This window comes from Cnuella takakiae (genome assembly GCF_001953305.1).
Lineage (GTDB): Bacteria > Bacteroidota > Bacteroidia > Chitinophagales > Chitinophagaceae > Flavisolibacter > Flavisolibacter takakiae.
On record NZ_MTFE01000010.1, the window covers coordinates 3,970,762 to 4,015,245 of the forward strand.

A 44,484-nucleotide genomic window follows, 5' to 3' on the forward strand; every position below is an offset into this window, starting at 1 on the left:
TGTAATTGGGAGTGCAAAGATAAGCAGCCGACAATTTCTGCCAAATATTTTAAAAGATTTTTTTGAGCCTGCTGCAAAATTTTCCCTTCAGTAACCTGTAAGACAGGTTGATATAAATACACCGGCGGTGAACAGCGCTTTGATTTAAGTTTGCGCAACCAACTAGAACACATGTCTTCATTTTTCAAGAACAAAGTAGTAGCCGTTACCGGCGGATCGGACGGCATCGGCCGCGCATTGGTGAGCATGCTCCTTGGCCAGGGTGCCAAAGTAGCTACCTGCGGACGCAACCACGACAAACTGTACCAACTCCAATCGGAGTTTCCCTCCTACCCCCTGCATACCGTGTTGGCCGATGTGAGCAATGAAAATGATTGCCGCCATTTTATCGATTCAACGATCAAGATGTTTGGGCCCATCGATATCCTCATTAATAACGCAGGCATTTCCATGCGGGCACTGTTGCAGGACTCTACTATGGATGTACTGCACAAGGTGATGGGCGTCAACTTTTTTGGCACCGCATATTGCACCAAGTATGCCCTGAACAGCCTCATACAACAAAAAGGTACCGTGGTTGGCATTTCTTCCATCGCCGGTTACCGGGGCTTGCCTGGCCGTAGTGCTTACTCTGCATCCAAGTTTGCCTTGCAGGGTTGGCTGGAAGCCGTGAAAACAGAACTGATGGATAGCGGGGTACACGTCATGTGGGTATCGCCAGGCTTTGTTACTTCCAATATCCGCAACGTAGCCCTTAACAATGAAGGCAAACCGGAAGCAGAAAGCCTGATGAATGAAGGCAAGATGATGACACCTGAAGCCTGTGCACGCCAGATTTTAAACGCTATTGAAAAAAAGAAGCGCAGCGTGGTGATGTCTTTTACCGGGAAAGAAACCGTTTTCCTCAACCGGTTCTTTCCCTGGCTTGCCGATAAACTGGTACATCGGTTTTATTTCAGGAACGGGCAACTTATCAAGTAAGTAGTTATTCAAAACGCTGAAAACGCCATACAGCAAAGGTTGTATGGCGTTTTCAACAGTGGATGTTTATTTGCCGGGAAACCAGCAACTTTGCAGCCTGCCCTATCCCGCCGGAACCACCCTGTACCCAAATTATTTTTATTCATCATGCCCTTAGTGACGCTTACATCTGATATAGGCAGCCAGGATTACCTGGTGGGCGCCATCAAGGGCAGGCTATTACGCATAGATCCGGCATTCCAGATCATTGATATTTCCCACAGTTTATCGCCGTTCAACTATCCGCAGGCGGCATATGTTTGCCGCAGTGCCATCCGCAACTTTCCCGAATTTACCTTTCACGTGGTGCTCATCAATCTTTTTGAGTCCAAACCGGAGCAGCTCCTCCTGGCGTTTCACAACAACCAATACGTAATTTGTGCGGATAACGGCCTCCTCAGCATGATCCTGGAAGACAAACCGGAAATGGTAATTGGTATTCCGCTGGAAAAGGCAGCCATCAAGAACACTTTATACTGTATAGATATAGCGGCCCGGGCCATTACCCAATTGGCCAATGGGGAACCTGTTGAACGCATAGGTATTCCTGATGCGGAATACAACGAGAAAAACCCCTTGCGCCCCCTGCTGGGTGAAAGCTGGATCGAAGGCCAGATCATCTTTATCGACAATTTTGAAAACGTGGTGGTTAATATCACCCAGGAGCAGTTTGAACAACAGCGCAAAGGACGCAGGTTTAAAATTGTATTTAAACGCGACGAGGTGATTGAACGCATCTCCGGCTCCTATGCCGATGTGCCGCAGGGTGAGAAACTGGTTTTGTTTAACAGTGCAGGTTATATGGAGATCGCCATCAATAAAGGCAACGCTGCCGGCCTGTTTGGCCTGCGCGGCTTCAATGAAAACACCGAATCCCACGCCATGATGCACAACCGCTTGTTTTACCAGACGGTGAAAGTATTCTTCGAATAAAACATCCCACCCCCTTGTCCCCCTGAAAGGGGAACCCAAGCCGGATAGCATTATAAACAACAGAGCCACTCCATGCAGGGTGGCTTTCTTGTTTATAGCCACGCAGTGGTACTAGTTCGCAATGCATCAATAAGCAATGGTAGCAGATGAAGTAGTTGCTTTAGCTATTGTTTTTCCTACAAATGAATGTTAAAAGCAGTAGGTCCCCCCGGCCTAAGTTCCCCCTGCAAGGGGACAGGGGGTATCTAAGTTCCCCCTTTAAGGGGACAGGGGGTTTTTTCCCCTATTTTTACCGGGCATTTTTAAAATGGTACCATCTGTATGAATTTCAGAAAAGTAAACAACATAACCGGTTGGGTTGTGTTCTTCATTGCCTCGCTGGTATACATCCTAACTGCAGAAGCCAGGGGTAGTTTTTGGGATACCGGCGAGTTCATTGCGTCGGCTTATAAATTGCAGCTCCCCCACCCGCCGGGCGCACCGCTGTTTGTATTGATTGGCCGACTGTTTATAGTGTTATTCGGGAACGACCCCATGACTGCTGCCAAGGCCGTGAACGTGATGAGCGCACTGGCATCTTCCTTTACCATCCTGTTTCTTTTCTGGACCATCACCCATTTTGCACGCAAACTGGTGGTAGGCAATAGCAATGAGCCCGATACGGCACAAACCTGGACCATCGTGGCCGCAGGCACCGTTGGTGCGCTGGCTTATACCTTTTCCGATTCCTTCTGGTTTTCGGCCGTGGAAGGCGAAGTGTACGCACTTTCTTCCTTCTTTACCGCCCTTGTATTTTGGGCCATGCTGAAGTGGGAACGCGCCGACGACCTGGCGACAAGCGCACTGGAACGTGCCCGCGCCGACCGCTGGATCATTTTTATCTTCTTTATGATGGGTCTTTCCATTGGTGTGCACCTGCTCAACCTGCTCACCATCCCGGCCATCGTAATGATTTATTATTATAAGCGCTACAATTACACCCGCAAGGGCGCCATCTGGGCATTTATCATCGGGTGCCTGATCACCGGTGTGGTGCAGGTAGCAGCCATTCAATACTCCATTAAATGGGCCGGCAAATTTGATATCTGGTTTGTAAACGGTTTCAACCTGCCCTTCTTCTCCGGCTTTATCTTCTTCTTTGTCCTGCTGGGTGTACTCATCTGGCTGGGCATGCGCTATGCCGCAAAGAACGGCTATGGTTTCCTCCGCCTCGGTTTGTGGTGCTTTGCCTTCCTGATGCTGGGGTACTCTACTTATGTAACCACCATGGAGCGCTCTGCCGCCAACCCCGGCATCGACATGAACAACGTGGACAACCCCATGAGCCTGGTATATTACCTTGGCCGCGAACAGTATGGATCGCAGCCCCTGCTCTATGGTCCGCACTTCCAGGCCGAATACGTTGATGAAAACGGCGATGGCTATATCGACTTCAAGGAAGGCGAAATGAAATATACCAAGGGCAAGGACAAATACCTTGAAATTGGTAAAGACAGCGAGCCCAAATACCGCGGCGAAGACCAGCAACTTTTTGTTCGTGTTTGGGACCGCAGCAACGACCAGGGCCATGCCGACTTCTACGCCGACTGGCTGAACCTGGGCCGCACCCAGGATCCGCAAACCGGCCAGACCAAATATGCCGCACCTACCTATGGCGATAACATCAACTGGTTTGTAACCTACCAGATGGGCTTTATGTACTGGCGCTACTTTATGTGGAACTTCGCCGGTAAGCAAAACGACGTACAGGGTTTTGGCAACAAACGCGATGGCAACTGGATCAGCGGCCTTTCGTTTATCGACAATCCCCGCCTGGGCGACCAGGACCGTTTGCCTGAAAGCCTCAAGGATAATAAGGCCAAGAATAAACTGTACATGATCCCCTTCCTGCTGGGCGTGCTGGGTGCCATTTACCACTTCCTCCGCGACCGAAAGGACTGGATCGTATCCTTCCTGCTGTTCTTCTTTACCGGTCTGGCCATCGTGCTTTACCTCAACCAACCCGGCAACCAGCCTCGCGAACGCGACTACGCTTTTGTGGGTTCCTTCTACGCCTATGCTATCTGGATCGGTTTGGCTGTAGTAGCCCTTGTTGATTTGGCACGCCGCACGCTGAAAGATGAACTCTACCGCAATGTGCTGATGGGCGGTGCTGCCGTTACCTTCCTGGTTACCATCCTCAGTGGTGTATATGGCAATGGCATCCTGATACCCGCTGTATTGAGCGCCGTATTGTTTGTGGTACTGACCGGTGCTTTGGGCACCTTGGTACGTGCCGTTTCTAAAAACGCCACTAACCTCCGCCTGGCTACCATCACCGCTTTTGCCGTATGTATGCTGGCTCCGGCCCTGATGGCACAACAGGAGTGGAACGACCACGACCGCAGCCCCAAAACACTGGCGCCCGATATGGCCCGCAACTACCTGCAAAGCCTGGCACCCAACGCAGTGATCTTTACCTTTGGCGACAACGACACCTACCCGCTCTGGTATGCCCAGGAAGTGGAAGGCGTGCGCCCCGACCTCCGCATCATCAACACTTCCCTGCTGGGTATCGACTGGTATATCAACCAGCTGCGGTATAAGGTCAACGAAAGTGCGCCCATCGACGTGATCTGGACACCCGAGCAGATCGAAGGCCACAAACGCGAATACCTGCGCTACCAGGCGGCCGGCAATAAGGAAAACTTTTACGACCTGCTGGACGTGATGAAAAACGTGCTGGGTCAGGGCGACAATGTGCAGTCCTTCCCGGTTAAGCGCTTTATTGTTCCGGTAAATGAGGCGGCCGTTCGCAAAAATGGCGTGATCAATGCCGGCGACAGCACTTTTGCCCAGATGGCTTTTGAACTGCCGGAAACTAAAAACGACCTGATGCGCAACGACCTGATTGTGCTCAACGTAATTGCTTCCAATGCAGCTAAAGGTTGGGAACGCCCCATTTATTTTACCAACCCTTATGGCGAGCTGGGCTTTGGACAGTACCTCCGCAAAGAAGGCCTCTCCTACCGCCTGGTGCCTGTTGCCAACAAGTTTCCCCAGCAGAACTGGGTGGTTGACAAAGCGCTCCGCGAAAACCGCATGGGTGGTACCGCCATCCGCGACAACAATATGCCGGTGATGTACAAGGCCGTATTGAACGAGTTCCGTACCGGTGGTGCGGAAAAGACCGGTGTATATTTTGACGAGGAAAACCGCCGTCACCTGCTGTCCATCCGTGCTACCTATGGTGAAGCAGCCGGTAACCTGGCCGATGCAGGCCAGAAAGCCGAAGCCCAGCAAGTACTGCAAAAGGCCGAGCAGATGATCAACACGGCCAACCTGCCTTATGCCATGACCTCGCGGTATAACCAGCACAACCAAACGGCCATGATCTATATGGAGGCTGCCTATAAAGCGGGCAATACCCAACTGGCGCAATCGTTGAAAACGGCCATCAACAAAGACCTGCAGGACCAGAAGGCTTATTACAACTACCTGAAGAGCGAACGTGAAGAGCTGTTCCGCTCCATGGAGCAGGAAGCCCTGATCAACGACCTGATGATACAAGTGTTTGAAACGGTGGTAAAAAGCTACGAGCAGAAAACACCGGTTGTGGAGCAACCCGCCGGTGGGCCTGCGGCTAAATAGTCGAGATATTTAATACACCTAACAGGTTTTTAAAACCTGCTAGGTGTTGTCAAAAAAACCGGAAGCTTGAAAGGCTTCCGGTTTTTTTATTCCGTTAAGGTTTTTGCAATCGAACAAAGACGGCTTACTTATTGTAAATTGGGGTACGGAATTGATCCCCTTAACATTAAGTTCCGCTCCCCGATTAAATATTCTGTGATGCGTGGTTTTCATTTCTCCCGCTTTGACCCGGAAGACGGCAAAAGCAAATTTGAGCAACTGCTCGACTTATTCATGCAACTCCTTACCTATACAAATGGCGATGTTTCGGAAGCGCTCCAATGGCTTAACCAGCTGGACCGCCAGTACGAACTCACTAACCAGGAATATGGTATGGGCGATTTTATTGACGACTTAAAAGAAAAAGGATACCTCACCGAAGACAACCAGAAAGGCGAGATAAAGATTACGCCTAAAACCGAACAGGGCATCCGCAAACGCAGCCTGGAAGAGATCTTCGGCAAACTGAAAAAAACCAAAAGCGGCGACCACCAGACTTACAAACCAGGCCAGGGTGACGAGCAAAGCCCCGACACCCGCCCCTTCCAGTTTGGCGACCTGCTGGAGCAGATCGACTTTACCGAGTCCATCCGCAATGCCCAGATCAACCACGGCCTGGAGCAGTTTACCATGCAGGAAGACGATTTGCAGATCAGGGAAACCGATTTCAAGGCACAAACTTCCACCGTGCTGATGATCGATATTTCCCACTCCATGATCCTGTATGGCGAAGACCGGATCACGCCTGCAAAAAAGGTGGCCATGGCACTGAGCGAGCTGATCACTACCAAGTATCCCAAAGACACCTTGGACATCGTGGTTTTTGGCAACGACGCATGGCCGGTAGAAATCAAGGACCTCCCCTACCTGCAGGTGGGACCTTATCATACCAACACCGTTGCAGGGCTGGAACTGGCCATGGATATATTGCGCCGGCGCAAAAACCCCAACAAGCAGATCTTCATGATCACGGATGGTAAACCCACTTGTTTGAAAATTGGCAAGCGGTATTATAAAAACAGCTTCGGACTTGATCGAAAGATCACCTCGCGCTGCCTGAACCTGGCAGCCCAGTGCAAAAAGCTCAAAGTGCCCATCACTACTTTTATGATCGCAACCGACCCTTATCTCCAGCGTTTTGTGCAGGAGTTTACGGAAACAAATAACGGCAAGGCATTCTTTGCATCCCTGGATAAGCTGGGCGCCTTTATCTTCCGCGATTTCGAAAGTGGCAAAAGAAAAACGGTCTATTGATTGTTGCAACACAAAGACAAAAAGGCACGAAGGTTTCACAAAGATCATTTACATACAAGCAGACATTGAACGGCATGAATCATAAACACATTAATACACTCGGCGAACTCAAAGAATCTGGCTACACGGCCAAAAGCATCAAAGAAGAAATCAGACAAAATTTACTGCAAAGGCTTAAGGGCAAGGAAGACACGTTTACCGGCATCATGGGTTACGAAGACACGGTAATTCCAGACGTGGAGCGTGCCCTGCTCAGCAAACACAATATTCTATTCCTGGGTTTGCGCGGGCAGGCTAAAACCCGCATGGCCCGCCAGATGACCAACCTGCTGGATGAATACATCCCGGTAATCAGCGGCTCCGATATCAACGACGACCCGCTGAATCCCATCTCCAAATTTGCCCGCGACCTGATCCGCGAAAAAGGCGATGACACCCCTATAGAATGGATCCACCGCAGCCAGCGCTATGGTGAAAAACTGGCCACACCTGATGTTAGCGTTGCCGACCTGATTGGTGACATCGATCCCATCAAGGCTGCCAACCTGCGCCTTTCGTTTGCCGACGAACGGGTAATCCACTACGGCATCATCCCCAAGAGCAACCGCAGCATTTTTGTGATCAACGAATTACCCGATTTGCAGGCAAGGATACAGGTGGCGCTCTTCAACATATTGGAAGAAGGAGATGTGCAGATCCGCGGCTTTAAGCTGCGCCTGCCACTCGATATCCTTTTTGTATTTACGGCCAACCCCGAAGATTATACCAACCGCGGCTCCATTGTAACACCGCTGAAAGACCGGATTGAAAGCCAGATCCTGACCCACTACCCCAAGAGCCTGGAAACAGCATTGGCCATCACCGAACAGGAGGCCGACCTTGCACCCGAGCAAAAAGATAAAGTGGCCATCAGCGACCTGGTGAAAAGGCTGATTGAGCAGGTGGCTTTTGAAGCCCGCGGCTCCGAGTTTGTAGATAAGAAAAGTGGCGTGAGTGCACGTCTCACCATTGCCGCATTTGAAAATGCGGTGAGTGCCGCCGAGCGCCGGGCTTTGATCAATAACGAACAAGGCACCCAGGTTTGGATCGGCGACCTGATTGGTATTATACCCGCTATCACCGGTAAAATTGAACTGGTGTACGAAGGCGAACAGGAAGGTCCCTACCAGGTAGCCATGAACCTGCTCGACAAATCCATCCGCAGCCAGTTTGTGCAGTACTTCCCCAACCCCGACACGCTGAAAAAACGTGCACCCAAGAAAGGCGAATCACCACAGGTGGTTGACAATCCTTATAAAGCCATTACCTCCTGGTTTGATAAGGGCAACCATGTCAATATTGGTTTTGCCTCGAGAGATCGCGATAAGATCAACCAATTGTACAGCGTTGATGGTCTGCATGGCCTGGTGAAGAAAACTTTTCCGCATGCCAATGAAATGGAGTCGGCACTGCTGATGGAATTTGTGTTGCATGGCCTCGCTTCATATTCCCTTTTGTCAAAAAAGATTTTTGAAACCTCGGTAGAATTTAAAGACTTGATGGGATCGATGCTCAACATCCAAACATCGGCTTTTGATGATGAGGAAGATGAAGATGACTACCGGTAAGCGGAACCAGTGATTTATGTGATTTGAAAAGATTAGTATGGGTCAGTGCTCGACAGGCTTTTCAGTTGAAAGTAAAATGTATGAAGGACCGTACACTCAGAACTTTTAAAATCAGATTTTCTACTTCTTTCGGATAATTGATTAGCTTAATATAAGAGCGGGTGGTATTACAAAACACCCGCTCTTCTTTTTACCATGCGCACCCAACTTAACTACCTATTGCTTGCAGTAATTTGCAGTGTATCGGCTGCTGGCTGTCGCAAGTGCAATTGTATAGATGGCGACATCTCCTTTCACTTCAGCGGGTACTCCGAAGCGGAACTTAGCACCATTACAATGCAGCAATATGCGGCTGGTGCCAACTTCAACCAGCGCACCGACAGTGCTTATTTGCAGAACGGCATCCATTACAGGCTGGAGCGGAAAGGAGACACCCTGTTCCTGAATCCAGGTGAAAGCAGGTTGAAACTGCACAAGGGTTCCGATTACCTTATCAGCCTGCCGGCCGCAAATAACAATTACCGCATCACAGGTATTGAAATGCTGCAGGTAACCGACCAGTGCAATGGCAAAACCATTTGCATCAACCCGGTAAAAAGCCTCCGCATCAACGACAGCCTGCTGGATAAAACATTTCCTGGATTACCTGGTTTTACCTTAACTAAATAGCAAAGGGCGCTTGTGGAAAGCGCCCTTTGCTATTTAGTTAACATTATATTCTTTCAACACAGGTGGCAAGTAGCTGCTGAAAGGCAGGGAAATTGGAACCTGCAACTTGGAACCAATACTACTCCTGCTCTTTCTTCTTATCCTTCAACAGCAAACCTAGTTTAATACCCCATGTTACAGAGATGCCGGGGCTTCTGCCACCACGGGCATTCAGGTAATTGAAGGCACTGCCATCATCGTAGTAATAGCTGTCGCGCTCCTTATTATCAAAGCCATAACCAAGGCCGAAATAAGTATCCAGCAAAATCTTCTCGCCAAATACCCACTGCTTGCCCAGTTCGGCCTGGATAGCGCCGAAGGTGATGTTCTGCCTTTCGAGGGTGTATTGCTGGTTGGCTTTATAGGCAAGGCGGTTTTCGCTATAGTTGCCCAGGTAAACAACGGGCTTCAGGTAGGAGCCCTGCATCAGGTGCGTAAAGCGGGTGTTGCGGCTGAACAAAAAGGTAGGGAGCTTGCTGAACTTATAACCAAAAGAAGCAGCCAAGCCAAACTGGTTGCGCTTCTCCAAACGGTAATTATTGCCATCATAGAAATCTACGCGCTGGTTTTTACCGGCGCCAATTATAGCCAGGGTAGCTTCGTATCCCCGGCCCACACCCGTGCTTTTTTCATAACCAATCTGGGTGTAGCCGATCAATGGGCCCAGGAAGTCGAACTTAATGGCTTGCTTTGCCTGACCTGCGTACCGCTCCGGATCGGTAAGGCTTAAACCCTCTTCAAACTTCTCCGTGCGGCCATTGGCATAAACGATCTTGGAAATGCGGTCGCGCTCCAACACGTAAATAGGGCCATCGTTCTGGCCAAAAACTTTGTACTTGATTTCATCGGTGCCAATTTCCAGCACCTGGGCCTCTACCAGTTTACCATTTTTACGATAGATCTTGTCCTGGGCCTGAGCCGATGAAAACCCGGCCAGTAATAATAGAAGTAGGCATATGATACGCATAAGCAAAAGGTTTTGGTTTAATGATCTGACAACAGCTACAAAGAAAGCGTTGCTTGAACTTATAAAAACGGGAAAATGATGAGCGGCTGATTGTTTAAATAATGTTTACTTCCCGTTCAAGGGTAACCCCAAATTTATCTTCTACACTCCGGATGATGGCTGCACTTAATGCATATACTTCGGCGCCGGTAGCTTGTCCATAATTTACCAAAACCAGGGCTTGTTTGGGATAACAGCCCGCATCGCCGCGGCGTACTCCTTTCCAGCCACATTGTTCAATCAGCCAGCCTGCAGCCAACTTGGTATGGTTGGGGCCAGATGGAAAAGCAACAATCGCCGGGAACTGCGCTTTTAGCGGTTGAAACTGTTCGTTGGTGATCACCGGATTTTTAAAGAAAGAACCGGCATTACCAACCTGCTTCCAGTCAGGCAGTTTGGATGAACGGATATTAATCACCGCCTGGCTAACCATGCCAATAGACAACTCTTTTACACCCATGGCATCCAGTTCCTGCTGAATGGCACCATAGCTGATATTGAACTGTGGCGTTTTTCTTAAACGGTAGGTTACAGAGGTGATAACAAACTGCCCCTTATATTGGTGTTTGAATACACTCTCGCGGTAGCCAAACCGGCACTCGGCTAAGGTAAATGTTTGCAATTGCCTGTCCTGGATATGCCAGGCTTCCAGCTCATGAAAAACATCCTTGATCTCTACGCCATAAGCACCGATGTTTTGCATGGGCGACGCACCAACAGAACCGGGTATCAGGGATAAGTTTTCAACGCCTGCATAACCCTGGGTGATACAGTGCAGTACAAACTGGTGCCAGTTTTCACCGGCGCCGGCCTTGACGTAAACGTAAGTATCGTCCTCGCCTACTTTCTCGATACCACAAATTTTGTTTTGCAACACCAGGCCATCAAAATTCCGGGTAAGGAGGATATTGCTGCCCCCGCCCAAAATCAGCCTGTTGTCCTGCCCGGGTGCATTTGCGTGTAACAAGGTACCTAGCTCATCCAGGTTGTGAAAGGAGGCAAAGTAGCGGGCACTGGCTTCAATGCCAAAGGTGTTGAAAGGTTTAAGAGATATATTTTCCTGGAGGAGCATGGGGTTTGGAGTTCTGTTTATCAAATGGCATCCACATCGGGGATCACCAGCACATTGCGGAACCTTTTTTCGGCATGCAGTACAGCCGTATGTTTTTGAATATCCTCTTTGCAACGGTTGATGGTATGCCCATCGCGGGGTAGTTTCAGCAACAGTTCCATCAGGTACATATTGCGTACCCTGTTGATCACCGGTTCGGCGGGACCTACCATATAACTGCCGTAAGAAAAATGCAAGGCTTCGGCAAAGCGGTGGGCGGCTTCGGTTACCACATCGCGCTCTTTGTGCCGAAAGGTGACTTTGATGATCCGCGTGTATGGCGGGTAGCCAAACATCCGGCGTTTTTCAATTTCCTCCGCATACATCCCGGTATAATCGTGGTGGGCAACAAACTGCAGAACAGGGTGCGTGGGATTGGAGGTTTGTATCATCACCCTGCCGTTGCTGTCTCGGCGGCCGGCACGGCCACTCACCTGCTCCATCAACTGGAAAGCCCGTTCATTTACCCTGAATTCTGCAAAATGCAATAAACCATCAGCATCGAGTATGCCTACCAAATCCACGTTCTCAAAGTCCAGGCCTTTTACCACCATTTGGGTGCCTACCAGCACATCCAGTTTCTTTTGTTCAAACTGCTGGATCAATACATCATGTGCGTTTTTGTTGCGCACGGTATCCAGGTCCATACGGCCAATGCGGGCATCGGCCAGTTCCTTATCCAGCACTTCTTCGATCTTCTCGGTACCAAAGTTTTTCTGCAGCAGTTTATCGCTGCCGCAGGCGCCGCAGGTATGTGCAGGCGGATAGATATTGCCACAATAATGGCACTTCAGCTTATTGGAATATTTATGGAAAGTGAGCGATACATCGCAATGCTTACACTGTGCAATCCACCCGCAGGTTGCACAAACCTGGTAAGGCGTATAGCCCCTTCGGTTTTGAAACAAAATGGCCTGCTTGCCACGTGCAACCGTTTCCTTGATGCCTTCCAGCAATTGCGGTGAGATCATCACCTTGCCGCCATCCTGCCTGGCCACCATGCGGGTATCTACCATTTCAATGGCGGGCATGTGCACTTCGCCATAGCGCTCCATCAGTTCTACCAAACCGTACTTGTCGGCCTTGGCATTATGGTAGGATTCCAGTGAAGGTGTAGCACTACCCAGCAGCACTTTTGCCTGGAGCAGGGAGGCCATATAAATAGCGGCATCGCGGCCATTGTAGCGGGGGGCGGGGTCCTGCTGCTTGTAGGAAGAATCATGCTCTTCATCGCAAAGAATAAAACCCAAATTTTGAAATGGCAGGAAGAGCGAAGAGCGGGCACCAAGCACGATTTTCATCTCGCCGCTTTTTACCTTATTCCAAATTTCCACTCGTTCGTTCTGGCTGAACTTGGAGTGATAAATACCAATATAACCACCAAAATGTTTTTGCAGTCGGCGGATGATTTGCGATGTGAGGGCAATCTCGGGCAGCATGTACAATACCTGCTTACCCAGGCGGATGTACTCCTCCATGAGTTTGATATAAATATGCGTTTTGCCGCTGCTTGTAACACCGTGCAGCAGGCAAACATTCTTTTGCTCCAGCCCTTTTTTCACCCCTTCGTAGGCTTCCTGCTGGGCAGCCGAAAACTGGAAATCGATGGTAACATCCTTGGGCAGGTAGTGCAGCCGGTCAATATGTCTTTTCTCAACCCGGAGAATATCTTTTTCCACGAGGCCTTTAAGCTGCACATCGGTGGCGCCGCTCTTTTTCAGCAAGCTGGCCTTGATCACTTCACCTTCGGTGCGCATCAGGTGCAGGTAACTGAGGAGCAATTCCATCTGTTTGGGTGCCCGGCTCCAGTTGTTCAGCAGGTCCGAAAGCTTTGCTTCATTGCTGTACTCGGGGTTCAGCACCACGAAGCTTTCCTTCTTGGGTGTGTAGGTTTGCTTGAGTGCTTCCCAAACAAAGCATACCTTTTTGCCAATCAGCTTGTTTACCACCGGGTACACATGCGATGCATCCAGTATTTGCTGCACCTCCGTGATATTCAGTTCATGCTTGATGTGAAGGGCTTCGGCAACAAGGTATTCCTCGTTATCCAGGTTGGAAAAATCATCGCCATATTCTTCGTTGAAGATGATCACCGTTTCGCTGCTCAACTTGAAATGAGCGGGCAGTGCCGCGGCCATCACCTCGCCTTCGGAGCACATGTAATAGTCGGCCAGCCAGCTCCAGAACTGCAGTTGCCAGGGCTGTACCACCGGAGCTTCGTCCAGTATGCTCAGTATTTCTTTGGGATCGAAAGCGGAAGGTGCCTCATTGTGCAGGCGCTTGACCACACCTGCATACTTCTTGTTTTTACCCAGGTTCACTTCAACGCGGCAGCCCACCTGAAGCTTTTCGGCAAAAGCGGCGGGTACTTCCCAGGTGTAGTTTTTGGGCAGGGCCAGTGGAATAATGATTTCAGCAAACATGTAAACGGGGCTGTAAATGTAGCACAACCCGGCCAATGGGCTGCAGTTGCCCTGTAAAGCGATTTGCACCTGCAAATCCAAGCTTTAACCGGATCCCCTTTAAGAAGTTACCTTATTGAAAGCCCGCCGTTTGGTTGCTTCTACCCGGATGCCCAAATGGGTGTCGCCCAGGTACTGCATCAGGGCATAGTTGAACAAAATGATAGCGTTCATTTCCAGCATTTCTTCAACGGTCTGCATTTTCAGTATCAGCAGCGAAGATTTACCGTTGATGGTCGCCTCGAGGCCTTCCAGCATTTCAAGACCCATGGCGCTGCCAACATAGATGGCGCCTGCCAGGATAAAAAGGTTGCGGGTACGGCGGGGTAGGGCCAGCACAAATCGGAAATAATACAGGCCAACGGCCACCGTCAGCACCAAGTAAGGAATGATCCAGGCATGGCGGAACAATCCTGGTATGGGACCATGGTTTACCGACTTGATAAGGCTGGAAGTAAACTCGTGGATTTGGGTAGCTTCATCAATTCCCAGGAAAACAAAGATCAGGCTTAACAAAAGCCACTGACCATAGGTTTTGCCTTGCTGTTGCCTTGTTTGCTGGGCAATAAAATACAACAACACGGCAGAAAACAGCAGCAAAAGTGTGGCAAACAAAGTAGGAATGTTCCCATCGCGGTCAAGGCCGAAACGCTGGGTCAGCAGGCTTGCTGTGCTCAATTGGGGAAAGCGGAAAAATATAAAATAAGCCAGCAGGTGAAGGCCCAGCAACACAAAGCTGGTTGCCAATAAATACAGGCTCAGGCGACGTGCATTCCAAACCATACCAACGCCGGGGTAATTGCGTCTGCCGGAGGGTACCGCACTCAATTCCTTTTCCTTTTCAACACTTGTAATGATCTCCGCCATAATTTCTCAATTGGGTAACACAGCGTTTTTCAGAAAGGAATGGATTTACCGCCATCAAACAGTGCGATATTACAAATTAGTAGTTTTAAAATCTATACTAAGGTACCGGATTTATCCTTGATCCACGCAGCATCATAGCTTAAAAGACCTTGTTCCATCATTCTGTATACCTGTTCCTTTAGTTTTCCTACCTCTTCTTTGGTAAGTCCTGCTACAGGTACCGGCTCCAGGAAAACAGCGCGGCTCCTGCCGGGATTCAGCGACAGCCATTTGCCCGGGGGCATCCTGCTCCAACTGTCCAGCATCAAAACCGGCCTGATGGGCGTACCCGTCTCGATGGCTATTCGGAAGGCGCCGTCATAAAAATCCTTGAGCGGTTTTCCTGTCTCGTTAAAAGTGCCTTCCGGGAAAACAAGCACGGAAATACCGGTACGCAATACCGCTTTCAGCACCTGTACGCTCCGGCTGCGGTTGGCTGCCGAACTGCGGTCCACCGTAACAATGGCCTTGCGGTAAATGTATCCAAACAGCGGCACCTTCCCTATCTCGGCTTTTCCCAGCGCCCGCAAAGGCATGCGAAAAGTTTTTACCAGCAGGGCAGCATCAAGGTAAGCAACATGATTGGCCACAAAAATTTGTGCCACGGATGGGTTTAATGGAGTCGTGTGGATATTTTGATGGCGGATACCGATGAGTGGAAACCAGACATCACCCCAAAGGCAACAAATCCGGTAAATGATATTGCCCCCCTTTATGCGGCCCAGGAAAGATGCTGCAATGACAAAGGGAAGCACTACCAACATCAGCACTACAAAAAGCAGCACTGCATAAATATTGTAGATGATTTGTAAGGGACGTAATAAGATCCGTGGGTTCAAAGCGATTGGTTCAAAGTTGCGGGCAATTTACGGAAGCAGTCGTTTATCGCTTAGGAAGCCAACAGAAAACGCCTGGCTTCAGCCAGCATCGGGTGCATTTCAAGCTCCTCATCCGACATATCTTCTTCCGCATCATCCTGTATGGTCGCTTCAATGGTTTCGTAGTACGACAATGCAACCTCCACAAAATGCTCCGGCTCGTCCGGCTCTGCCACTTGCAGTAAAAGCGCGTTTACAGCCCCGCATGCGTTCAGTGCATACTCACCTTCTTCGTATTCTTCTGCATCGGGACAAACTTCTTCCAGGTTGTCCAGGAATTCATAAATCTGGTCCACATCCTGCTCCCCCGATTCTACAAAGCGGATGCTGTCGAGCAGTACATCGGGGTTACCAAAGCTAGCCTCATTGGCAAACTCTTTATAATATGGAAAGAGCCCTTTGCAAATATTGGTGCCCTGTGCGATACGCTCCTCGTAAGATAATTGCGCAGCACGCTGGTTTAGTTTCTTTTCAAAGTCTATAAAGTTCATCTCGTGTTTTTAATTCCGGTTAAAAATTATGCCTTAAGTACATCTTGTATGGCTTTGTCATTACTTACAAAAGGATATACATAAAAAAATGCGTTTTCTTTCTATGTAAATGGCAGGCCCTGAATGCCTGCTACTCTATTCCATACTCTACCCGCAATGTGATGGAGGCTGTTTTCTCTTTTGAACTGGTATTGAAAGCACCGCCATAGCTGTAGTCTTCATTCATGTTTCGGCCTGTGATCTGGAACACGCCCATAGTAGCTTTGCGGATATCGCCCAAACCGGCATCGGAGTTGTCGGCAATGGTTTTGGCCCGGCTCAGCGCATCCTGCGATGCTTTGGCCAACAGGTCGATCTTAAGCGTATTCAAACCCGAAAAATAATAAGCAGGCGGTGTTGAATTGAGCTCGATGCCTTTTTGCAGCAAGCCGGTGATCTCGCGGCTAAGTCTTTCCACAACGGCAATATTGCGGCTGTCAACTGTAACCCTTGCATTTAGGTTATAGCCAGAAAACACCGAGCCTGTTTGCCGCCCGTTGTCATCAAAACGCTGTTCGTAGTTGCGCTGCACATCAACCGAAGAAAAAACAATATTGCTGTCCGGGATGCGGTTGCCGTTCAGGTACCGGCGAATTTCAGCTTCGTCGGCCTTTAGTTGAGCATAAGCATCCTTGAGGTCGAAACCCTGCCGGGAAAAACTCCCGGTCCATACAATCTGATCGGAAGTAAAATCCTTTTCAGCCAGTCCGGTTACCACAATGGTTTGTGCCGAACGAAACCGGTATTTATAAGCCGATGCGGCGAGGGCCAAACCGATGATGATGGCCAGTGCGATGATGACGTGCCCGAGGTAACGCATAGTGGGTAGTTGAAAAATGCAATGATAAGCAGGTTGTCTAACAGGTTTGTTTAAACGCTTATTAGAATACCAGTTGGTGTGTTTGTTTGATCACACCCATTACGAAAACGCTTTGCACATTCCCGATATTTTCCAACTCACCCAGCTTATTGACGTGAAAGTTATAATAAGCATCCATGTTTTCCGAAACCACCTTCAGCATGAAGTCGAACTCGCCGGAAATGGTCAGGCACTCCACCACTTCATCCATGGCCATGATGGATTGGATGAACTGGCTGCCGGCCTGCTTGCTGTGCTCTTTGATGGACACATAACAAATGGTCATCAGGCCTTTCTTTAGCCTGGCCGCATTTACAATAGCTGCATATTGCCTGATCACCCCGCTTGCTTCCATGCGCCTCACCCGTTCGTTTACCGGTGTAGGGCTGAGGTGCACCTGCTCGGCAATTTCCTTGATGGTCATCCGTGCATTTTGCTGCAAAAGTTTCAGGATGTGCAGATCGGTTTGGTCCAGTGCAGGCATTTCACCTGTTTCACTCGCTTTCGCCATGTCATTTTGTGGTTTAATGCTGAAAAGTACAGGTCTGCCAGCAGAAACCACTAAAAAGATTATTTTCTACAGCATAATCGGCTACCCTGTTACCTTTGCAGCTAATCAGGCAGGAACCACCTGCCGCATTAGAAAAATACACAACTATGTCAACCATTACCCGCTCCAACATCAACTTCGAGCTGCCGTACAAGGTAAAGGATATGAGCCTGGCCGAATGGGGTCGTAAAGAGATCCGTCTGGCTGAAGCCGAAATGCCCGGCCTGATGGCCCTGCGTGCCGAATATGGCGCCAGCCAGCCCCTGAAAGGTGCCCGCGTTGCCGGCTGCCTGCACATGACCATCCAAACCGCAGTGCTCATCGAAACCCTCGTAGCCCTGGGCGCCGAAGTGAAGTGGAGCTCCTGCAACATCTTCTCTACCCAGGACCACGCCGCTGCTGCCATTGCCGCTGCCGGTATTGGTGTATATGCCTGGAAAGGCCAGACCATTGAAGAAGCCGACTGGTGTATCGAGCAGACCCTGTTCTTTGGCAGCGCCGAGCGCCCCCTGAACATGATCCTCGACGATGGTGGCGACCTTACCAATATGGTGCTGGACAAATACCCCGAGCTGGTGCAGTATGTAAAAGGCATTTCTGAAGAAACCACTACCGGTGTTCACCGCCTGTATGAGCGTATGGCCAAAGGCACCCTGCCCGTGCCATCGATTAACGTAAATGACTCGGTTACCAAATCGAAGTTTGACAATAAATACGGTTGTAAAGAATCACTGGTGGATGCGATCCGCCGTGCAACCGACGTAATGCTGGCCGGCAAGGTAGCCGTTGTAGGCGGTTATGGCGACGTAGGTAAAGGTTCTGCTGCTTCGCTGGCTGGTGCCGGTTGCCGCGTAATTGTTACCGAGATCGATCCTATCTGCGCCCTGCAGGCTGCTATGGACGGTTTTGAAGTAAAGAAAATGATCGACGCCGTTAAAGAAGCCGACATCATTGTAACCGCTTCGGGTTGCCGCGACCTGATCACCGGTGCACACTTCAAATCAATGAAAGACAAAGCCATCGTTTGTAACATTGGTCACTTCGACATCGAGATCGACGTAGCCTGGCTGAACGAGAACTATGGTGATACCAAAGATACCATCAAGCCCCAGGTAGATATTTACAATGTAGACGGCAAGGACATCATCCTGCTGGCTGAAGGCCGCCTGGTAAACCTGGGTTGCGCTACCGGTCACCCCTCCTTTGTGATGAGTAACTCGTTTACCAACCAAACCCTGGCACAAATTGAACTGTGGGTAAACGGCGATCAGTACGAGAACAAAGTATACGTGTTGCCCAAGCACCTCGACGAGAAGGTTGCCCGCCTGCACCTTTCCAAAATTGGTGTGGAACTGGACGAACTCACCACTGCTCAGGCCGAGTACCTCGGTATTCCGCAGGCTGGTCCGTTCAAGACCGATGCATACCGTTATTAATAGGCTGCAAGCTTACAGCTATAAGCTTCAAGTAAATAGCCCCCGCAGGTTGCGGGGGCTATTCTTTTTTATGTTTTAATTCAGCAAATGGATAATGATATAGGCAACTAGCTACTAGATACCACGAAAGTTATGGGCTGTTTCCGGTAGGCTTTTACGGGTACCCCGTACAACAATGCAGGCACCCATTTAGGCGACTTCTTCATCATACGCAACACTTCGGCTTCCATCCCAAAACCAAACTTAGTCAATGCATGGATATCACTCAGGCTACCGTCTCTTTCTACTATGAATTGCACCATCACCTGGTAATGACCATCAGGAGCCTTGTTATTTATTGGAGTTCTCGGGTCAAGGTTCTTTTCCAGAAAACGACGCCAGCCTCCTTCCCCACCTGGGAAATCAGCATCACGTGGGCGGCAAGCAGCGGTATCGATCTTGTTGCCCTTTTCATCAAAACAAGACCAGTCGGAAACATTGCCTGCATCGTCGTACGTCTCCATTGCTTTTACCTCCCCGTTGGTATGGTAATACCGCCACCTCCCACGGTGTAAAGTATCCTGTTTTACATAACCGGCCGAAGCTACCCGTCCATCCTCATGATAACTTATTTCTGAGCCATTGCCTGCGCCATCATAGTTGAGCGAGTCGGAAAGCATCCCATCATCGTACCATGCCATGCTTACGCCAATCCTGTGCCCCATGCGGTAATTACTTGAGTCGGTCACAAACCCTTTCGGATTAACGGTAAGCCATAGTCCATCTTTCTTTCCATCCACATAGTTGCCTTTGGCGGATAAAATCTTGTTGTCGTGAAAACTGGTATAAGTGCCATGGGCAATTTTGCAGGAATCATCCCGGTACCAGGCTTCCCTGGCCATGGTGCGCTCCGGAACAAAATAGGCCATGCGGTGCCAAAGGCTGTCCTTCTTTTCGGTGATGACCCAATACCGCGGCGTGTGCGGCGTAGGCTTGAAATTGATATCAAAACCTTCTTCTCTAGTTTGTGCAAACAGGTTGAAGGGCAAAAAAAGCAGTAGGCTAAAAATATAGCGCATAGGTGTTCTGGTTGCAGCTAAAATAATAAATCTCAAATGGATGATAGATCAGCAATAATTTCTTGCAATGCTGTAAAGGGTACAGCACAAAAAACAGGCAGCCCTAGTATGGCTGCCTGTTTGTATCACACATTCAGATAAATCAAGGATTTTGCACTTAGTACTCCATCAACTCAATCTTCCGAAACTCCATCGGGTGGCTATTGGACTGTAAAGAGATAAAGCCAGAACGCACCTGGTCATTGCCCTCTTTGATAAAAGTTTTTCCAACCGCATGTGCCGAATCGTAGTGGGGATTGGCATACTGGAGGATTTGTTCGCCATTTACATAATGAAATATTTTGCCATCCCGCACTTCTATTTCAGCAGTTACCCACTGGTCGCCGTGGAAAGTTCGCTTAACGGTAGCGGGTGTACAAAAAGCAGCATTGCGCAGCCCTTTGATCTCCACCTTGGTACCTGGGGTACAAATCTCTCCTACCGGCCGGTCGTCCTTACCATTGCCACCATGCAGATTATACTCGAGGCAAACAGGGAACTGTTGTTCCAAAGCCATTGTATTTGGATTTTGCCCGTGGTACTGGATACCGCCATCCCGATAACCCCATGCCGGTGCACCCGGAGTGGTTTTCCCTACAAACCGGTACTCTACCTTCAGGCGGTAATTGGTCAGCTCCTTATTGTAATACAAGGCACCAAACCTGTTTTTAAAACTATCATACTGGTCGTACCGCACCTGCAGGATTCCATCCTTTACCCGGAATGTGTTGCCAAAATTGTTGCCCACCGGGTAGCCGGCAATCTTCACCAGCCAGCCATCGAGGTTTTTCCCGTTAAAGAGGGATTTCCATTTTGCCGCAGGCCTATCTCCCGAAGTGGATTGAAAACCGGCAAGCGCAACAAAAAGGATCAGAAGAGCAGTAAAAGAAAGAAGAGGCTTTTTCATTCCGTTGTTTGTGGTTCCTAAGATATAGTATTAGGATTTAGCACAATGTTCCAAAGAAGAGTTTATTAAAATCCGGAAGGCCGGCATTTCAAAACTCCTTTGCTCCTGAAATGCCCGAATCACTTAAATTGACTGCCATAAGTTCACACATGAAAAAAGCACTTGTATTCTTTTTATTGGCCGCTGTTACCGGCGCCGTTAGGGCCCAGGTTTTCAAATCGGCCGAGCCCCTTGCGCACACCTATTCCATTGTTGCCCGCGACGAAGCCACCGGCGAAATCGGAGTAGCGGTACAAAGCCACTGGTTTTCGGTAGGCACTTCCGTTAGCTGGGCCGAAGCAGGCGTAGGCGCCGTAGCTACCCAATCTTTTACCAACAAATCCTTCGGAATCCGTGGGTTGGCATTATTGAAAAAAGGCCTGGATGCACAGCAGGCACTCGACAGCCTGCTGGCCACCGATGAAGGCCGTGAAGTGCGGCAGGTTGCCATTGTTGACACCAAGGGCAATGTGGCCGTGCATACCGGCAACAAGTGCATCGATTTTGCAGGCCATATCAAAGGAGCCAGCTTCTCGGTTCAGGCCAATATGATGTTGACCAACAAGGTACCGCAGGCAATGGCTGCCGCTTTTGAAAAAGGCAAGGGCAAAAAACTCGGAGAACGCATGCTGCTGGCATTGGAAGCCGCACAGGCTGCAGGTGGCGATATCCGGGGCAGCCAGTCGGCGGCCCTGATTGTAGTGCCGGGTAAGTCGAACAACGAACCCTGGAACGAACGCATCAACGACCTGCGGGTTGACGACCATGCCACACCGCTGAAGGAATTGCGCCGCTTGTACACCGTGCAGGTAGCTTACGATTTTATGAATGCCGGCGATTTAGCCGTCGAGAAAAATGATATGCAAGGCGCCATGCAGGCCTATAACACGGCAATGCACATGTTTCCCCGCAACCTGGAAATGCAGTACTGGACGGCCATTACTTTGGCAAACAATAAAGACCTGAAACAGGCGCTGCCCATGCTGCAAAAGATCTTTGCACAAGATGCCAACTGGAAAGAACTCACCAGGCGTTTGCCTAAAGTGAACCTGCTTTCCGTTGATGATGCCACCTTTAAAAAGATCATGGCGCTATAAACAAAAAGCTGGTAGCACAGCCTGCTTCAGGCGAAAACTCCGAAGCGGTCTGTGCTACCAGCTTAATTAAAAAACGCAATACCTTATTCCTTTACTGCCTTATTCCAGGTGTACTGTTTATTCAATAAGGTAGTGAGGTTACCCACATGCACCGGCTTTTCTACTACGTCATCAGCGGCACAGGCACCAAAAATATTGCGGCTGGTAGACTGGGCATCCAGCAGCAATACTACCGGCAAACCACGCTCCTGCTTCACCTGGCACAAGGCATCGGCGTCAAAGCCCTGCATATCTGGATTCACTACTATCACGGCGTGATTACCCTGCCTTGCTACCTGCGCCACCTGTCCGCCATTGGTAAGGGTGGTTACTTCAAAACCCGATTGCCCCAGGGCTGTAGCCCATTCCTGCAGGCCTGCGCTATCCTCATCACAAATCAATATGGTCTTCTCGTTTGCCATGGTAATGTATTTAATAAAAAAATCTGCATGGTTAAAAACAAGTGTTCTTATCCATGCAGATTCTGTTGTAATACTATGCCAAATGCTTAAGCCAGGGCTTCTTTATTAATAGGCTCAAGCATGCTGGTAATGGCATCAAACAATTGGTTACGGGTAAAAGGCTTCTCTAGGAAAATGTCGGCGCCGTTTTCCATAGCCACATCTTTTGCCGAACCATCATAACCGGAGATCATGATGATGCGGATCTCGGGATAATTCTTTTTGATATAGCTGATATAGTCAATACCAAAACCGTCGGGCAGTTTGTTGTCCAGGATCACCAGGGCTGGCTTTTCCTTTTGTAGATATTCTTCAGCAGAAAGAATGGTTTTCACGTGGTCGAGGTCTACTTTCCCATTAAGCATGATGTTGAGCAAAAGGCACATATCGCCTTCGTCTTCTACGATCAAAACCTTCTGGAGTGGGGTTGCGGAGGGCTTACTGTTGGGCATGATGCATTCGTTTTAGTGGTAAAAGGGATCTTTTGAATTGATTGTTTGTGGCTGGTGTTATTACAATGCTATTGTAGAAATCCTAAAATCGTTCCAAACCCCAACATTACTGTCCCGCTAATTGGATCAGGGGGATCGGAAAACCGGCCTAACAAATTGTGGCACAGCATTTCAACAGTTGGGTACAATGAATGGAACCATTTTGCATCTTCCGGATGGCCGCAAGCTGGCCTATGCACAATATGGCGACCCCAATGGTTTTCCCATTATTTATTTCCACGGCACGCCCAGCTCGCGCCGCGAAATGGAGCAATGGCCCCATTTCGGTCTCGACACCAATGTATTGCTGCGGCAGCGTGGTTTGCGCATTATTGCTGCCGACCGCCCGGGGATGGGGCAATCCACTTTCAACCCCAAAGGTTCGGTACTTTCCCATGCGCAGGATATTGCTTTTCTGGTGCAACAACTACAGATCAGCAAATGCAGTGTGCTGGCCTGGTCGGGCGGAGGTCCTTATGCGCTGGCAATTGCTTACCTGTTGCCTCAGGTGGTGGAGCAGGTACAAATCTTTTGCGGGTTCACCCGGCAATTCGATGCCGAGGTGGTACGCCACATGAAGGGCAATAAAACCTACTTTCTTACAGCCCGTTATGCCCCGGCGCTAATCAGGCCGCTGATGTATGCCGTAAGCCGCCGTCCACTGCGCAAACCACCCCCCCGATTGCTCACCGACCTGAAACCGGTGGACTACCAATATTTTGGCAACCCTAAGCTGTACAGCGTTATGACAGATGTTTCGATTAAAGAGGCATGCTGCCAGGGAGCCAGAGGACCTATTTATGAAGCAGGTCTTTATTTTAAACCCTGGGGTTTTCGCTTGCAGGATATACTACAACCCGTACACTACTGGTGGGGCGAAGAAGATACCATGGTAATAAGGCTGCATGCAGCTGCGGTGGAACAACAGATACCAAAAGGCAAGGTCACCTACTTACCCGCAGAAGGCCACCTGTCCATTTTTGTGCACCATTTTGAAACGGTGCTGGATTTATTACAGCAATAAAATGCGGCAATGGGTTTGAATTTATTAGAATAATTTATCCAGGCTGATCCGTCGTTTGGCCTCGGCCGAAAACTTGAGCAGGCTGGCCGTCAAACCATTGGAACGGCCCACCGGGATGGTGGTGCGCCACTGGGCATAGCCGGCCTGAATGGGGTAAAAATGCAATTGCACATATCCTACTTTACTTCATTTGGTATCCAGGTCAAAAGGTGCATAGGCGCCACCGTAGGCAAAATAACCCCCGCCATTGTAGCGCCATTCATCCTTAACTACGGTTTGCTCACCCAGGTAGTTGATTACAAAAACGCCGTCCACACCCATACTTTTCAATTGGGCCAGGAATGCAGCACTATCCTGCGCATAACCCTGGGTAATATTACCCGTAGCAGGGATGGCTTTTTGGTCCAGGTCATCCAGGCTTTGTACCAGGGCTGCTTCTGTTCTTTGGCGGTATTCGGCTTTATCAATCCGGGCCAGCACCATTATTTTCTGGTAGGTTCTGGGCTGGTAGGCCAGGTCCTTGGTACTTTGGTAATTTATTTGACTGGTAGAGGAACAGGCTACTGCCAGGTTGCAGCAATAAAGGATCACCAAAAGCTTCGTTACAAATTGCAAAGCCTGCATAGCACAATAGTTTAGACTGGTAAGTTAGGACCTGCCTGCAGCCAGCAATTTTGGCCTTGTTTGCTATTGCAAAAACTTTGTTGACAATTATAAAATCACCAGGCACTGCCCCTGATTCCCCCTATGCAAAAGCCCCAATTCGTTGCAGATGTACACCTGGGCCGCCTGGCAAAATGGCTGCGCATGCTGGGGTTCGACACCCAATATGCCAATGATATCCAGCTTCCGCAACTATTGCGTACTGCACATACACAGCAGCGGGTGCTGCTCACCCGAAACAGCCGTCTTGAACACAATCCTTTTATCCAAAAACTGGTACTTTCTTCCGAAAACCCAGAAGCCCAACTTCAGGAAGTTTTCGGCCATTTTCAACTACAAAAATTTCAGGAACCATTCTCCCGGTGTTTAGCCTGTAATGGCATATTGGAAAGCATTGCAAAAGCAGAAATCATGCACCTGCTACAGCCCCAAACGGCAGCAGCTTTCACCGAATTCTGGCAGTGTTCCAATTGCGGCAAGCTGTACTGGAAAGGTTCGCATTACGAGCGGATGACCCGCTTGATTCAGAATACTCTACCCACCTGAAAGGCAGGCAAAGCCGACAGGTTTTTACCATTTTTTGCACCGTCAACCTGTGCACCGGGTTGCGCAAAACCCTTCTATCCGGTCATTGATATTTCTCTTTAAATTGGGCATCTAACGTTTGTTCATGGGAAATTTTCAAATTAAGGAACAGCCCAAAGTTTATGATGTGGTGATTGTTGGTTCCGGCGCCGGTGGTGGCATGGCTGCCCACCAGCTTTCCAAAGCAGGCCTCAAAGTGGCCCTGTTGGAAGCGGGTCCCGACTATGATCCTGCCAAAAACGTCATGCAGTTAAAAGCGCCCTGGGAAAGTCTCCGCAGGGGTGCCAGTACCAAGTACCGGCCTTTCGGGGATTTTGACGCTTCCTATTGGGGATGGGAAATCGACGGTGAGCCCTATACCAAGGCCGAAGGCACCCAGTGGGACTGGTGGCGCAGCCGCATGGTGGGTGGCCGTACCAACCACTGGGGACGCATCTCCCTGCGTTTTGGCCCGCACGATTTTAAACGCAAAAGCATCGATGGCCTGGGCGACAACTGGCCCATTAGCTACGATGAAATCAAGCCCTATTACGACCGGCTGGACAAGATGGTAGGCGTTTTTGGCACCAACGAAGGGCTGGAAAACGATCCCGACGGTTTTTTCCTGCCGCCACCCAGACCGCGCCTTCACGAGCTGATCATCAAAAAAGGCGCTACCGCCGCCGGTGTACGCATCATTCCTTCCCGCCTGTCCATCCTCACCCAAAAAATCAATGACGACAGGGGTGCCTGTTTTTATTGCGGGCAGTGCAACAGGGGCTGTACCGTTTATGCCGACTTCTCGTCTTCAAGCGTACTGGTAAAACCGGCCCTGCTTACAGGTAATGTAGACATGTATGTAAACGCCATGGCCCGCGAGGTGCTGACCAATAAGGAAGGCCTTGCTACCGGCATATCGTACGTGGACAAAACCGATATGCAGGAATACTTGGTGCGGGGCAAAACAGTGATCCTTGCCGCATCGGCATGCGAAAGCTCAAGGCTCCTGCTCAACTCCAAGGGTCCGCGCCACCAGAACGGTCTGGCCAACAGCAGCGGCGTGGTAGGCAAATACCTCCACGACTCCACCGGCGCCAGCATGAGCGGCGTACTGCCCCAACTTTTTGGCCGCAAACGCTACAACGAAGACGGCGTGGGCGGTATGCACGTGTACTCGCCGTGGTGGCTCGACAATAAGAAGCTTGATTTCCCCCGTGGGTACCACATTGAATATGGCGGCGGCATGGGCATGCCCATGTATGGCTTTGGTATGGGTGTACAAAATGTAAACGGTAAATACCTTGTGAACGGCAAACAAAAAGAAGCCGGTGGATTTGGCGCTTCGCTTAAGGAAGACATCCGCTACTTCTATGGCGCACAGGTACACATGGCCGGCCGCGGCGAAGCCATTGCGCTGGAAAGCAATTATTGCGAAATTGATCCCAACGTGGTGGACAAGTACGGGATACCCGTGCTTCGGTTTAATGTAAAATGGAGCGACCACGAGATCAGGCAGGCCAAACACATGAAGGAAACCTTCCGCGAAATCATGCATGGCATGGGCGCCGTTATTACCGGCGGCAACGATGATGGTCCTGAGAACAACTACGGCCTTGCAACGCCGGGCAAGATCATCCACGAAGCTGGTACTGCCCGCATGGGCGACGACCCGCGCAAGTCGGCTCTGAACAAATGGAACCAGGCCCACGACTGCAAAAACCTCTTTGTGGTGGATGGTGCCGCCTTTGTGTCGCAGGCCGACAAAAATATTACCTGGACCATCATGGCCCTTTCGATGCGGGCATCGGAATACCTGGTGAAGGGACTTAAAGAAGGAAAAATATAAATCATGTTGCCGGTTCCTGGCATCCGGCAACCTCAAATCCTAATTACATGGATCGCAGATCATCCCTTAAATACATTGCGCTCTCCGCATTTGGCGGCGTGCTGCTGGAAAGCTGCCAGTCGGCAGATAAAAAGGACGTACTGGTAAAAGCCGCTGCCGGTGAGGGCGGCAAGATTGACCGGTTCCCCGAAGAAAAGGCCAATGATGAAAAGCTAAAGAGCGATACGTTCTTTACCAAGGAAGAACTGGCAACCATCACCGTGCTGGGAGATATCATTTTGCCGGCAGATGAAAAGTCGGGCAGCGCCTCGCAGGCTGGTGTACCCGATTTTATAGCTTTTATTGTTAAAGACATGCCCCAGCATCAGACACCCATGCGGGGTGGTTTGCGCTGGCTGGAACTGGAAAGCCATAAACGATTTGGCAAGGGCTTCTTGGATGCATCGGCCGACCAGCAGAAGCAGCTGGTAACAGATATTGCCTACCCCGAAAAAGCAAAACCCGAGATGAAGCAGGGTGTTGCTTTTTTTAACCGCATGCGCGACCTGGTGCTCACGGGCTTTTATACCTCGCAGGAAGGTTTTAAGGACCTGGCTTATGTAGGTAACCAGCCCAACCAGTGGAACGGCGTGCCACCCGAAGTATTGAAACAATATGGCCTGGCTTACACAGAAAAAGAACTGAAAGAATGTGTTAGTTATGTGTGAGGCCTGAGGTTTTGCGTGCGCATTTGCGAAAACAGAACAACAGCAAATAATGGGAAGCGCTGCAAGGTGTTGAACAACCAATACTTTGCAGCGTTTTTGTTTTGGTATTGGCTAAAGAGTTTTGTTTCTGGCTTTATTTTTTGGGTATACCCATAAACTATTGACCATGGAAAAGCAAACTGATAAAGACCAGGGCACCCAACCTGCAGCCAATACCAGCGATAATCCGAAGAACCCATTCCGCGAGGATGCTCCTGAAGTGGAAGCCGACCCCACCGAAGAGGCCGAACTGGAGCAGCAAAGAAAAGAAGCCCTTACAGAGCGCGATTAAGCCTCAGCCACCATCAGCACACCCACCCTAATACTACCATTATGAAGTCCCTACAGCTCCTGCGCAACGGTGCATTTGGCCTGAGCCTGATGGCAACGGCATTAGCCTGCAGTGCGCCCCAAAACACTACCGGCGCTGCCGACCTCAACACCGGCGAATTGCTGGAACGCAAGGCATTTGTGTTCATCCCGCAAACCATGTCGCCGACAGGTGGCCGCACCCGCCAGGTTACGCCCGACTTTTTCTTCCGGGTGTCGGGCGATACGGTGCAAAGCTATTTGCCCTATGCCGGGCGCTCCTACAATGCCCCTATGGACCCTACCCGCGGCGGTATGGATTTTAACACCACCCAATTCGGTTACCAGGTGTCCAAAGGGAAAAAGGAGGCTACCAACATTACCATTGAACCCCGGTCCGGTACCGAAGCCCGGCAAATAACCCTGCAGGTTTTCCCCAACGGCAATGCCTCGCTGCAGGCGGTATTCAACAACAGGCAAAGCATTTCCTACAACGGCAGGATACAGGCCAGGCGGTAACCCTTTTTGTTTTTAAGTGCTTGTTCCCATGCTGTGCTGGATGGCCTTGGTAAGCATCAGCATATTCAACAACTATAAACCAAAAACAAAAAACCGCCGGTTCCGTCCGGCCTTAGCACTCTATTTGCAAATTCCCAGTAAAACATTCATGGAGCTTTGGGATTGTATTATAATAGGCGGTGGACCTGCCGGACTGAACGCGGCGGTGGTGCTGGGCCGATGCCGCCGCAAGGTGCTGATTTTCGACACCCGCCAGTACCGCAATCAGTACTCGCACGGCATGCACAACTACCTTACCCGCGACGACATTCTGCCGGGCGACTTCCTTAAAATATGCCACGAGGAAATTTTGAAATATGGCGTGGACCGGATCTTTCAAAAAGTTACCCATGCCCGCAAGAACGAAGAAGGACAGTTTGTGGTGCGCACCGAAGATGGCACCCTTCACCAGTCGAAAAAGCTGGTAGTAGCTACCGGCCTGATAGACAATGTGCCTGAGATTCCCGGCTTCCGGGAGTTTTATGGCAAATCGGTACACCACTGCCCCTATTGCGACGGCTGGGAAGTGCGCGATAAAAACGTGGGCATTTATGCCCGCAATAAAGAGGGCTGGGAACTGGCACTTGCGCTAAAAGGATGGACGGACAAAGTAACCCTGTATACCGATGGTAAATACAAAGTAAAACCCCACCAGCAGGAACAACTGGAAGCCAATGGCATTGAAGTAGTGTTTACGCCCATTGCAAAGCTGGAAGGCAGCGATGGACAAGTGCAGGAAGTGGTATTTAAAAATGGGGACCGCCGCCCTTGTGAAGCCTTGTTTTTTGTGAACGGTTATACCCAACACTGCAATTTGTACGAAACCTTTGGGTGCGAGGTAAGCAAGAAAGGCGTGGTGATCACCAATCGTTTCCAGCAAACCAGCACACCGGGATTATACGTTGCCGGCGATGCCGATCGCGACATGCACTTTGTAGTGGTAGCGGCCGCAGAAGGCGCCAAAGCGGGCGTGATGATCAACAAGGAGCTGCAGAAAGAAATTACCGAACGCAACAATGCCGCCTACCAGGCGCTGCAGCAGGTACAGGAAAGTACAGGATAGCCCGGGGCCCCTGAAATCTGCATTAGCGCTTTTAAATGAGTAATTTAGCGGCATTAGCTTTGCTATAGGTAAGAACAACCTGCATTTTCACCTTTTAAAATAACGCGCATGGAAAAACAAGTAACGATCGTGGTGCCCAATGCATCGGGTGAAGATGGACTAACCCAGGCATGCAAAAGAGGCGATTTATTTCGCCACGAAGCATTGCTGGAAGACCACCTTAAGGATGGCTATCACATTCACGACTACAAAGTGATGGATGTGGATCGAAGTGCATCCGCTACACCCCGCACCATTGTACAGGTGTTTTTGAAAAAGTGGCTGGCTTAACCAGCTTTTTCCATCCAGAAAAAACCAAGCAGTGCCCGCGCATTGCTTTTTTTTTGCCCCGAACCGTGGGCTATGTTTTGGGAACATAGCTCAATTGCACCTTTCTAGCTGGGCTAACCGAAAGATGCTTTATCCAAGGATTAAACGACACTAAAATCTGGCTAAAACGCATCAACTTTATAAGGCCGATACAAAAGCTTTTTTGTAATACCACTACCACAACCCTTTGTTATGGAACATCAAATTATCAAGGATAAAGAATTACTGGCATTGCTCCAGCAACTGCAACAAAGCGGTGCGCCTGCATCCCTGTTTGTGGAAGACCAGGGCATGGGCAGCGAAAACGGCACCATTGAATCTATCAGGGAAGAAAAGGGTACCCACCTGATAACCATGAACGGCAACCGAAGTTTTACCCTACAACAGGTAATGGCCGTAAATGGCACTTATCGTACAGGATTTTCAACTTGCTGATTCAATGCTGCGTTGCAGTCACCGTATCAGCCGTTTTGAAAATGTTGATCAGCGCCCGGCTGTTGCATTGCTGCCGAATTGAGCACCCCAAATTTGTAATTGTAAAAGGAGCATGCTTTTTCCTGGTTAAGCATCCAATTACTGGCAGGTAATATCATCAGGGACAAACAGCAATATTATTGGTAAGGATACCCTTGGTAAGCTTGCCTGCTTTCACGTCCTTAATGAAGCAATTGATATTGGAAGAATAGTAATAGTTATCGTCTAGCCCGGTGTCGCCGCCCACCCGGCGGTGTAAAATGGCGGTTGTATTGTAGGCCTGCATTTTATCCTGTATAAAACGCGAACCGTAAAGCATGGGGTAATTGCTGCACTTATTAAAGGGCCCCTTGAATTCTGGAACCAGCGAGTCTGTAGCATTTAAGAAACCCATTACAGGCAAAACATCAGCCCCGGTGCCAGGCGATTCGGTTAACCATGCTCCGCGCCAATGTACTATACCCCGCAACCGGAATGGTAAAAGGGGCAGGTTTCCAGAAGCATTTACCTCACCCAGGTCGTCCGTTATGCCGGGGTAGATCCGTTCATAATCAGTTTGTGTTGTATGCCCCAGCGACAGTGCGGCAACACCGCCCACCCCCGTGCCCCCGGCAAACAGTTGGGAAGTATCGATCCCTAAAGTTTCAGCGTTTTGTACCAGGTAACGAAAAGCGGCATGAACATCCTGTACGGCCCGGTAAAAAGATTGTCCAACAGTATACGCATCTCCGTTACACGGTTCGCCATTTCCACCCCGGCCCAGCCGGTAGTTGATGGCAATTGCGGTTATATCTTTCTGTGCCAGTGTTTCGGCAAGACCTTTCCATTCGTCCTTATTACCCTGCATCAGGTCGCCGCCATGCAGCAATACGATACAAGGATTCTTTTTGCCATTTTGGGGTTGGTATGCATCCAGGTAAAGTTCTACTTCCTCACCCCGGTAATTTAAAGCCACGTTATACAATAAGTTGCTTTGAACCTTGAAAGGATGAACAGGGTTGGGAAGAATTTCGGTTTGATTGCATGCTGCAAAACATACGAGCAGGGCTGCTGCAACAAAAATCAGGTAACGAAGGGCAGGCATTTTCAGGGTTAAAGGTGGGTGGTGGTCCTTGGTTTACAAATCCAAAGTATCGAAAAATAAGCTGAGCGCCAAAACAGGGTGGGCAATAAAAAAGCGGCAGACAATAAATGCCAGCCGCTTCCTACCTGTTTACAGCCATAAACTAATCGTGGCCTTCCAGCTTTACCAGCTTATTGTACAAGCCCAACAGCAGGAATGGCGCGGGCCACTGGCCTACAAACAAACTTTCTTTTTTACGACCCATGATTTGCAGGGTGAGTGATACAGCCATGGAACCCAGGGCTGCCCACAGGAAGAGATCAGAAGGCAGTTTAGCGGTTTGCTCTTCGATGGCGGTTGCCACTTTGCCCTCTTTGTGCTCGGGGTTAAGATTAGTAGGCATAATTAGTCCTCCTTGTTTTAGTAAGTAGTTAAATGATGTTTTCATTTATTCAACTTCCTTGCCAAGGTGGGTTTATTGTTTTTGTACCACAATCCCCTATTTGGCGGGGCCACACAACCTGCAGCCCAAATAAAACGTATCTTATAAAAGGAAAATTCCAAAGCATACTCCCAACGGTTACACTTCAAAACATGCCGTATGAAACCTTTGCTTTGCCTGTGTTTGTTTCTGGCGATGCTTCCCCGCAGTGCACGGGCCGACCACATCACTGGTGGCGAATTGTACTATACCCTGATGGGCACTCCCGGCGGTAACTACCAGTACAACATTACGGTAAAAGTATTCATGCGCTGCAACAGCGGCAGGCAGTTCAATAACCCGGCCGTCATTTCCATTTTTGACAAAGGCAACCGCAACCGGATTCAGGATATTGAAGTAAGGCTTGCCCGCACAACTACCCTGCAACTCAACGACCCCAACAAGTGTATTACCGACCCACCCCTGGTATGTTATGAAGTAGGCTTTTACGAGTTCACCGCTACCCTGCCACCCACGCCCAACGGTTATATTGTTGCCAGCCAGTTTGTGTTCCGCATTGGCGGCATCCGCAACCTCATACCTTTTTACAGCAATGTGGGCACTACTTATATGGGAGAAATACCGGGCACCGAAGTACCGGGGGCACCTGCCAACAGCAGCGCCCGTTTTACCGGCAACGACCTGGTGGCGGTATGTGCCAACAATGCTTTTACCTATTCTTTTGCCGCTACCGATGCCGACGGGGACGAGCTGCGTTACGCCTTCTGCGATGCCTACCAGGGCGGCACCTTCAGGATGGGCGCCGCCGAGCCCGTATCCACGCCTCCTTTTCAAAGCGTACCTTATGGCAATGGCTTTACCGGCAGCGCGCCACTTGGCGATAAGGTGCGAATTGATAGCCGCACGGGGCTCATCACCGGCATTGCACCCAGCGAGGGCATCTACGTGGTAACGGTATGTGTAAGCGAAATCCGCAATGGTAAAGTAATAGCCACGCAACGAAAGGACCTGCAGATCTTTATCGCTTCCTGCACCATTGCCGCGGCCACACTGGAACCGGAGTACAACTTATGCCGCGACAGCACCAGGCTGGTAGTATCCAACCAGTCGAACAGCCCCCTTATCAGGAGCTACAACTGGGAGCTGCAGGACCGTAGTGGGCGCCAACTGGCGGGCAGTTCGGAGCAGGGTTTTGCCTACGATTTCAGAGACACGGGGCTGTTCAACCTGAAGCTGGTCATCAACCGCAATGGTGAATGCGCAGACTCCAACACCTCCCTGGTGCGGGTATACCCCGGCTTCAAACCGGCTTTTGATTTTGAAGGATTGTGTAATGGCAAACCCACCCGCTTCCGCGATGGCAGCACCACGGTATATGGCCGCATCAACCAGTGGCAGTGGGACTTTGACGATGGCATTGCCACCTCTTCCGATGAACAGTATAACCGGCCCAATACGGAGTATCAATACCGGAGTGCCGGCAGCCGCCAGGTAGTGATGCAGGTAAGCAACAGCAATGGTTGCCGCGATACGGCAACAAGGCTGCTGGCCATTATTGACAAACCAGCTTTAAACCTCGGCTTCAGGGATACCACCATTTGTATCAGCGATGGCGTGCGCCTGCAGGCAAATGGCAGCGGGGCATTGCGCTGGTCGCCGCTTGTGGAAATGGTAAACCCCGAAGCTCCCGACCCTGAGGTGCGCCCTACCATAACACGTACCTACTATGCCGATCTGGATGATAATGGCTGCCGCAACCGCGACTCGGTACGCATCATGGTAGAGCGGGAAGTTCAACTTGTGGCCATGGCAGATACCACCATTTGCAGTGGCGACAGTTTGCGGCTGCGTATTGCTTCCAATGCCCTGCGCTACCAGTGGCAGGCAGCGCCAGGACTGGAACAAACCGATGTATCAAACCCAATCGCCCGCCCTGTTGCCAACAGCATTTACCAGCTTACCGCCTCTATTGGCAATTGCCAGGCTACTGCCAGCATTACCATCAATACCCTTCCCTACCCCATCAGCAATGCCGGCGCCGACACAACCATTTGCTTTGGTACCGAAGCTTTTTTACAGGGCAGCACCAATGGGCAAAACTTTAGCTGGTCGAATACCCAAAGCCTGTCTAACCCGCAAAACCTGCAGTCAACAGCCCGCCCTGCTGGCACGACTGCTTATATACTGACCGCAACCAATAACAGCGGTTGCCCCAAACCCTCAAGAGATACTGTAATCGTAACAGTACGGCCACTCATCAGGGCTTTTGCCGGAAGGGATACCAGCGTGGTGCTTGGCCAAAGCCTGCAACTGCAGGCAGCAGGTGGCGAACTGTACCAATGGTCCCCGGCAACGGCATTGTCGGCCACAGATATTGCCAATCCCATTGCCCGCTTTAACAACAATTACGGGGGAGGCATCCGCTACCAGGTAAAGGTGTACACACCCGAAGGCTGCGCCGATTCGGCTTCTATATTGGTAAAGATTTTTGCCACTGGTCCGCAGGTATTTGTACCCACGGCATTCTCCCCCAATCAGGATGGACTGAACGACCTGCTGCGCCCCATAGCAGTGGGTATCAGCCGGGTAGAACGTTTCTCCGTTTTCAACCGCTGGGGCCAGCTTTTGTACAACGCCCCCGATGGCCGCGGCTGGGATGGCACCGTAGGTGGCCAGCCACAGGTGGCTGGGGTGTATGTCTGGATGGTGCAGGCAACGGATTTCCAGGGCAGGAAAATGGTACAGAAAGGCACTGCCACCCTTATCCGCTAATCATCCAGTTTGATCACTTTTACCGCTTCGTACCGCACCTGAATGATATAGGTAGCAGCTGAAAGCATGGTCAGATCTGTGCGGATGGTATTTACGCCGGCCTCCAACTGAACTTCCCTCGATTGTACGAGCCTGCCCCGGTCATTGAATATGCGGAGCACAGCAGGCCCCCGTGTGGAAGTAGTGAACCTAAGGTTGACAGGTCCCTGTGTCGGGTTGGGGAATGCTTGCAGGAAATCGTTTGCGCCAAAGTTGGATACCACGGCCACATTGCTGTACACTTTCAGCCCGGAGGTGCTTTGGTACACCACACGGTAATAGTTGATTCCGGCTGGTGGCTGACTATGCAAACCAGAGTAATAGGACAGCCCAACAGGTTGTATTTGCTGCAAAGCACTGAAATGCATTCCGTCCGTACTGTGTTCCAGGTAGAACCTGCCGCTCCGTACACCCATAATATTTACAAGCCATTGCAAGGAAACAGCCTCACCGTTTATGCCCTTGCGTGCGGTGAGGGCCAGTTTCATGTTGGTAGCGAGGGTATCGTTGGCCCCGATGGCAAACCGGCCAGAGGTAGGCAACTGGATCGCCACTTGTCTACTTGTTTGGTTGTATTGAATGGCTGTATTTTGCAACTGCCAGCCACCCCTGAATGCCCACAGTCCAACCATTCCCAAATCCAGTTCGTTGAACCTTGATCCTTCCAATTGTGGCTGCCATTCCAGGTTCACCCGGGTATTGGCGGGATTGCTGGTTTCTGTTGTCCACACGAGGTCCACCATAAAAGGTTTCTGCTCGGCGGGAGGACCACCTTCCAGTGCATTGGCCGTAATACCGGAGAACAGGCCAAGGGTAAAATCAGCAGGCTGGGTATGGGTAACCGTAACCGGCAAATACCATTCGGATGTGCCCATCGGGAAAAGCTCCTGCCCGGCAAAACCAAGGCGGCGTACCCTGCCCAGGTTGGTACCCGCTACCAGGTAGCGGTCTTTGCTGTACCCCTCAATGGCGGCATCCGGCATAAGGGTCAGCAGTTCGTTGTTGAGGTACAATTTACCGGCATCCAGGCGCAGCATATTGCTGATGCTACCCGAAGAGGATAAAGACAGGCCTGCCGCATTTTGCACAAATAACTGGCCCAATGCAAAACCCGCATCCGCCCTGAGTACCTGCTGGCGGGCGCCTGCAAAGATCAGGGTGCCTACACCGCTGATCCGCCCTTTTGCAGCCAGGTCCTGGGTGATGGTGACACCTGCAATATTCTCGATGTTTACATTTTGCAATCCTGATCCCAAAGCCTCAGCGCCCGCCACCAATGGCTGGTACTGCGGGTAAGAAAGGTTGTAATTGCCCTGGGGTTTGGCATTGAGGCTACCACCCCTGCGGGTGATCCAGGCTGCATTCTGGGTTTTTAAAAGTGTGGCACTTACCCCTCCGCCCTCCAGGTAGAGCGCACTGTCAATGGTGAATTCATTCCTAAATGACACCCCTGCCCCATTCACCACCGTACGGTATAATTGCAGGTTGCCGCTAACGGTTTGCTGCTGGGTACTGGTAAATAGCACCAATCCCTGCCCGTAGGTATTCTGGCGGAATGTTTCGGCCCAGTGGGCTCCGGAAAAATAAAAATGAGCATTGCTGCCCAGGGTTAGCTTACCCTGGTTGGTGATTGAGTCGGCTACCACCATGGCTCCGGTAACCTGGTTTTGTGCGCCTGCAGGTATATACACCTGTGCCCGCACCAGGAGGTGCAGGCAGCAACACAATAAGAACAGAACCGGAGTGCGCATGATTTTAATTTTTAGCGGCGGTATTCAGTTTTTGCTGCAGGTCCAACGCCAGCTCGTAGGCAGGTGCGGCAGCAAGGGCTTCCTTGAGGGCATCGGCTGCATTGGTCTCCTGGTGCAGGTCGTAAAAAGCAAGGGCCTGCGTAAAGCGGGCAGCAGCCACGAGGCTTACTTCCTGCACCTGCTTGCCATCGCGGCGCGGAACCGAAACCCTGGTGCTGTCGGCAGTACCTGCAGCTTTCAGCACTTTGGTAGCAGTTACTACCGCTTCCGCGAGCCTGCGGATACCATACTCAAGCTGCAGCTGCTCGAAACCATAATAAGCATTATTGGTGCGGCTGAACAGCTGGCTGTATCCATCGATGGCAGCCAGCGGCTGGTCGAGGCGGCGGGCAGAAGCGGCTTTCATTTCCAGGCGCAGGTCGGTAGCGGGTCCCTGCTGGAGCATTTTTTCAGCCAGTGTATAGCTTTGGATATAGGCGCCGCTTTGGAAATAAAGCAAGGCCAGGCTATCGTTCCAACGGCTGGTGGCTTCGCCTGTTTCTGCAACCAGGTAATGTACCGACTGTATGGCTGTAGGGAAATCGGCCAGGGCCTTTGCCTGGAAATAAACCTTTTCGTGGAGGCTTTTGGCAGGCGTTTTTGGTGCCTGGGCCATTGAGGCAATGCCGGCAATCGAAAATGCTGCAGCCAATACTGTTTTCAGGAGCAAATTGGATTTCATTGTTTGTTTTTCTTTAGTTTGGATATTTCTTTTTTCAGATCGTCGATTTGAGTCTGTTGTTCTTTGATGGCGTTGATAAGGACGGGGATCAGCTCTGTGTAATCCATAGAGAGCATTTCTTTTTCCTGATTACCTTCTACAACTTCAGGAACTACCTTTTGCACTTCTTGAGCAATAAGACCCAATTTGATATCCTTATTTGGATTTACATTCCAGTTGTACTGTACAGGCCGAAGCGCCAATACCTCATTCAAACCATAGGACAAAGATTGAATATTGGTTTTCAATCGAAGGTCTGAAGGGCTACTCCAGTTATATGCAAAAACGGTTTGCCATCTATTACCTACTCTTCCCAAGTTATAGGTGTTATCAGCTGTAGGATAAATATTTCCGGCTACAGTTAACTTATCAATAGGGTTTAGGGTGCCGATGCCCACATTTCCCGAACCATCAATGATCATCCGGGTATTTGTAGCTTTGTTGCCACCTCCCGTTAAAAAACGTACGGATTTATTTGTCGAACCGGCACCAATTAAAAGGTCATTTCCTAGGTTATATAGATAAGCATCATTGGCGCTGCCAAAATAATTACCAGTATAGTTTTGACCATTGATGCCCATGTCGATGTAGTTGGTTGATTCATTGCCATTATTAGCTGTAGCCACTATATCAGTACTGGAAAGGTTGCCGGTTGAATTGTTTTGAATATTAAATTGGAGGTAGCCATTAATTGAGCCCTGGCCATTGATCAAATTATAAGAACTTGTCGTACCCGCATCTACCAATAGCTTTTCAGGAGCAGTACCATCAAATTGTTCAGTACCAATACCCACATTGCCTGCACTATTTATCAGCAGCCTTGTATTTTCAGTATTTTCTGCCTCGGCCAAGGCAATGGTATTGATTTGAGCGGAGGTTGTAGTTTGTATTTTAAATTCATTGGTAGCCATTCTAATCCGGTCGGGACCCCAGCTACCCGCAGGATCATTACCAGAGAAAAATAGCATTTCACTGTTTTCTGCAGCGGTTCCGTATTTCCGCATTTCTATCACCCCATCTGGATCATCACCTGGTGTAAGAAATACCAGTCTTTTGTTACCTCCAGATATTCGAATATTACCGTTTACATCTAAAGCTTCTAAAGGTGTAGAGGTATTGATACCCAGAAAACCAGCTGTAGTAAGACGCATACGCTCTGAAGTGTTGGTTATAAAGGGTAAGTCATGATTACTAAGGGTACCAAAATTTTGCTGTGCAGCAAGTGTATTACCACCATGCACCCAGACATTGGAATTATTAACAGACAACCAAGTTGGCGCAGCACCTGGTCCACTGGAAATCAGCACCTGTCCTGCTGACCCAGCAGCACCACCTGGCATTAGTGCACCTGTTAACTTAAGGTTGCCTGTTATATCCAGTTTTTCAACAGGATTTGTATTGCCTAAACCCAGGTTGCCATTAGAATTCACCACATTCATCAATGCATTCGTACCTGGTGTTCGCCATTCGGTAAGATTGGCCGATGAACCAGAGAAACCCTGAATGGCTAGGGGAACGCTGCCTGAACGTTGGCTCTGAACAAGAACATTTGTGTTGATTGTGCCAGTAGTAGAACTGGGTGTCAGGAAATTAAGCGCTGTATTCGCCTGTCTGTCGCCGGCCAGCACCATGCCATGGAAAGCTCCCATTTGCAGGTTGCGCCCACCACCACCCTGCCAAAAAATATCTCCTCCGTCACCGCCAATCCGGAAATCGCCCTGATTTGCTGTATTAGAAAAGGTAAGGGATGAAACTGATGTAGAGGCACCACGCTGCACTTCGATATTATCCAGCACCACCAAGTTGTTTGCAGGCGCTGCTACCCCTATGCCTACGCGACCGGCATTTGTAATTACCATGCGCTGGGTATTTGCCGTGCGAAAAGCCAGGCTCACGTTATCCGTTGTTCCTATAAAATTGCTTGTTGGGTTGGTACCATTATTCCCATTTATGGTCCAGTCGGCGGAAGGGGTAAACCACTGTAACTGTCCACCCCCATTGGTTTGGAGTAGCTGCCCGGCAGCGCCATCGGCCACAGGAAGGGTGAAAGTAGTATTGGCTGTTGCCGCACCGGCACGCAGCCCGGTGTAAAAAGTTCCGGTGCTATTCCAAAAGCGTTGTTCTGTTGCAGTTGCTGTTGTTCTGAAATTTACAATACCTGCCTCGTTTAGCAACAAGGTACCCGAAGCTGCCGGGAAAGTTGCTGTGTATTGACCAGTAGTCCCCGCGGGGTTATCGAGTACAGCACGTAACCTGCCACCCAAGTTGTTGCGCAGCATTTGCCCCAGCACACCCTGCGCATGAACGGGGTTAACGCCCAGCAGCGCTGCACTAAGCAACACTGCCAGAGCATTGAGGGTTGTTTTCATGGATGTAGCATTTTTCATAGTCCGCATTCCTTTCAGGTTGCGTTAGCGTCAGGGTGATGGAATACACCGGGTGCTGGCAAAGCGCCGCATCCGGTGTATCAAAGGGCCTGGTTTAGTAACCAGGTATGCATATTATTAGTCTACTACCGCCCACTTACCGGAAGCTACATACACAAAGGTGAGCGACAGACCGGAGCCGCCGGGAATGGTATAAGAGGATGCCCCATCGATAGTATCCGAACCAGTGCGGGAAACAGTGATATCACCGGCAGCCGAAGATTTGATGATGTATACCTTACCTACAGCTGTAGGTGTGGGCAGGGTTACAGTACCGGTACCTGCATTGGTACAGGAAATCATATAATCGTTAGCTGTGAGGGTATAAGCAGCAGTAAGCGACTGTTCCGATACGGTTACATTACCGGTAAGGGTGCTTACAGCCATTTTCTTTACCTGTGTATTACCTACCAGCAAAACTGAGTCGGAAGATGAAGCAGTTCCCAAACCTACCAGGCTGAGGTTGCCAATAGTGGTGGCATTGCTGCCTGTAAAGTTGATATTGGTTACACCTGTTACAACGGTGTTGCCGTTAACGGTTGCACCTCCTGCAGCGGTCAGCAGACCGGTAGTGTTCAGCGTACCGGCGATGGCGGTATTACCCGTAGCGGCATCAATGGTAAGCTTGTTGGTATTTACCGCCACATTGCCGTTGGCGTTCAATGCACCTGTAATTGTGGTTGCCCCGGTTACATCGAGGGTACCTCCTACTGAAGTATTACCTGTGGCACCGACAACACTGAAGTTGGTAGTAGTGCCCGTACCTACCGCAAAGCTTTGGGTGGGTGCAGCCGAGAGGCCAATACCTACACCTCCATTTGCACCAATAATCATCCGGAGATTAGCACCGCTGTTACCAGTGTAAAACTGTATGGCCTGCGCGGTGCTGTTGGTAGTAGCGATGCTAAGAGGCTGAGCACTGGTAGTACCCATAAAGGCTCCGGCAGTTCCATTCCATGCATCGGTGGTACCATTGCCCGCAAGGCGCCATGCCGAAGAACCGATTACGTCGTTGATGCTTACGGCATCCACCAAACCGGTGCTATTGGCCAGCAACAATCGGTCGTAGCCGCTGGTAATGGAGGTACGGGCTGTGCCGCCCAGCGAAGTAAGCGTAATGTTGGGGGTACCTGCGGTACCATTTACGCTAAAAGTACCCGAACTTGCGCCTGTAAGCAGGTTCACCTGGTCGAGGTGGCTGGTAATAATATTACCGGTAGGGCCACCAAGGGTATAGGTGCTGGTACCTGTTTGGCTTGGCTTTAAAATAAGAAGACCGGAACCACCGCTGCTGTTGCGCACCAGCTGTCCTAGTTGGCCTTGTGCCTGGGCAGCATTACCTATAGCAATGGCAGCCACCATTAAGGGTAGAATTCTTTTCATATATACGGATTGTTAGTTAAGCACGTTCCATTGTTGTCCGTCGGAAACGAACTGCAGGGAAAGCTTGGCTCCCCCCGGTATTTCATATAGGGTAATATCATCAATCAAGGCACCATCCTGGCTGCGTACTACCACGGTGCCGTTTCCGGCTACCTTGATCCTGTACGCTTTTCCTTTCTGGCTTGCAGCAGCTGGCAATACTACCTGGCCGCCCATAGTATTGGTACAAACAACGATGTCGTCAGTTAGGGTAAGCTGTAAGGGCGATGCCAGCGACTCGCGCCGAATGGCAGTGGTGTTGCTGCCCACTGCAGCCTGTCCCGATTGCAGCGCAACCCATGCAGTACCATTAAAGTATTCGAGCACATTGCTGGTAGTGTTGAAAATTACCAAACCCGATGTTGGGTTGGCGGGTCGTGCAGCCTGTGCTACCCGGGGCAGCAGTAAACCTTTTGTACTGCTTACCAGTTCCAGCACCGCATCCTTGTCTGGCGCTTTGTTGGCACCAATTGTAGCCTGCGCATTTGCTACCGTGCCCAACAGCACCAGCAACAACAGGGAAACAATATGACGAAGGGTTTTATTCAAGGGTATTCGTAGTTCTACTTCTACGCTGTAAAAGTAAAACTACTAACACTAAGTAAATAGCCCTAGGTGATCATAAGCATTGTAGTATATGTTCAATTTCGGATGAGTAAAGTTCCCGGTGTTTTACCGTATTTTTTCTTATACGCTTTTATGAAGTAGCTGGTGGACACAAAACCTGTTTCAAATGCAGCATCTTTTACACTGAGTTGCTCGGTTTGGAGCAAGCGATGGGCCTGCTCCAGTTTTGCATCGCTGATCAACTTCATGGGCGAACAGCCATAGTGCTGTTTTACCTTGCGCAATAATGTAGGTATGCTCACATTGAGTTTGCGGGCGATTTCGCCCAGGCTTACTTCCTGCACGGGGATATAATCCTGTACTACCGTGTCGAAATCTTTAATGAAATCATCTTCGGGCACCCGCCGCAGTACAGGCTGTACCTTTTCTTCCTTTGCCATTTGCCTGATCTGCTGGCGCAGATTCACCAGGTTCTTCATTTGCTGGCAAAATGGTTTGGGCATTAATGGCTTGTGTGCCAGGCCCAGTACGCCCATTGCAAGGAGGGCTTCTGTAATGGCCTGGTCGGTACTACCTGTAACAGCAATGATGGGGACATCGTTTTGGGGGTACTCTTTGCGTAATTGGTTTACAAAATGAAGACCATCGCATTCGGGCATCATCACATCTGTAATTATCAGGTCAGGCTTAAAGGTGCGTAGCATTTGCAAGCCTTCAAGACCATTGCTAGCAAAGTTCAGGTTGAAATCCTGTGCGAGGCAGGTTTTGAAAAAATGACGGTCAAGCAGCGAATCTTCTACTATAAGTACGGAAGGATTCATGTTTAGGATTATGGTTGCTCATAGAATTTCATTGCAAACTATTGGTATTTAAAACCATTTTCCTCCTTAATTGATCAAATTTTACCATTTTAGGTATTTACACTCATTTAATAAATTATTACTAACAGGAGCATGCACAGTAATAACCCTAGTTGCATGAAGTGATAACCCTACAGGATACAGGAATATTAGCTATTTACTTCAAAATTCAGTCACTACCCTGAAAAGGTGACGCAGTATAAATAGTACATTAATAGAACCAAAAGCATTCCTGTTATGAAACCAATGCCATTGTTAACCTGTTTGCTATTGCTGATGCTTGTGCAAGCCATCAAAGCCAGTGGGCAGCAGGCCCAGGAGACAATCATTCAATCAGTACATGTGCTCCCGATGGTCAAAGAAGAAGTCATCACCAACCAGGATGTTGTGATCAGGAAAGGCGCTATTGCATCAATTGGCCCTGCCGGAAAATACAAGCCACAACAAGGCGCGCTAATCATAAATGGTGCAGGTAAATACCTGGTGCCTGGCTTAGCGGAGATGCATGCTCATGTGCCACCTGTTAATAATCTGGAACCAATGAAAGAAGTGCTTTTATTGTTCCTTGCAAATGGTGTAACGCATATCAGGGGAATGCTGGGACATCCAAAACACCTGGAACTAAAAGCAAAGATTCGAAAAGGCGAAGTCCAGGGCCCTTCCTTTTATACTTCTGGCCCTTCGGCTAATGGCAACAGTGTGCCAACACCAGAAGCAGCCATACAGCTGGTGCAGGAACAAAAATTAGTGGGTTATGACTTTATCAAAATTCACCCGGGCATCAAGCTGAAAGCCTTTCAGGCGCTCAGTAAAAAAGCTAAGGAAGTGAAGTTGCCCTTTGCAGGACATGTGCCTTCGGATGTTGGCATCTGGAATGCTGTTGACTTGGGATTATTGACTATTGATCATTTGGATGGTATGTTAGAGGCCTTAGTACCCGGGAAGGAAAGATTTGCAGAAGGCGCACATGGATTTTTTGGATCCAACCTGTTTATGGAAGCAGACACTGTGCATGTAAAAAAATTGATGACGGAACTACAAAGAAAAAAGGTTTGGGTAGTACCTACGCAAGCTTTAGCCGAAAGATGGATTTCGCCAGAGCATAGTGCTGCTGAAAGAAGCAAAGAACCTGAAATGCAGTACATGGATAAACAAACCGTTGCAAATTGGCTTAATACCAAAAACAATATGGAAGGCAGTTCTTCCTACCAAAGGAACAATATGCCACGATATATTGAACTGCGCAGAAAATTGATCAAAGCCTGCCAGCAGAATGGTGTGCGGCTCTTATTGGGATCTGATGCGCCACAGGTCTTCAATGTTCCGGGCTTTTCGGTTCACCACGAGTTGCAGTACTTAGTAGATGCAGGTTTATCGCCTTACCAGGCATTGTCTTGCGGCACGGTTAACGTTGGTACATTTTATGGTAATCAAAAAATGGGCACTATACAAAATGGCGCACCTGCCGACTTGGTATTGTTAGGTGCTAATCCCCTGGAGAATATACAGCACACCAAGCTTATCGAAGGAGTTATGATTAATGGTAAATGGCTGGATAAAAAATGGATAAATGAAACATTAGCAGCAATCGCAAACAAAAAGAAATAGGCAGTAATAAAATTTGCCTCAATAGGGTATACAAAATAAAAAGCCCCGCACTGTATTGCTACAGTCGGGGCCTTTGTAAATGATTATGGCAGTTACCT

At 49.7% G+C, this 44,484-nt stretch carries 42 protein-coding genes; 19 read left to right on the top strand and 23 right to left on the bottom strand.

Annotation, left to right across the window (positions count from 1 at the left end; all coding sequences use genetic code 11):
- Positions 1-188 (bottom strand): hypothetical protein (locus BUE76_RS24770; RefSeq protein ID WP_216820672.1); only part of this gene is annotated, 188 nt, incomplete at its 3' end.
- Here BUE76_RS24770 and BUE76_RS17095 point away from each other — a divergent pair.
- The 6 genes from BUE76_RS17095 to BUE76_RS17120 all read left to right on the top strand — a co-directional run bounded on the left by BUE76_RS17095 (position 172) and on the right by BUE76_RS17120 (position 9,152).
- Positions 172-981 carry an SDR family oxidoreductase gene (locus tag BUE76_RS17095; RefSeq protein ID WP_073043050.1) on the top strand — a complete coding sequence of 270 codons (810 nt, stop codon included), beginning with the start codon at positions 172-174 and terminating at the stop codon, positions 979-981. The two genes, BUE76_RS24770 and BUE76_RS17095, sit on opposite strands and share 17 nt — an antisense overlap.
- A 147-nt stretch (positions 982-1,128) precedes the next feature.
- The gene (locus BUE76_RS17100; protein ID WP_073043173.1) at positions 1,129-1,953 is read left to right on the top strand and encodes an SAM hydrolase/SAM-dependent halogenase family protein; all 825 of its coding nucleotides are present in this window, start codon (positions 1,129-1,131) and stop codon (positions 1,951-1,953) included.
- Between the two features lie 321 nt (positions 1,954-2,274).
- Complete coding sequence (locus BUE76_RS17105; RefSeq protein WP_073043052.1) at positions 2,275-5,583, top strand: glycosyltransferase family 117 protein; 3,309 nt, start codon at positions 2,275-2,277, stop codon at positions 5,581-5,583.
- Between the two features lie 198 nt (positions 5,584-5,781).
- Positions 5,782-6,876: a vWA domain-containing protein gene (locus BUE76_RS17110; RefSeq protein ID WP_073043175.1), complete on the top strand. Its 1,095-nt coding sequence runs from the start codon at positions 5,782-5,784 to the stop codon at positions 6,874-6,876.
- A 74-nt stretch (positions 6,877-6,950) separates the two neighbouring features.
- Positions 6,951-8,483: a MoxR family ATPase gene (locus tag BUE76_RS17115; protein WP_073043054.1), complete on the top strand. Its 1,533-nt coding sequence runs from the start codon at positions 6,951-6,953 to the stop codon at positions 8,481-8,483.
- Positions 8,484-8,678: 195 nt separating this feature from the next.
- Positions 8,679-9,152, top strand: a complete 474-nt coding sequence (locus BUE76_RS17120) for a hypothetical protein (protein WP_073043056.1) — start codon at positions 8,679-8,681, stop codon at positions 9,150-9,152.
- A gap of 118 nt (positions 9,153-9,270) precedes the next feature.
- On the opposite strand, the gene BUE76_RS17125 is transcribed toward BUE76_RS17120, so the two are convergent.
- The 8 genes from BUE76_RS17125 to BUE76_RS17160 form a co-directional block, all read right to left on the bottom strand.
- Positions 9,271-10,158: a hypothetical protein gene (locus BUE76_RS17125; protein WP_073043058.1), complete on the bottom strand. Its 888-nt coding sequence runs from the start codon at positions 10,156-10,158 to the stop codon at positions 9,271-9,273.
- 94 nt (positions 10,159-10,252) lie between these two features.
- A complete protein-coding gene (gene murB / locus BUE76_RS17130) occupies positions 10,253-11,269 on the bottom strand; it encodes a UDP-N-acetylmuramate dehydrogenase (RefSeq protein WP_073043060.1) in 1,017 nt (338 codons plus the stop codon).
- 20 nt (positions 11,270-11,289) lie between these two features.
- Positions 11,290-13,731 carry a replication restart helicase PriA gene (gene priA, locus BUE76_RS17135; protein ID WP_073043177.1) on the bottom strand — a complete coding sequence of 814 codons (2,442 nt, stop codon included), beginning with the start codon at positions 13,729-13,731 and terminating at the stop codon, positions 11,290-11,292.
- Positions 13,732-13,830: 99 nt separating this feature from the next.
- Positions 13,831-14,637: a hypothetical protein gene (locus tag BUE76_RS17140; protein ID WP_073043062.1), complete on the bottom strand. Its 807-nt coding sequence runs from the start codon at positions 14,635-14,637 to the stop codon at positions 13,831-13,833.
- Positions 14,638-14,729: 92 nt separating this feature from the next.
- On the bottom strand, positions 14,730-15,515 hold the full coding sequence (locus BUE76_RS17145) for a lysophospholipid acyltransferase family protein (RefSeq protein ID WP_245798351.1): 786 nt from the start codon (positions 15,513-15,515) through the stop codon (positions 14,730-14,732).
- Between the two features lie 50 nt (positions 15,516-15,565).
- Positions 15,566-16,045, bottom strand: coding sequence for a DUF416 family protein (locus BUE76_RS17150; protein ID WP_073043064.1), 480 nt, complete (start codon positions 16,043-16,045; stop codon positions 15,566-15,568).
- Between the two features lie 130 nt (positions 16,046-16,175).
- Positions 16,176-16,904: an SIMPL domain-containing protein gene (locus tag BUE76_RS17155; RefSeq protein ID WP_073043066.1), complete on the bottom strand. Its 729-nt coding sequence runs from the start codon at positions 16,902-16,904 to the stop codon at positions 16,176-16,178.
- A 61-nt stretch (positions 16,905-16,965) separates the two neighbouring features.
- Positions 16,966-17,454, bottom strand: a complete 489-nt coding sequence (locus BUE76_RS17160; RefSeq protein ID WP_073043068.1) for an Lrp/AsnC family transcriptional regulator — start codon at positions 17,452-17,454, stop codon at positions 16,966-16,968.
- A gap of 146 nt (positions 17,455-17,600) precedes the next feature.
- Between BUE76_RS17160 and ahcY the strand changes: the two genes are divergently transcribed.
- Positions 17,601-18,929, top strand: coding sequence for an adenosylhomocysteinase (gene ahcY, locus BUE76_RS17165; protein WP_073043070.1), 1,329 nt, complete (start codon positions 17,601-17,603; stop codon positions 18,927-18,929).
- A gap of 107 nt (positions 18,930-19,036) precedes the next feature.
- Here ahcY and BUE76_RS17170 read toward each other — a convergent pair whose 3' ends face one another.
- On the bottom strand, positions 19,037-19,987 hold the full coding sequence (locus tag BUE76_RS17170; RefSeq protein WP_073043073.1) for an energy transducer TonB: 951 nt from the start codon (positions 19,985-19,987) through the stop codon (positions 19,037-19,039).
- Between the two features lie 157 nt (positions 19,988-20,144).
- Complete coding sequence (locus BUE76_RS17175; protein WP_073043075.1) at positions 20,145-20,933, bottom strand: 3-keto-disaccharide hydrolase; 789 nt, start codon at positions 20,931-20,933, stop codon at positions 20,145-20,147.
- A 149-nt stretch (positions 20,934-21,082) separates the two neighbouring features.
- Here BUE76_RS17175 and BUE76_RS17180 point away from each other — a divergent pair, with 149 nt between their 5' ends.
- Complete coding sequence (locus BUE76_RS17180; protein WP_073043078.1) at positions 21,083-22,069, top strand: DUF1028 domain-containing protein; 987 nt, start codon at positions 21,083-21,085, stop codon at positions 22,067-22,069.
- Positions 22,070-22,152: 83 nt separating this feature from the next.
- On the opposite strand, the gene BUE76_RS17185 is transcribed toward BUE76_RS17180, so the two are convergent.
- Positions 22,153-22,530: a response regulator gene (locus BUE76_RS17185; protein ID WP_073043080.1), complete on the bottom strand. Its 378-nt coding sequence runs from the start codon at positions 22,528-22,530 to the stop codon at positions 22,153-22,155.
- Between the two features lie 86 nt (positions 22,531-22,616).
- Positions 22,617-23,021 carry a response regulator gene (locus tag BUE76_RS17190; protein WP_073043082.1) on the bottom strand — a complete coding sequence of 135 codons (405 nt, stop codon included), beginning with the start codon at positions 23,019-23,021 and terminating at the stop codon, positions 22,617-22,619.
- A 187-nt stretch (positions 23,022-23,208) separates the two neighbouring features.
- Between BUE76_RS17190 and BUE76_RS17195 the strand changes: the two genes are divergently transcribed.
- On the top strand, positions 23,209-24,084 hold the full coding sequence (locus BUE76_RS17195; protein WP_073043084.1) for an alpha/beta fold hydrolase: 876 nt from the start codon (positions 23,209-23,211) through the stop codon (positions 24,082-24,084).
- Positions 24,085-24,108: 24 nt separating this feature from the next.
- Here BUE76_RS17195 and BUE76_RS24540 read toward each other — a convergent pair whose 3' ends face one another.
- A complete protein-coding gene (locus BUE76_RS24540; RefSeq protein WP_158069992.1) occupies positions 24,109-24,255 on the bottom strand; it encodes a hypothetical protein in 147 nt (48 codons plus the stop codon).
- Positions 24,256-24,270: 15 nt separating this feature from the next.
- Positions 24,271-24,708 (bottom strand): hypothetical protein, encoded by a 438-nt coding sequence (locus tag BUE76_RS17200; RefSeq protein ID WP_076026740.1) that lies wholly within the window; start codon positions 24,706-24,708, stop codon positions 24,271-24,273.
- Positions 24,709-24,831: 123 nt separating this feature from the next.
- Here BUE76_RS17200 and BUE76_RS17205 point away from each other — a divergent pair, with 123 nt between their 5' ends.
- The 8 genes from BUE76_RS17205 to BUE76_RS17235 all read left to right on the top strand — a co-directional run bounded on the left by BUE76_RS17205 (position 24,832) and on the right by BUE76_RS17235 (position 30,637).
- The gene (locus BUE76_RS17205) at positions 24,832-25,293 is read left to right on the top strand and encodes a Mut7-C RNAse domain-containing protein (RefSeq protein ID WP_073043088.1); all 462 of its coding nucleotides are present in this window, start codon (positions 24,832-24,834) and stop codon (positions 25,291-25,293) included.
- 124 nt (positions 25,294-25,417) lie between these two features.
- On the top strand, positions 25,418-27,157 hold the full coding sequence (locus BUE76_RS17210; RefSeq protein ID WP_073043090.1) for a GMC oxidoreductase: 1,740 nt from the start codon (positions 25,418-25,420) through the stop codon (positions 27,155-27,157).
- Between the two features lie 47 nt (positions 27,158-27,204).
- Positions 27,205-27,864, top strand: coding sequence for a gluconate 2-dehydrogenase subunit 3 family protein (locus BUE76_RS17215; RefSeq protein WP_073043092.1), 660 nt, complete (start codon positions 27,205-27,207; stop codon positions 27,862-27,864).
- Positions 27,865-28,030: 166 nt separating this feature from the next.
- A complete protein-coding gene (locus BUE76_RS24545) occupies positions 28,031-28,195 on the top strand; it encodes a hypothetical protein (protein ID WP_158069993.1) in 165 nt (54 codons plus the stop codon).
- Positions 28,196-28,236: 41 nt separating this feature from the next.
- Positions 28,237-28,731, top strand: coding sequence for a DUF4251 domain-containing protein (locus tag BUE76_RS17220; protein WP_073043094.1), 495 nt, complete (start codon positions 28,237-28,239; stop codon positions 28,729-28,731).
- 148 nt (positions 28,732-28,879) lie between these two features.
- Positions 28,880-29,833, top strand: a complete 954-nt coding sequence (locus BUE76_RS17225; RefSeq protein ID WP_073043181.1) for an NAD(P)/FAD-dependent oxidoreductase — start codon at positions 28,880-28,882, stop codon at positions 29,831-29,833.
- Between the two features lie 108 nt (positions 29,834-29,941).
- Entirely contained in the window at positions 29,942-30,163 is a 222-nt protein-coding gene (locus BUE76_RS17230; RefSeq protein WP_073043096.1) for a hypothetical protein, read from the top strand.
- A gap of 231 nt (positions 30,164-30,394) precedes the next feature.
- Positions 30,395-30,637, top strand: a complete 243-nt coding sequence (locus BUE76_RS17235; protein WP_073043098.1) for a hypothetical protein — start codon at positions 30,395-30,397, stop codon at positions 30,635-30,637.
- A gap of 157 nt (positions 30,638-30,794) precedes the next feature.
- Here the strand turns inward: BUE76_RS17235 and BUE76_RS17240 are convergent, their stop codons facing one another.
- Positions 30,795-31,760, bottom strand: a complete 966-nt coding sequence (locus tag BUE76_RS17240) for an alpha/beta hydrolase (RefSeq protein ID WP_073043100.1) — start codon at positions 31,758-31,760, stop codon at positions 30,795-30,797.
- 142 nt (positions 31,761-31,902) lie between these two features.
- A complete protein-coding gene (locus BUE76_RS17245) occupies positions 31,903-32,142 on the bottom strand; it encodes a hypothetical protein (protein WP_073043102.1) in 240 nt (79 codons plus the stop codon).
- A gap of 198 nt (positions 32,143-32,340) precedes the next feature.
- Between BUE76_RS17245 and BUE76_RS17250 the strand changes: the two genes are divergently transcribed.
- Positions 32,341-34,953: a PKD domain-containing protein gene (locus tag BUE76_RS17250; protein WP_073043104.1), complete on the top strand. Its 2,613-nt coding sequence runs from the start codon at positions 32,341-32,343 to the stop codon at positions 34,951-34,953.
- On the opposite strand, the gene BUE76_RS17255 is transcribed toward BUE76_RS17250, so the two are convergent.
- The 6 genes from BUE76_RS17255 to BUE76_RS17280 form a co-directional block, all read right to left on the bottom strand.
- A complete protein-coding gene (locus tag BUE76_RS17255; RefSeq protein ID WP_073043106.1) occupies positions 34,950-36,743 on the bottom strand; it encodes a T9SS type A sorting domain-containing protein in 1,794 nt (597 codons plus the stop codon). The genes BUE76_RS17250 and BUE76_RS17255 overlap by 4 nt on opposite strands.
- Positions 36,744-36,747: 4 nt before the next feature.
- On the bottom strand, positions 36,748-37,464 hold the full coding sequence (locus tag BUE76_RS17260) for a hypothetical protein (protein ID WP_073043108.1): 717 nt from the start codon (positions 37,462-37,464) through the stop codon (positions 36,748-36,750).
- Positions 37,461-39,872, bottom strand: a complete 2,412-nt coding sequence (locus BUE76_RS17265; RefSeq protein ID WP_158069994.1) for a tail fiber domain-containing protein — start codon at positions 39,870-39,872, stop codon at positions 37,461-37,463. The genes BUE76_RS17260 and BUE76_RS17265 overlap by 4 nt, the downstream gene beginning before the upstream one ends.
- A gap of 135 nt (positions 39,873-40,007) precedes the next feature.
- A complete protein-coding gene (locus BUE76_RS17270) occupies positions 40,008-41,312 on the bottom strand; it encodes a beta strand repeat-containing protein (protein ID WP_143157297.1) in 1,305 nt (434 codons plus the stop codon).
- 12 nt (positions 41,313-41,324) lie between these two features.
- Positions 41,325-41,900, bottom strand: coding sequence for a hypothetical protein (locus BUE76_RS17275; protein ID WP_143157298.1), 576 nt, complete (start codon positions 41,898-41,900; stop codon positions 41,325-41,327).
- 92 nt (positions 41,901-41,992) lie between these two features.
- Positions 41,993-42,739 carry a response regulator transcription factor gene (locus tag BUE76_RS17280; protein WP_073043115.1) on the bottom strand — a complete coding sequence of 249 codons (747 nt, stop codon included), beginning with the start codon at positions 42,737-42,739 and terminating at the stop codon, positions 41,993-41,995.
- A 276-nt stretch (positions 42,740-43,015) separates the two neighbouring features.
- Between BUE76_RS17280 and BUE76_RS17285 the strand changes: the two genes are divergently transcribed.
- Positions 43,016-44,386 (top strand): amidohydrolase family protein, encoded by a 1,371-nt coding sequence (locus tag BUE76_RS17285; protein WP_073043117.1) that lies wholly within the window; start codon positions 43,016-43,018, stop codon positions 44,384-44,386.
- Positions 44,387-44,484: the final 98 nt, after the last annotated feature.

Excerpts from the sequence above, each read along its gene's own strand:
- BUE76_RS24545 (WP_158069993.1), top strand. The coding sequence starts at position 28,031 with ATGGAAAAGCAAACTGATAAAGACCAGGGCACCCAACCTGCAGCCAAT.
- BUE76_RS17205 (WP_073043088.1), top strand. The coding sequence starts at position 24,832 with ATGCAAAAGCCCCAATTCGTTGCAGATGTACACCTGGGCCGCCTGGCA.
- BUE76_RS17235 (WP_073043098.1), top strand. The coding sequence starts at position 30,395 with ATGGAACATCAAATTATCAAGGATAAAGAATTACTGGCATTGCTCCAG.
- BUE76_RS17115 (WP_073043054.1), top strand. The coding sequence starts at position 6,951 with ATGAATCATAAACACATTAATACACTCGGCGAACTCAAAGAATCTGGC.
- BUE76_RS17140 (WP_073043062.1), bottom strand. The coding sequence starts at position 14,637 with ATGGCGGAGATCATTACAAGTGTTGAAAAGGAAAAGGAATTGAGTGCG.
- BUE76_RS17225 (WP_073043181.1), top strand. The coding sequence starts at position 28,880 with ATGGAGCTTTGGGATTGTATTATAATAGGCGGTGGACCTGCCGGACTG.
- BUE76_RS17175 (WP_073043075.1), bottom strand. The coding sequence starts at position 20,933 with ATGAAAAAGCCTCTTCTTTCTTTTACTGCTCTTCTGATCCTTTTTGTT.
- BUE76_RS17215 (WP_073043092.1), top strand. The coding sequence starts at position 27,205 with ATGGATCGCAGATCATCCCTTAAATACATTGCGCTCTCCGCATTTGGC.
- BUE76_RS17265 (WP_158069994.1), bottom strand. The coding sequence starts at position 39,872 with ATGAAAACAACCCTCAATGCTCTGGCAGTGTTGCTTAGTGCAGCGCTG.
- murB (WP_073043060.1), bottom strand. The coding sequence starts at position 11,269 with ATGCTCCTCCAGGAAAATATATCTCTTAAACCTTTCAACACCTTTGGC.
- BUE76_RS17105 (WP_073043052.1), top strand. The coding sequence starts at position 2,275 with ATGAATTTCAGAAAAGTAAACAACATAACCGGTTGGGTTGTGTTCTTC.
- BUE76_RS17110 (WP_073043175.1), top strand. The coding sequence starts at position 5,782 with ATGCGTGGTTTTCATTTCTCCCGCTTTGACCCGGAAGACGGCAAAAGC.
- BUE76_RS17180 (WP_073043078.1), top strand. The coding sequence starts at position 21,083 with ATGAAAAAAGCACTTGTATTCTTTTTATTGGCCGCTGTTACCGGCGCC.
- BUE76_RS17190 (WP_073043082.1), bottom strand. The coding sequence starts at position 23,021 with ATGCCCAACAGTAAGCCCTCCGCAACCCCACTCCAGAAGGTTTTGATC.
- BUE76_RS17255 (WP_073043106.1), bottom strand. The coding sequence starts at position 36,743 with ATGCGCACTCCGGTTCTGTTCTTATTGTGTTGCTGCCTGCACCTCCTG.
- BUE76_RS17120 (WP_073043056.1), top strand. The coding sequence starts at position 8,679 with ATGCGCACCCAACTTAACTACCTATTGCTTGCAGTAATTTGCAGTGTA.
- priA (WP_073043177.1), bottom strand. The coding sequence starts at position 13,731 with ATGTTTGCTGAAATCATTATTCCACTGGCCCTGCCCAAAAACTACACC.
- BUE76_RS17095 (WP_073043050.1), top strand. The coding sequence starts at position 172 with ATGTCTTCATTTTTCAAGAACAAAGTAGTAGCCGTTACCGGCGGATCG.
- ahcY (WP_073043070.1), top strand. The coding sequence starts at position 17,601 with ATGTCAACCATTACCCGCTCCAACATCAACTTCGAGCTGCCGTACAAG.
- BUE76_RS17240 (WP_073043100.1), bottom strand. The coding sequence starts at position 31,760 with ATGCCTGCCCTTCGTTACCTGATTTTTGTTGCAGCAGCCCTGCTCGTA.
- BUE76_RS17195 (WP_073043084.1), top strand. The coding sequence starts at position 23,209 with ATGAATGGAACCATTTTGCATCTTCCGGATGGCCGCAAGCTGGCCTAT.
- BUE76_RS17125 (WP_073043058.1), bottom strand. The coding sequence starts at position 10,158 with ATGCGTATCATATGCCTACTTCTATTATTACTGGCCGGGTTTTCATCG.
- BUE76_RS17220 (WP_073043094.1), top strand. The coding sequence starts at position 28,237 with ATGAAGTCCCTACAGCTCCTGCGCAACGGTGCATTTGGCCTGAGCCTG.
- BUE76_RS17155 (WP_073043066.1), bottom strand. The coding sequence starts at position 16,904 with ATGCGTTACCTCGGGCACGTCATCATCGCACTGGCCATCATCATCGGT.
- BUE76_RS17200 (WP_076026740.1), bottom strand. The coding sequence starts at position 24,708 with ATGCAGGCTTTGCAATTTGTAACGAAGCTTTTGGTGATCCTTTATTGC.
- BUE76_RS17100 (WP_073043173.1), top strand. The coding sequence starts at position 1,129 with ATGCCCTTAGTGACGCTTACATCTGATATAGGCAGCCAGGATTACCTG.
- BUE76_RS17185 (WP_073043080.1), bottom strand. The coding sequence starts at position 22,530 with ATGGCAAACGAGAAGACCATATTGATTTGTGATGAGGATAGCGCAGGC.
- BUE76_RS17270 (WP_143157297.1), bottom strand. The coding sequence starts at position 41,312 with ATGAAAAGAATTCTACCCTTAATGGTGGCTGCCATTGCTATAGGTAAT.
- BUE76_RS17250 (WP_073043104.1), top strand. The coding sequence starts at position 32,341 with ATGAAACCTTTGCTTTGCCTGTGTTTGTTTCTGGCGATGCTTCCCCGC.
- BUE76_RS17260 (WP_073043108.1), bottom strand. The coding sequence starts at position 37,464 with ATGAAATCCAATTTGCTCCTGAAAACAGTATTGGCTGCAGCATTTTCG.
- BUE76_RS17245 (WP_073043102.1), bottom strand. The coding sequence starts at position 32,142 with ATGCCTACTAATCTTAACCCCGAGCACAAAGAGGGCAAAGTGGCAACC.
- BUE76_RS17150 (WP_073043064.1), bottom strand. The coding sequence starts at position 16,045 with ATGAACTTTATAGACTTTGAAAAGAAACTAAACCAGCGTGCTGCGCAA.
- BUE76_RS17285 (WP_073043117.1), top strand. The coding sequence starts at position 43,016 with ATGAAACCAATGCCATTGTTAACCTGTTTGCTATTGCTGATGCTTGTG.
- BUE76_RS17280 (WP_073043115.1), bottom strand. The coding sequence starts at position 42,739 with ATGAATCCTTCCGTACTTATAGTAGAAGATTCGCTGCTTGACCGTCAT.
- BUE76_RS17160 (WP_073043068.1), bottom strand. The coding sequence starts at position 17,454 with ATGGCGAAAGCGAGTGAAACAGGTGAAATGCCTGCACTGGACCAAACC.
- BUE76_RS17230 (WP_073043096.1), top strand. The coding sequence starts at position 29,942 with ATGGAAAAACAAGTAACGATCGTGGTGCCCAATGCATCGGGTGAAGAT.
- BUE76_RS17170 (WP_073043073.1), bottom strand. The coding sequence starts at position 19,987 with ATGCGCTATATTTTTAGCCTACTGCTTTTTTTGCCCTTCAACCTGTTT.
- BUE76_RS17210 (WP_073043090.1), top strand. The coding sequence starts at position 25,418 with ATGGGAAATTTTCAAATTAAGGAACAGCCCAAAGTTTATGATGTGGTG.